Raw genomic sequence first — 42,661 nt, 5'->3', positions numbered from 1 at the left:
TACCCGAGGCCTGGGCGACAAGGCCTACTCCAGCCGGGCGATCCGGCGCCTCCTGCGGCGCCGAGGCATCGCCGTCACGATCCCCGAGCGCCGCGTGAAGCAGATACGCACCCAGCGGCCGAACCTGGCCGTCCTCCCCATGGAGGCCTCGCCGGCATCCTGGCAGGCATCGTGGGCCCCGTGTCCGCGGACTCCAGCGGCTCCCCAGCGCGTGCTCTCAGCGGTCCTCCACGATGAAGCACGCCCGTTCGTAGAGTTCGTCGAATGTGATGACTTCGACGTCCTGAATGGACCGCCTGTACTGCTCGAAGGAGGTGATCTTCTCCGGGTTCGCCGCACCACGGTCGGTAAACTCGCTGAGGGTTCCGATCACCAGCACCTGCCGGGGGCGGGCGGTGGAGATTTCAATGTCGGTCGGGGCACCGTCGTCCTGGTAGAGCCTGTGCAGTTGTCCGGTGACCAGTCGTAGGGCCTTGTGGGCAGTTTTCTGCACCTGCGCCACGGCGCCAACGACCTCCTTAGAGACCTGGTAGACGTCCGGAGGCCGGTACGGCGCACTGGCCAACAAGGGGGTCATGTGGGTCTTGATCTCGCAGAGCAGCAGGCTACTGATGAAGCCCTTGGACCGCATGACGGCGTCACTACGCTTTCCCGCCCCGGTGAAAATGTTGGCGCCAGTCGTGATGCGCTCCAGTTTGCCGTCGTCGAGGGGTTCGCAGGCGACGAGGTTGAGGCCGTACCCGAAGATCCACGGGTTCTCCTCAAAGAAGCTCTGCCAGACCGCCTCCGGCCCTGCCACCTGGCCGCGCTGCTGCTCGAAGAACTCGTGACCATCCAGCAGATTCTTGAACCGCTGGAGTTGCGACTTGCGGTTGCTGATTCGCCGAATGTCCTTATCGGTGAGGGTGCCACCGATGGCGGTCCTGACGGCTTCGAGGAGGGTCCTGCGGTCCTGATCAGCGAGTAGGCGGGCCAACTCGGCCTCGTCGCCGACTGCCAGCCGTCGTCTGCCTCCTGGGATGTTCTCCAACCCAACACAGTTCTGGACGAAACAGATGACCTTCCAAAAGTTCTCGTGGACATCACTGGTGTCTACGAGCGCCTTGACGATCTGAGTGGTCTCGGTACCGGGTATAACCTCCATGACCGCTGCCCTCGCAGCCTTGGCCTTGTCCTTCTTCCACAGTTTGACCCTGGGCGAGAGGACACCGTCCTTGTTGATGAGGGTGACGTTGCAGAGTGTTGCCACCAGCGGCCGGTCGTCTAGGAGGAAGTCAGTGACCATCCGCCCCGTGTGGGTGTCGTAGAAGTAGGAGAATCCATCGCCTCGGACTTCAAGGTCGGTGAAGTCCCGGCATGTGACATCGAATTCTGTCGACGGGAAGCTGATGCGGAAGCCACGAACGACCGGGGGATTGGGCTGGGCCATCCGGCTCCTCCAGTCCTGCGGGATGGGCGGGAGCGGCACTAGACCACCCTCGACCACGAGGGACTGAACGTCTTCGCGCTGGAGGCGCGTGAGCACGGCTTGCAGCCGCTGCCAGATCGCGTCAGTGACCGGTTTGGCGAACGCGGGCAGAAGCACGGAATCCACTGTGAGAACAGCTTCGTACGTATCGGCCGTCCAACCATCACCAGGCATAGGGTGGTAGAAGCCGCCGTCACGGCGCAGCGTCAGGACTGCTGGGCGGAGCAAGTCTCGGGCAGCTTCCTCTCCGTCACGGTCGAGGAGGCTGTACGTCTGCCCGAGAACGAGGTCGAGTTTGCTGGTGTCGTCGTCATCAAGGGGAAGCGAGACCAGCGGTCCGGTGGCTTGTGTGGGGACCGGCCTGTAAACCGGCCGGCCCGACAGGAACTCGAAGGCTCGGAGGGTCCAGCCGTCGGGTCCAAGCAGGTGGTTCAGCCTGTCAGCACGTTGGGACGAGTGGTCGACGTCGGGCTGTGCTTCTGGGTGGACGAGCCGTGCCAGGAAGGCGAGAAGCACCTCGTCTGGACCATCCAGGAGTTGGAAACGCGGATCTTCGAAGATCCAGTCGTCGAGCCAGTCCAACGGATTGTTGACTCGGTGCTGGAGGATGTCGTCACGCGCAGTCGTGAACCTGGAGTCTGTCGACGCCAAGTTATCCAAGTCGTACAGGCTCTCCAGGAAGTCGATCTCGTCGAGCCGTCCCCACCAGGGGCCGCCTTCGCCTCGCAGATAGTCAAAGATGCCGCGTCGCGTCACCGGGGTGATCCTCGGCGTACTCCGCGGCGCAGGGGAAGGTTCGGACTGAGTCATGCACCCAGGATGGACGTTCTTCGGTCCACCACGGGGGCTGTTGGAGACTCTTGAACCTCATGATTTCAATGGGTGCCGGCGTTATGCAGAGCTCCCGTCTCTCTTCTCCTCTCCCCCGTACCCCAGGCGCATGACGAAGTCCCGAATGACGACGGGTGCAGGCGCCCGTTCGGATAGGACTTCGAGCAGATCGGGGCGAATCACGACGGCACAGCCGGTCGTCCGTGGCCAGGCCAGGTGGTAAGAACTCCTTTCATACTCGGTGCGCCAGCAGATGAGCCGGAGAGCCGGTCCGCCGTCGTCCTCGAGGGTCAGGGGAACCCCGGGCCGCAGGCTCAGCGCGGCACGGAGCCACCCGCCAGGTGTCAGCGTGAGGTCGGGCAGTCCCAGACCGTGAGCAGCATCCCCCGCCGCGAGCATGTCGCGGTCCACGCCAAGCAGCGGAAGGCCGCCTTGTGGAAATCCCGGAAGAGGCTGTCCCGGCCCCTCGGCCCATTCCTCAAGGTCACCGTCCGAGAGCGGAGGAACGCCCAGGTGCCCCTGGCTCCCGCGACCCAATACCTCCGGGCCCGAGAACCTCAGGCTGACCAAGCCAATCGTCTGACTGTGTGGCGACAGGAACCTACGCCTCTCCACGGAACCGAGGATGTACCAGCCGGTCAGCGGCTGGCCGCTCAGGACCTCCGCTTCCGCCAAAGGCCGTACGGAGACGGTCTCCGCACATGCTTCGGCCGCCGAGCCGACCGGATCGTCCGGGCCGGGCGGTATCCGAAGGCTGGGGCGTGGCCAGCGCGCTGCCTCAAAGGTCAGGGAGACAGACGGACTGTCCGTTAGCGCGGTGGCCAGTCGGTCCTCCCAAGCACGCGGGTCGGACACTCCCAGTCCGGCTGAGAGCCGGTGAGCGCGGCTGCCTGCCGCCGTCCTCTGGACCGCCTCTTCGACTGCCTCCTCGGTGGCCAGGTAGGCGTCTGGCAGCAGTTGTTCGTCGGCGCCGCGGTAGGCACGGAGCTGGGCCGTGCACCTGCCCTTCGTGCGCTCGCTTCCAAGCCTGCGGCGGGCGTCGGCCAGGACCGCCCGGGCCAGCCCCGGCTGCAACTGCTCGGCTTCGTACAGCCGCGCGCCGGCCAGTTCTCCTACGAGCCCTTCCAGGGTCTGATCGTCCCCGCCGTCTTCCACTCCGGAGGATGTCCACAGGCTGCTCGGATACTTCAACGAATCCGGATTCGAAGGCCCAATGGGGATGTCCCCCGCGTCAATGAGCAGTCGTCGCGCAAGAGCCCTGACGGTGAGCAGAGGTCCTCGGGCCAGCGCTTCGAGTGCTTCCTGGCAGTGCTCCACGACGGGTCGGCTGGCCGCCCCCTGCTCCTCGAGCAGGCACAGCAGCCAGGTCAGGGTCGCCGAATCGGACGCATGCTCCAGCACTAGGGCGACAGCGGGTGCCGCTGTCTGCGGACGCAGAGAGACAAGGGCCCGCGCGGCGATCAGCGACCTCCGCTTCGCCTCGCGTCCCGCATGGGCCAGCCCCGCCAGCGCTGCGGTCGCGAAGGCGCAATCCAAATTCCCGCGTACAGCTGCGCCAGTGTCCCGGCTAGCAGCGTGGTAAAGGTGATCAGGATCGTCGCTGTCGTGGACCCGGGGTGCCCTGCCCTCGATCACCGCCGCCGCTTCGTCCCACAGCGCGAACCCCAGATCAAGGGAGCTGTGCTCGGGCAAGCTGACGGCTTGGCGGATGAATGCGAGGATCAGCGCCTGCGTGACACCGTGGGTACCGTACCGTCCGGTGCCCACGATGGCTTCCGCCTCTTCTGCGACGATGCGGAAGGTGAGGGCCGGATCGATCTGCGCGGCTCTGCTCAGGGCGTCGAGGGACGTCTCCCCTCCGAAGTTCAGCCACCCGCCCTGCCCGCGTGTCCGCACCCAGGTCAGTGCGTATGCTTCGGCGGCCAAGCCGTCCTGGCCGTGCCGTTCGAGTCCCTCCGCGATCTGGCGTAGGAGAAGAGGGCCGTCGCGGAAGTCGAACGGCCCAGCGATGGCCCGCAGGACTTGTGCGGCCTCATCGGCACGCCCTTCGCTGGCGAGGCCGAGCAGCCGATAACCGACGAGGTTCGTCATGCAGTCGAGGTCCTGCTGTGGTGTACCGGCGCCGTAAGGCCGCAGACGCCATTCCCTCAGTGCCCGGATCAGAGCGACAGGACCACTGGGTACGGGTGAAACGACCAAACCGGCCAGCAAGTCTCTGGCCCTGGGTGGCCGCGTTGGCCTCGGCGGACCGCTCCGGCGCCCGGAGTCCCTTGCGACCGGCAGGTCGGGAAGGGACTCGATGCTCGGGGCACCGGCAGATTCGGCCACGTTGTTCAGCGCCGCGACCCGTCGCTCGTCCAACGCCTTCATCTCGTCACCGTTGGAGGAGTCGTAGCGCACCTGTCGCTCGTCCGCCCGGCTCAGTGCAGAGCGGAGCAGCTCAGACACCCCATCAGGTATCGAAGGGCCGGCCGTCCGCACGAGCCGCTCCAGCACCCCCGCGTCCCCTTCCAGGAGCGGGCTGTCCAGCGTGAGGCGAAGCGCCGTTGCAACAACCGGATCGGCATCGTCCCTCCATCTGTGCCAGAGGTCCTCGCGCGCGCCGTGGAGGAGGTCGTTCGGGCCGTTACAGTCGCTGAGGAGCCCGATGGCGGCGAGCTTGGCGAGAGCCCCAGGATCTGCCCCGGCCAGTACACTCCACCACCGCGGCCGCGCAGCGCGGGTCTCCTTCCCGTCAGTGTGGAGGACAAGGCGTTCACACAACGACTGCAACTGCGCCACCCGTGCCCTGCCACGGGCCGGGTCGGCGGCGACCAGAGCGGGCAGGGGGTCCAGGACCTCGTAGATGGTGATGTCCTTGTGCCAGCCGTAGGCCGCTAGGAAGCGGCAGGCCTCCAGCCAGCGTGCCTCCGCCCCTGCGGGATCGCCTGCGGCAAGGGCGAGGCGCGCGTGGATGAGGAGGTACCCGGCCAGGTCGCTGTAGTAGCGTCCGCCGGCCTGGTACTCGAACTCGCTCCGGATGGCCTCGTCCACACTCGCCCTCCGTGCGGGCGTCGCGTGCTCGACGGCGATCGAGAGGAGGGCGTCGGTGGGCAGCGGACCGCCGAGTTCACCGCGCAGGGTGGTGCTGGTTCCCCGGCTAACGTCGGTGAGCGTGTCCCATGCCTGCGACCAGTCCTCGTCGGACACGAGCATGACTGCCCGGCGTACAGTCCCCTCGACAAGCGGGTGGATCGCGTAAAGGTCACAAGCACGCGGATTGCCTGCGAACGGCCGGAGATCTCCAGTCAGGAGCCTCAAGGCTTCCACCGCCAGACCCGACCGAAGGCCTTCCGCCGCGGATTCGGCGCGTACTAGGGCGATCGCGAACCGCAGCCAGCAGGGGTACCAGCCGGGCCCTTGGACGAGCGCCTCCGCTGCGCCCAGCACCACGGGATCGGCCCCCGCCCCAACCGCCAGCGCATCGAGCCACTGGGCAACTGTTTCAGGACTCCACCGGACGCGCTCCTGCTGTACGTCGCGGGTAAGGGAGAGCAGCACATCGCGCCGGGCTGGGGACCCGGCTCCCGCCGAGTCTCTGGCAAGGTCGTCCGCAGAGGCCCCCAGCGCCAACAGCCGGTGCGCCGTTCCGGGCAGATACCCCAGGCTGGCGGCCTTCCGGGCCCACTGTGCTGCGCTGTCCGGCTGTCCGGGGACCGCACCGGTAGCGATCTGCTCGGCGAATGCGAGACACATCGCGCCCCCCGCTGCTAGTCGCGGTACCAGGCCGGTGACAGCATCGGCTCCCTCGGTGTCGAGCAGCACCTTCATGACGACATCGGCCGCTGCCTGGTCACCGTGCTCATCGAGCCACTGGGCAACCGCGTCCGGCGACACTGGTCCGCCGAGTCCGTCCTGCCCCGACCCCTCCTCTGTTTCCCGGCACGCCGCGGACAGGCGCAGTCGGCCGCGCAGCCAGGCCAGACTGACGGCCCGGTCGGAGTCTTCGCCGTATGAGGTGTTGTCGGAATCCTCCTCGTGCTCGAGTGCCGTCATGTACGCGCGCCAGGGTGCTACAGCACCCGCCGCATCGAGAGCCGCGCACATCTGCATGCCCGCCCGGGCAGGCATGACCGTCCGGCCATCGTGGAGGAGCCGGTCCGCCATGGTCTGGGCCCCGATCAGGGCAATCGGTACGTCGACGAAGTCCACCAACACTGAGTCGTAGCGCTCGCCCTCGTATGTATCCGCTGCCCGGGCGAGCTCGACGCAACGCACCACGAGCGGCCAGTCGCTCGATCTGGCGGCGCAGCGCAACCCCGTGGCCAGGTTGTCCCTGATCGCCGAGGCTGGGAACGCGGCCGAGACGGCACGGGCAACGAAGTCCCGGCCAATGTGGCCGAGCACCTCTGTGTCTCGCCCAGCCTCGGCGAGGATGCGCAGGAGTCGGCGGAAGGCTCTCGGGTCCTCGAACAGTCCCTTCCCGGACAGCCATGTGGCGATCAGGTTCAGCGTTGAATCCAGGGCGCCGTGATGGCCCTCGTACCCCAGGCGCAGGTAGCGGGCAAACGACTCGTGGTAAACCCGGACTTCGCCGTGCCCGGTCCGCTCAGAGAGCACCGGAGCCAGGACCTTCAGCGCGCCGTCGATCCGGTGGCCCCGGTCCGGAATGATCTGCCCGAGCTCGTCTCGGGTGACCGGCATGCCGAGAAGGGCGATGATGTCCGCGACGACATCCGCTTCGGCGCCGAGGGTCTCGTAGAGGTGTGCGTAGTAGTCCTCTAGTGAATCGCGGTACGGAGGGAGTGCCCGGATGGTCGCCGCGGCGTTCGTGACAACCTCAGGGCGGAGAGCGACCTCACGACAGAGGTACGTCGTGTACAGGGCGTTCCCGTAGCGCGTGAAGGAAATCCGTGACGTCCCGGGCATCGGTCAGGAGTGCCTCGGTGCTGCTTCCCGCCCTCGGGATGAGCCCAAGCCGCTCGGCCATGCTGCAGAATTCTTCCGGCGCGAGCGGCGGTACGGCTAGGGTGGCCGCCCCTGCCTGCCTGAAGGGGGCGAGATGGGTCCCAGGCTGGCTGAGGACGATAAGCACGCTGCCAGTCGGAAGCGGCAGCGAGCTGAGTACCTCGGCGAGCGCCAGGGATGGGTCCGCTCTTCTGGTCCTCCCGCCGCGTACACGGGTGACGTGGTCCAGCCCGTCCACGATGAGGGCCACCCTCCGGGCGGGATCCTTGCGTAGGGCGGCCGTCACCGCGTTGGTCAGCGCCTCTTCGTCAGCGGCGAACCGCGGGCGCTGTTCGTGGACAAGTCTCGGATCCGCCTCGGCCAGCCGGCCGAGCAGGCTACCGAAAACCGCTTCGGTCATCACCCGGGTCAGCTGGTCACCGTCGGCGTCGCCCAGGTAGCAGTAGTGTTCGGCGACCAACCATCCGTCACAGGTGAGCTGTTCAACCAGTTGCTGGCATGCCCAGGACTTTCCCTGCCCCGGCGGGCCGGTCACCAACAGAACGCCCCCATCGGCTGCGGCGGTACCGGAAGCCTCCACCAAGGCACCCACCGCATCGGGCCGCGCTACTTCCAAGGTCCGGTCGACGGGATGCGCACGACGGACTGCGCCAAAGTCCTGACGCAGCTGAGCCCGGCGTAGTAGCTCCTGCGACGTGACTTCGATGCCTCGCTGACGAGCTGCCCGTACCGTGCGGATCAGCGCCTCCGCTACGTCGACGGCCGAGCGCCCCTCGTTGGGGTGGATCCCCGCGCCGAGTTCGCGGCGCACCCGTTGGAGAAGGAGCTGCTCGGCCGCCCCCGGCCGCTGGAGGTCCATCGTCATGGGCGGCGCGGCAAGCTCCACCACCAGGTGCTCGCAGAGCCACTCCAGGTCCTCCCTGGACACGGCCGTGTCACCTTCAGTCAGAAACCCGAATACGTTTCCGGCCTTGCGCTTGCCCTTTGCCGGCAGCTCGACCCCCTTCCAGAGGGCCGCGGCGTCGAACCGCATGAGCGTCGTGTTCATTCCCGCCAGGAACGGCGCGTCGGACGCGCGTGCGGGCACCATAACCTTGCGCAGTACGGCATCGTCCGGTGGTGCGTCTCGCATCACGATGCGCAGCCGGACCGTACGCGCGGAGGCCCCCGGCCCGTCACGATCGGCGACGGCTGCCGCCACGAGGCGATCCAGCTGCAGTCCACGGCTGTCTGACGTGAACGTGCTGTAAGCGAGGGGGTGATCGTCGTTGTCCGAGTGCTTGAACTGGGTTCGCTCACGGCATCCGTCCACTCCGATGACTGTGAGGTCGTCGAAGCGGTCGTCCGGCACCAGCTTCTCGTCGACGTGCACGGCGACGATGCCGCCCAGTGGCAGATCCACCAGGCGACAGGCCTCTAGCAGATCCTGGTACTCGTACCCGCGATGCGCAGCAGTCAGGTCACCCATGTCGTGAGCATTATCTCCGGCCGGACCCTACCGGAGGGAGAAGTTCCGAAAGTTACGAGGCGACCTCTGCAGTCGGGGCAGGAAGTCAGGAGTCCAGCGAAGCCTGTGCATGCTCTGCCCCAAGGAACCACTGCCGCCACCGCTGGTCGACACCAAGGCCGAAAGGCACCCCGTCATGAAGGGCCGCCACACCCAACCTCATGCACCGCCAAGCGGCCGCCCCGCTCCTGCCTCGCAATTACTACGCCGCGTAGCCTGCCTTGACGCGAATCACGGGGTCCCGACAAGCGGCACTGACCCTTCGAGGACCACCTCCGCTGGGGAGAATCTGGGGAGAATAGAGCCACGTTGGGGAGCGGCTGGGGAGGATCGGCCGCATCAATGAGCAGCATCGCGAAAGGGCCAGAAAGAGGGATCGCCGCAGGTCAGAGCACCTCTCCAGTCGATTTCTGCAGGTCAGCGACCCGAGGGTGACGACTTCAAGAAGATCTCCTCCTGGGCCGCCATCCTCTTCGCCCCCACCCTGGTCGGCACCATCTACGGCATGAACTTCGAGACCATGCCGGAACTCCACTGGGCGGGCGGCTACCCCTTCGCGATCCTGCTGATGGCGGTGGTCTGCGTCAGCCTCTACGTCATCTTCAAGAAGCGCGACTGGCTGTAGGCCAGGGCCCACCACGCCGACCGGATTTCCGATTGCCGACGCATTCGAGAGGCCGCTCCAGCCCCGCGGGTGGCGCTTCCACGCCGGTCGCGTGTCCAGGCGGACGCGATCCTGGCCGCCGCGAGGCCGGTGTCCGGCCTGGTCTGGCCGGCGGCGCCCCCGCCGCCAGAATCGCTGCCGCCTACCCGCTCAGCGCCAGGTCTGGTACGGGCTCTTCTGGCTGTGGGTCCCGCACGGGAAGGTACGGAGGTGGTGGGCCGGGCTGTCGTCCAGGCACAGGCCGGTCTGCTGGTTCTTCAACTCGACTGCCCCGTCGGGGTAGCGGTGCACGATCCAGCTCTGGTCCTTGGCCTTGTCGCACGGATACGGCGTGACCTTGCCCCCGGGGCTGTCGGTCAGGCACCTGCCCGTCTTGATGTTCCGCAGTTCACGGGTGCCGTCGGCCCACCGGTGGACGTTCCACTTCTGGTGGTCGTTGCCCAGGCAGGTGTACGTACGGATCCCGTGCTCGCTGTCGTCCAGACAGGCCGACGTCGCATCGTTGCGGAAGCTCTGGACGCTGTCGAGCGCGCTCGTCGGTGCCGCGTCGGCCTCGTGCGTGGCGGTGGCCGTAGCCAGGCCCGCGGCGAGCAGCACGCACGCGACAGTTGCCCGGAGCCTCTTCGTGGTCGTCGGAACGGTGTTCATGACTCTCTCCTCGGTCGATGGGGAGGGGGTTCTGCGGATGGCTGCGCGGGGCGGGGCACCACCCCGCCCCGCGCGGACGGACGGACGGACGGATGGACGGATCAGCCCACGATGTTGACGGGCCGGTAGGCGTGGTAGCCGTCGCGGCCGTTCACCCCGTAGGAGTGCTGCTTCCAGCGGGTACCGACCCCGCCCGCCTGCTCGTAGGACTTGTAGGCGGTGTGGGCGTTGTTGGCCCAGCCGTCGAAGATGACCACGTGGCGGTTGTTGGGGTTGTTGCTGTTGGCCTTGATGACCAGGTCGCCGGGGGCCAGGTTCTTCATTGCGATCCGGCGCGTGAACCCGTCGTTCTTCAGCGAGACGGTGTTGGGGCCGGGCTTCGACAGTCCCAGCGCCATGGAGACGTAACCGGAGCAGTCCTGCCGGTATCCGTCCTTCCACCGCTTGTTCTGGCTGTAGGGGACGGGGCGGCCGTTGTTCGCGGTCAGCCAGGTCTTCGCCCGTGCCAGCACCTGGGCGCGGGTGATACGGGGAGCCGCCTGGACTGCGGGGGCCGATTCGGCCTGCTCGGCCCAGGGCGCGAGGGCACCGCCCACCTCGGCGGTCGCCCACGCCGCGGACGCAGCGGATACGGAAGGAGCCGCAGGCGCGGACGGCGCCGTCAGGACGACGGACCCGGCGCACAGGACCGCTGTCAACGCCGCCATACCCCAACGGCGGGTGGTCTTCTTGGACATGTGGATTCTCCTGTTTCTGTGTTCTCGCTTGTGGCTGATGGAGGCGCCGGTCCACGCGGCCGGGCAAGGGCGTCAGGACTCCATGCCGATACGGGCCGGTTCAGGCCGTGGCGGTGAAGGCTGCGAAGCCCTGGAGACTGGGGAGGGAGGGATGGTTCGGTCACCCTCGGTGACACCCGCGCCGGAGATGCGGGGCCGCGATGCGGCGCCTGCAAGGGCTGCGGGGCCGGACGAGAAGGAGTCTGCGGGCGGCGATGCGGCCAGGGCAAGGCTGTCCCGTTTGCTTCACCGATGTCGGGATCCCTAAGGTTCTGACCTGCTGGGACATGACCATCCCGGGACATGAAGCGGCCTGCGGAGCATCAGTGTGCGGCCGTCGGAAGGGGGCGAACGTGGCAGGCCTCGACGGACCGCACGGCAGTGCGGCGCAGCAGCTGGGGAGTGCGCTGAAGGCTTTGCAGCGGCGATCCGGTCGCACGCTGCGGTCACTGGAATCCGAGGTGATGATCAGTGATTCGTCACTCTCGCGCTACTTGCGGGGCAGCACGGTCCCGCCGTGGTCGACCGTCCGCGACCTGTGCCGGGCCTTGGGCGCGGACCCCTCTGAGTACCGCGCCCTGTGGGAGGCGGCGGACCGGTGCCAGCCGAAACCGCCCTCGGACGCGGGGCCGTCCGCCGGTACGGAGGACCGGTGGCGCCGTTGGCGGCGTACGGCCGGTCTCTGGGTATCGCACCGCTGGGTGTGGGCCGCGGGCGGTGCGTGCGTCGGCATGTTGTGCGGCGGCGCTCTGGCGTTGTTCGGTCCGTGGCCGGCGGGTTCCGCACCCGGGCAAGGCGCACCGGGTCGGCAGGCGACGTCCCCCAAGGCGGTCGGAAAGGCCGGACCGCGGCTCGACGACTACAGCCGGATCTTCGTCAACCGGGTCACGGGCAACTGTCTGGACCACAGCCTCGACAAGGGCCTGCGTTCCTTCGAGCCCAACGGACTGAGCTACCAGAGGTGGACGGTCCACCCGTATCCCGACGGCACCAGCGAACTGCGCAACCACGCCACCGGCGCCTGCCTGGACAGCGGCGACTCCGCGCTGCAGGGCGCGTCCTGCAGCAAGGCCGCCACACAGAAGTGGGTGGTCACACCCCTGACTGACGCATCGGTAGAGATCAAGAGCCAGACCGCCGGAGCCTGTCTGGACGACAGCGACCAGGGGCTGCGAGCCGTGCCCTGCGACGGCTCGAATCACCAGAAGTGGGGCTGACGCTGTGGAGGGTCCGCCGCGGACCCTCCACCCGCATCAGCTGAGGCAGCATCAAGCCACTTCGACGGAGTCGAGTTCCGCGTAGTAATCGCCCTTGGTCAGGCGTACGGTGTTCCAGCCCCGGCGCAAGGAGACAGGCACGCTCGCCTGCTGCCAGTTGTCCCATCCGGTGTACGGATAGTCCACCCGCCCGTCGGCCGGGGCCTGCCCGTTGACGGTGAGGCTGTGGGAGGCCGGTACTGGCCTGTCGGCGCCGTCCCGGGAACCGTTGCCGTAACGGACCGTCAGCGTGTGCGGTCCCGCCGAGGCGGCGAAGACGGAGAACTCGACGAAGCTGTCGGGGTGGTCGATCCCGCCGACCGCCCGACCGTCGAGGGCCTCTGCCGCATCACGGACGACCGCCCGGTGCACCCGTGCGCTCTCCGCCTGATGGAGTACCTTGCTGCCGCGGACGACCGGACGGCCGTCCGCGAAGCCGAGGTCGGCCGCGTACAGGAAGCGTCGCTCGGGGCCGTCATGACTCCAGCCGTGGAAGAGGATCCGGTCCTGCCCGTCCGGACCGGTCACGACATCCTGCCCTCCGGGGCCGCGGACCGCGCCGCCGAAAGACTCGGTGGACATCAGCGGCGCCGTCGCCTTGACGTAGGGGCCGGTCAGCCGAGTGGCCACCGCGTAGCTCGTCTTGTAGTGGTGGTCGCCGTAGAAGTCGGCCGAGTAGAACAGCACGTAGCGGCCGTCGCGGCGCACGAGGGTCGGGGCCTCGACCAGTTTCCCCTCCCACTCGCGGTCCTGCCCGATCAAAGCGACGGGCTCTCCCGTCGTACGGGTGCCGTCCCAGGAGACGGGCTGCAGGTAGATCCGGGTGGCCAGCTCGCAGCAATTCCCGTCGTTCTTCCAGAGCAGGTACCGCCGGCCGTCCTCCGTGTGGCTCGCGGCGTCGATGGCGCCCCCCTGCTCGGCCGGGCAGACCAGCGGTCCCTCGCCGGTGGGCAGGAACGGGCCGTCGGGTGAGGACGAGAGGGCGACACCGATGCACTGCTTGCCGCTTGCCCGGTCGCGAGCGGTGTAATGCATGGTGAATCCACGCCCGTTGGCGAATACCTCCGGCGCCCACACGAGCGAACGCGTCGGCTCCGCCCAGTTCCCGAGGCGGGGCAGGGGGTCCGTCTCGGCCGGGGACCAGTGGACCAGGTCCGTGGACGTGGCGTGCTGGATGTTCGCCGTCTCACCGTTGGTCGCGTAGGCGTGGTAGGTACGGCCCACCTTCACGACATCCGGATCGGGGAAGTTCCGGCCCAACACCGGCCCCGCCGTGTCGGCTCCGGCGGGCGGCGCAGCGAGGAGGCATGCGGCGAGCAATCCGGTGGCCGTGACGGCGACCGACCTCCAGAACCGGGGTACGACTGTGGGGAACACCTGTCTTCTCCTTGAGCCCGAGGAGTTGCATGCGAGGAGGCTGCGCCGTCCGTTTCGATGGACTAACGCCCTGAACAGCGACCGGTTGCGGAAGCCGGGGAGTTGGCCGCTCTGACGATTTCGGATGCGCAAGCGAAGCCCTCGCCGACGAGCGTGTCCCGCGACCGCCGGCACACTGCCGGCCGACGGCAATCCGTCTTCAGAGGCCGCTTCGGCTGGGGAGGATCTGGAGAGAACGCGGGCCTGCTGGGGAGCGCCCGGGGAGAATCGACCACACAAACGGGCAGCACTGCGAAAGGGCCGGAAAGGCGGATCGTTGCAGGTCGGACAGCCCGTGCAGGCAATGTCCGCAGGTCAGCGGTGTGAGGGTGACGACTTCAAGAAGATCTCCTCGTGGGCCGCCATCCTCTTCGCCCCCACCCTGGTCGGCACCATCTACGGCATGAACTTCGAGGTGATGCCGGAACTCCATTGGGCGGGCGGGTATCCCTTCGCCATCCTCCTGATGGCGGTGGTCTGCACGAGCCTGTACGTGATCTTCAAGAAGCGCGACTGGCTGTAGAGCACACCTCGACACCCTTGACCGACAGCTCCCCGCCACGCCGGCCACTGCGTCGGCCGTTCGATTCGCGTGGCGGTTGACGTCGCACTCTGTCTTGAGCTCGACCGGTTTCCCTTCGCCATGGTGGCGACCCCGGAAGACTCCCTCATGGTCCTCCGTCCGTGCGCCGTGCCTTCGCCGGCCGACGGAGTGAGGGGCCAGGCTCACGCGATCCTGGCCGAGTACCGGGATCAGTACGGCATCCAGGGGCGGCGGGCGAGGCGGGTCCGTGTGTCACTTGGTCCAGATGTCCAGCAGGCGGTTCGCCACGCGGAGGCTGTCGGGGGGTTCGGTGTTGCACGTGACGGCGACCGCGGTGGTGCGGTCCGGACTCACCTTGAAGGCGCTGTGGAAGCCCTCCCAGTCGCCCCGGTGCACCAGGCTCCGGTCGGGCAGGAGGAGGATGCCGGCCCCGTACCGGCCCTCCTCGCCGCCGCGCGCACGCAGGACGTCGCCCACGTTCACCGCTCCCTGCGTGACCCCGTCTCCGTACTGCGTCCAGGGGGAGGACCGGGGGGGGTGAAGGAGCCGTCCTTCTCCTCGTACGACCTCGCCTTGCCGGGAACGTCCGCCGCCGGGGCCAAGGCCATGCGCCGACGCAGCGGGTCGAAGAACTCCTGCTGGACGAACGTGGCGAACGGCTTGCCGCTGACCCTTTCGACGGCATGGGCCCGCAGGACGTAGTTCGAGTGGGAGTAGGAGAAGCGCCGGCCGGACGGGTCCGCGGGCCGCGTGGCGAGGATGGCCTTGACGGCGTCCTGCTGGCCGGCCGGGTCCGTCAGCTCGACGCCCTTGGCGTGCAGCAGCTCTTCGTAGTCGGGGATGCCGCTGGTGTGGTGCATCAGGTCGGCCGGCGTGACATTCCGGGTCCAGGCGGGCGGCCGGTCGAGGTGGGCGGACAGGGGGTCGTCGAGTGCGAGCCGGTGCCGGCCGGCCAGCAGGAGGATGGCGTCGGCCGTGAACTGTCTGGAGTTGGACGCGATGTCGAAGACCGTCGCCGGCGTGATGGCCCGCCCGGCCGCCAGGTCGGCCTTCCCCGCCCCGCCTCCCACACGACGTCCCCGCGCCTGCCGACCGCGGCCGAACAGCCCGGGCCGTCGGCGGAGGGCACCAGTTCCCGGAGCATCTGCGTGCTGCGCCGCTCGCGGTCGTCGCCGGCCGCGTGGGCCGGCGGGTTGACGACACCGCTCAGTACGGCCACCACCACGGCGCCCGCGGCGGCACGCGACGAAACCGTCCGTTCCGTCTGCGTCGCCTCTCCTTCGTTTCGCCTGGGCCAGTCTCGAAGGCCGGGGGCTCGATGTCCTTGAGGCAGTCGGTGTCCGGGGCCGTGGGGATGTCGCTGCGGGTGACGTCCCGGACCGACCGCGGGACCGCGGGGATGTTCCGGACGCCGCAGTCCGGCCGGACGAAGGTGAGCTGGGGGGCCTGGGCCAGTACGGAGCGGGGGAACGCGGGGAACGCCTCCCGGCCGCTGCGCACGATGTCCGCCCCGGTCTCGTACGGCACCCACTCGCCGCAGAAGACGCCGTACTCGAGGCCGTGGGAGATGTGGCCGAAGGTCTGCGGGTCGGGCTTGGCGCCCGCCCCCTGCTCGGCGATCCGCTGCGGTCTGCCGTGGGCCAGTTCGTCGAGGGAGCGGGGGACGCCGGGGGCGACGTGGGTGGCGGTGGTCATCCCGTTCACGAGGGCTCCGCCGTCCAGGACGGCCTCGACCGGGTGCGGGCTGCCGGAGGGCGTGACGGTGGTGGTGACCGGCTCTGCGTCGAGCCGGCGCACCAGTGTGTCGAAGGTGGCGGGCAGGTTCGGGTAGCGGCGGTTGCATGCCGGCTGCTCCGCGCAGGCCTGGAACAGGCTGTTGATGCCCTGCCGGGCGCTGCTCCAGGTCAGCGCCAGTCCCGCCCTGGACGGTGGCAGGATGCCGTCGAGGCCGACCGAGCGGATCCCTTCGGGATGGTCGCGCATGGAGACGAGCGCCAGGTGGGTGCCGTAGGAGATGCCGAACACGTTCCATGGCGGGATGCCCAGGGTGCGGCGCAGGCCGGCGAGGTCGGCCGCGCTCTCGATGTCGTTGTACGCGGCGAGGTCGGTGCCGCGGCCGGCCAGTTGGTCGCGGCAGCTCCGGGTCGCTTCGACGTGCGCGCGCTCGGTGGACGGCGCGTAGGAGACGAGGCCGACGGCGCGCGCTTCGAACTCGTCGATGGTGCGGCAGGTGAGCGCCGGGTCGGCCGAGTAGGTGCCGCGCTGGGACATGAGGATCACGTCCCGGTCGCGGTTCAGGCCGCCGTCGACGGCCCTCGTCGCCGCCCAGACGGCATTGTCGCCGGGGCCGCCCGCGAGCCGCACGATCGGGTCGGGCTTCGGCGTGCTCGCGGCGGCCGGGACGATCACGACGCCGAGCCTGATCGTTCGGCCGCCCGAGCCGCCCGGCCCCGCGCGGTTCTCGGGCACGGTCAGCGTGCCGCAGCGGGCGTCCTTCAGCGCGGCGATCGGCTCCGGGGTCTTCGGGCAGGGGCCCGGCTCGTAGCGGGCGTCGCCCACGGTGCGGGCGACCGTACCGGTCGCCGCCCCCGGTGTCTCCCTCCCGCGCGCTCGCGGGTGCCGCGAGCAGGCCGGTGACGAGGATCGCGGTCGCCGCCGCGGCCGGTCCAGCGCGCAGTCTTCATATGCGGGGACGTGCGCGACGTGCCATCTGTTCTCCCGGTCACTTCGGGGTGATCGTGAACGGTTTCCAGTCGAGGTGCGTCACGCACGCCGTGTCGGGGGTGGTCGGGCGGGTGAGGAAGGACGCGAGCACCTTCTGGGCGCAGGGCGACTGCGGGACCACCCAGTGCCCGATGCCGGGAACCTGGACGGTGGTCGAGTCGGGCAGTGTGCGGGCCGTCCTGCGCGCCCAGCTCGCGCCGGTCTTCATGTCGCCCGTCCCGTTGATGAAGAGCGTCGGCACCGTGCTGACGGGGGCCACCCGCTGCGTGGCGGTGCGGTCCGGGACGTCCCACACGCGGCACACCTGTTCCTGGAAGGCCAGTTGGGGTGCCTGGGCCAGGACCTCCTCCGGCCAGTCGGGGAACGCCTTGCGGCCCGCCTCCAGCACGTCGGACGCCGTGTGGTCCGGCACCCATTCGGCGCACACCACCGAGTGCGTCAGACCATGGGCGGTCTGGCCGAGGACCTGCGCGGAACCGGCGGCGCGGGCCCGGGCGAAGCGTTCCGGGCGGCCACGCCCGAGTTCGTCGATCGCCGCCGGGACGTCGGCGAACGGAATCGCCTTGGCGACCAGCAGGTTCACCAGCGCGCCGCCGTCGAGGACGACCTTCACCGGGGCTCCGCCCTGTGGCGGCCTGGCGTTCAGGGTCAGCGGCCGGGCCTCCAGCTCGCGCACCTGCTCGTTCAGGGTGCGCTCCAGGTCCGGGTAGCGGCTCTTGCAGCGGGGCTCCGCCGCGCAGGCCGCGTAGAGGTTCTCGAGGCCCTCCCGGGCGCCGGACCAGGCGAAGGGCAGGGAGACGTACTGCCCGGGGGCGATGGAGTCGAGCGCCACCGCGCGGATCCCCCGGGGGTGCAGGCGCAGGTAGGTCATGGCCAGGTTGCTGCCGTACGAGTGCCCGTAGACGTTCCACTGCGCGATGCCCAGCGCCGTGCGCAGGTCGGCGAAGTCGGCGGCGTTCTCAGTGCTGTTGTAGGCACCGAGGTCGGTTCCGCCGGCCGTCAGGCGGTCCCGGCACCGCTGCACCGCGTCGAGCATGAGCCGCTGCGTGTGCGGTGCGTAGGAGGGGAGCCCCACGGACGTGGCGGAGAAGCGGTCCAGCTCCGGGCAGGCGAGGTCGGGCGTGTCGTAGCGGTTGCCGCGCTGGGCCATGACGATGAGATCGCGGTCCCGGTTCAGGCCGGAGGAGACCAGGAACGGGATGTCGTCGAAGACCTCGCCACCGGGGCCGCCCGCCATGAACACCACGGGGTCCTGGGCGGGCTTCGCCGAGGTGGCCGGGATGACCGCCACGGCCAGCCGGATGGTCCGGCCGCCGGGACGGGCGCGGTTCTCGGGGACTTCCAGGACTCCGCACCGGGCGGTGGCCAGCGCTTCGATCGGCTCGGGCGCCGTCCTGGGGCAGGGGCCCGGCACGAAGCGTGATCCGGCTGCCGCGCCGGTGAGGGAGACGGGTGCGGTAGCGGTCGGGGGCGCGGGTGCGGGATTTCGCGGTACGGCGTCCGGCGCCATCGGCAGGAGTGCCAGCAGGGCCCCGGCGGCTGCCCAGCCGTTGCGGAAGCGGTGCTCTGCCATACGATCCGTTCCTCTGCCGAAGGGCGGCCGACCCGCCGGGCGACGCCGCGGCGGTATGGGCGGAACGTGCGTATTCGACCTTACCGACCGGCCCGGGTGCGCGCACACGGTCCGGCGCGGCCGCCGTCACCCATGGCCGCCGGGCAGGGGCATCAGGCGGTAGAAGACCGTGGCCACCAGGTCGCGGGCGTACCGGGCGTCCAGGAGGCCGGGGCGGAAGAGGACGCGGTACATCATCGGGGCCACGACGTGGTCCATCACGATGTCGGTTCCGGGCGCGTGCTCGCCACGCCGCGCGGCGCGTTCGAGGATGGTGTCCACCTGCTCGACGGCGTACGCGGAGCACCGGCCGGCGCCGTCGCCGTCCGGGTCGCCGGCGAGGGCGTCGCGGAGGTACGACCGGCCCGCCGGCGAGGACATCTCCTCGAGGAAGGCGACGGCCCAGTGCTCCAGGTCCTCGCGCAGGCCGCCGAAGTCGGCCGGGGGCGTCTCGGGCCGCAGCCGCTCGACGGCGACGTCCGCGAGGAGCTCCTGGAGGCCTCCCCAGCGCCGGTAGATCGTCGACGGGGTCACACCGGCCCGCCCCGCCACGAGGGGGATGGTGAGGGCCGCGCGGCCCCGTTCCGCCTGGAGCTCGCGGACGGCCGCGTGCACCGACTGCTGGACCCGGGCGCTGCGGCCTCCGGGTCGCACGGCTGGCTGGGGACTCATGGATCCAGCTTAAAGCTCATTCGTTGCGGGGCGAGTCAGGTCATGCGACGGGGCCTCCCCGGGATGGGACGGCGGACTGCTTGATCACGCGGGGGAGCGGCAGCGGACATCGTCCACAAAAACAAAGAATGCGCGTTAGCGGCTCGGGGTATCTCGTGGACCGTTCCCCGTCCCCCACTTCCCGCCGCCGACGGCGGGCCGGATCGTCACCCGAAATGACCCGACACGGCCCGGCGGGAGTTTCGGTTCACCGGTTCCGGCACGAATGTGCGACGTCGTATCGAGCGGAACAGAAATGCGGCAAATTATCCTGGCATTCCCAGCCGTCACATGACGGAAATCGCGAACCGTACGTGGACACCCGGAACTTCAGACCGTGAACCGTACGGCTTCCAGCCACAGGTTGTCGTCGAGCGTGCCGCCGAAGATGTAGTTGCCGGGTGCCTGGCCCCGCGGTTCGTCGCACGCCAGGCCGCCCCATCCGTGGCCGCGGACGGCGGCGTTCTGGCAGACTGCGCCGTCACCGACATTGATGACGAATCCCAGCATGTACGGATAGTCCTTCGCGGTGCCGCCGATGTAGTTGTCGATGCCGTCGGCCACACCGTTCCACGGGGTCTTCCAGTGCTCCTTGTATACGAAGGCGTTGGCGGCCGTGCCCTTCGTGCCCGACACCGCGATGTTGAGGGCCTTGATCCTTCTGCTCTGGCCCTCCGTGCCGGCCGTGGCGCCGTCGCACACCGCCTTCTGCCAGCCGATCCCCTCGACGTAGGCCCGGTAGCAGATGTGCCGCCCGGGTTCCCGCGCGGCGAGCCGGGACACGGCGACCGCGGCCGTGTCCGGCGCGAGTGCCGGCGGCGCCGGCGCGACGGGCGCGGCCTTGGGTGCCGCGCCGTTCGCGGCCGGGGGCTGCTGCTGCGGCGCGGGCGCGGCCTGTGGCGCAGCGGCGGGCGGCTGGGTCTTCACCTCCGCCTCCGGAGTGGCCGAAGGCGTCGGCGTGGCGCTCGGCGCGGGCCGCTCGGCGGGGGCGGCGGACGGCGCGGGCGCGCGGAACGCCTCGGGAGTCGGGGACTGCGTGGCCATCGGCGGGATGTCGCGCACGGCGGCCGCCTCGCTGCTTTTCCCGAACTCCAGGCCGCCGCTGCCGGCCAGGGACGCGGTCAGGGTGAGCGGGACCGTCACCGCGGCCGTCCAGCCCAGCGTGGCCCAGACCCGGCGTCCGGGGGTCATACCGCGGGGGGCGCGGACCGGGCGGCGGCGGAACGCTTCCGCGAAGGAAGGGGAGGAGGGGGAGGAAGGGGAAGGGGAGGAAAGGGAGGAGGAAGGGGGGGTCGGTGAGGGGGACGAGGGCGGTTTCGGGGTGCCGGGCTGCGGGGTCATGGTCCTGTGGCTCCAGTCGGGTGGTCGCGGAGCGGGGCGTGGGCGGGGCGGGAGGTTCGCGGGGCCGCCGGCAGCTGGGGCGCGGGCGGCCCGTGCCGCCAGATTAACCACTCACGATACGGGCCGGTTTCTTGATCTCGCGAGAATCTGAGCTTTCCCTGAGCATCAACCCGCTTTCCCTGTTCTATCTTGACTGCGTGTCGCCGAGAACTGACTCTGCGGGAGCGGGAATTCTTCATCAATCCGGTTTGCCGCATCCAGGGCGTTGGGGAGCAAAGATGATTGATGCTCATGGCACGTCCGATTCCGCCCCTCACATCCCTTCGGCCGAGCGCCACAGGGCGCTGCTGATGAGGTTCGCGAGCCGGTTGACCGACGGGGACCGGTACCGGGCGGAGGACATCGTCCAGGAGACCCTCCTGCGCGCCTGGAAGCGGCCGCCGGCCGCCGTCCCGGCCGGTGACGACGAGCGACTGCTCGCCTGGCTGTACACGGTGGCCCGCAACCTGGCGGTCGACATGCACCGACGGGACCGCGCCGTGCCGGTGGGCACCCTGCCGCCACAGCTGCTGAACCGCCCGGCGGACGGCGACATCGCCGACCGCGTGGTGGACCGGCAGGTGGTCCGCAGGGCGCTGGCCCGGCTGTCGGACGAGCACCGGGAGGTGGTCGTACGCGTCCACCTGTGCGATCGCCCCGGGCACGAGACCGCGCGGGAGATCGGGGTCTCGCCGGGGACCGTCAAGTCCCGTACCCACTACGCCCTGCGGGCCCTGCGGCGGGAGCTGGCGGCGTGACCACCTTCGACCCGGTCCGGTGGCTCGTCGACCACCGTGACGGGGTCATCCGGTGGACGGTCATCGTGTGCGTGGCCCTCCTGCTGTTCCTGCTGGTCCGGCACTTCGCCATGAAGCTGGGCGGCTGGCGGGCGGCATGGCGGCGCCTGACGAGGGAACTGGCCCTCACCGCGGCCGCGTTCGCCTCGCCGGTGCGGGCGTGGCTGCGCTACCGCCGGGTGCTGCGGATCCTGGTCCGGCGGCTCGGCGACCCGGAGAGCTGGCGTGACGCCGAACGGGCCCTGGCCGCCGCCCGGTTGGCGGCCGCGCCCGCCCGTCCGTACGCCGTCCTGGTCGACGACGGTGAGGTCACCGTTCTGCTGGCCGGACGAACGGTGCCGTCGCCCGTGGAACCCTGGGAGGCCGACGAGGACCTCCCCGACCAGTGGACGGCCCGCCGGGCGGACCTCCCGGCGGTCGTCCCGGCGGTCGGCGGCCCGGCGGTCGGCGGCCCGGCGGTCGGCGGCCCGGCATCCGGCCCGGCGAACCTCCGGGCGGACGTCCAGGCGGCCGTCTCCGCGCTCGCCCCGGAGGCGGGCCTGAGCCGGCCGGTCGTCGTGGCGATCGGCGCGGAGGACGGGTCCGCCGGACGCTGCGCCTTCCTGGACCTGATGTCGGGGCCGCCGACCCTGGCGCTGGACGGCGACCGGCGGGCCCGCGCGGCGCTGCTGCCGGCCCTGGGCGCGCAGTTGGGCGTACGGCTGCCGCCGGGACTGGTGATCGTGGCGGACGGGGTGCTCCGCGACTTCGCGGGCGAGCCGGTGCGCGAGGCGTACCGGAGGGCGAAGGACACCCCGACGCGGCTGGGCACGCCGCCGTTCCTGGTGGCGCCGGAGCTGCCGGACCCGCTGCCGCCGGAGCTGGCGGGGCCGCCGGAGGCGGTCCCGGCGACGCGGATCCTCGTTCTGGGGTCCGGACGCGGGTACGTACGCCGCCTGTACTCCGACGGGCACGGCCAACTTGCGCTGCAGGGGACGCCGTTGCTGCTGATGGCGCACGCGCTGCCGCAGGCGGTGGCCCGCACGCTGAAGCGGATCCCGCCGGTGCACCCGCCCGCGCCGACGACCGACGGGGTACGGGGCCTGTTCGAGGAGGACGACGTCCCGCTCGGCGGGCTCGCCGCGGAACAGGACCCGGACGAGGGCATCCCGACGACGGCCCCGGCCCGCACGGCCGAGACGTCCGCCGTGGCCACGGCCACGTCCACCGAGGGGGTGGTGGCCTCGGCGGCCACCCCGCTCCCGTCGCCGGCTCCGTCGCCGCGCCCCGTGCACCCTGCGCCGGGCGACGTCCCGGCCCCCGGAACCGGGCAGGCCCCGGCCGCGCCCGACGCGTCCGCCACCCCGGACCCCGACGCCGGCCCCCTGCCAGGCCCGACCCCCGAGCCGGCCTCGGACGGGCAGGAGGAGCCGGAGGGACCTGAGGAGCCGAGGGAGCCGAGGGAGCCGAAGGAACCATTCGAGCCGGACGGACCGGACGGGCCGGACCAGCCGGACGGGGCACGGCATCCCCGTGCTGCCGGACCCGACGGCGGAGACCCCAGCGCCGACGCCGGGGACCCTCGCGCCGACGGCGACGTGCCCGTGATCTGGGCCGGCTCCGACTCCGACCCGGGTCGCTGGACCGGTCTGGCCGGCCCCGGGCAGGACGCCCGGGCCGTCGCCGAGCGGCACGGTGAGGGACCCCACGGCGCCGCACCGGCCACCGACCCCTCCGACGCCCCCGCCCCCGCCCCCACCCCTGATCCCGACCCCGACAACGACCCCGGCCCCGAGCCCACCCCCACCGCCGACCCGGACACCGACCCGGACACCGACCCGGACGACGACCCCGATGCCGGGGTGCCCGCCGGGCCGGCCGGGGTGTCACCGCGTCGCTGACGTCACCGCAAGGAGTTCCGTGAGACTCACCCTCTCCACCGTCGACGTCCGCGGTCACCACGCGGATCACATGCTGGACCTCCCCGAGGGCGCCAACGTCGCCGCCCTCGGGGAGGCCCTGGGCGCCACCGAGCTCTACCTCGACGGCCGTCCGCTCAGCCCCGACCTCCCCGTTCGGGCCAGCGGACTGCGCGAGGGGTCGGTGGTCGGCCTCGGAGCCCCGGTACCGCCCCCGGCCGCGGGCTCCGAGGCCTGGCGGCCGCCCGCTTCCGACCCGGTCCTGGTCGAGGTCCGCCATGTCGGCGGGCCCGGCGCGGGCCGGGTCTGGCGGCTCGGCCCGGGCGCCCACGAGGCCGGCACCGACCGCGGCTGCGTGCTGCGCCTCGACGGCGGCGGGGCGCCCGCCCTCGGCACGTGGATCACCGTGGGCACCGACGGCCGGGTACGGATCCTGCTCCCCACCACCGACGACGACGCGGACGAGACCTGCGGTCTGCGCAGCCTCACCCCGCCGCCGCCCGTCGACCCCACCACCGGCACCCCGCTCACCGCCGAGGACCCCGCCGGACCCGAGGACGGCGGACCGGGCGGCCACACCCCCGAACCCGCCCCGCCCGGCCCCGACGGCAAACCCGAGGAACCGCCGCTCCCGCCGGCCGGCCGGCTCCCGGAGCTCGACGACGGATCGGTCGAGTGGCCGCCGTACGCCGACCTGTCCCTCGGTGACCATCTGCTGCGCCTGTGCCCGCCGTTCGAGGCCGACGCCGCCGTGAACACGGCCGCCGACGGCATCGGCGTCGAGTTCAACCGCCCGCCGCGCATCGCCCCGCACCTCGACGCCGAGTCCATGGCCATGCAGGGCCCGCCCGAGGACAACAGCAAGCGGCCCTTCCCGTTCCTCATGATGATCTCGCCGCTGATCATGGGCCTCGTCATGGTCTTCATGTTCCGCAGCCTCTACTTCCTGGTCTTCATCGTCCTGACGCCCCTGATGGGCCTCGGCAACTGGGTGACCTCCCGCCGGACCGGCCGCCAGCAGTACGAGGAGAACCTCCGGGTCTACCTCGTCCGCCGCGCCTGGCTGGAGCTGGAGATCCGGCAGGCCGCGCTGGAGGAACGGGAGCTGCGCGCCGAGTCCTTCCCCGACCCGGCGTCCCTGCGGCTGACCGCGACCGGCCCGGGCAAGGGCCTGTGGCAGCGCCGCCGCCGCGACCCCGATCACCTCACCCTGCGCCTGGGCACGCTCACCCGGGCCTCCCTCAAGCGCATCGACGACAGCGCCCGCGAGTCCAACCGCCGCAGGGTTCACTGGCGGCTCGCCGACGTCCCCTTCGGGGTGGAGCTCGCCCTGCACGGCGTGGTCGGTATCAGCGGTTCCGGAACCGCGCCGCGCCGCCTCGCCTGTTGGGCCGTCGCCCAGGCCGCCGTCCTGCACAGCCCGCGCGACCTGCGGATCGTCGTCCTCACCGACGACCAGCGCGCCGACGCCTGGAGCTGGGTGCGCTGGCTGCCGCACCTGCGGGGCGGCCGCCCCGGCGGCGCCGTCGTGAGCCTGGGCAACGACCCGGAGACCACCGCCCACCGGGTCAACGAGCTGATGGGCGAGATCCAGGCCCGCTCCGACGGCGACGCCTCCCCGATGCGCCACTTCCTCCAGCGGGAGCCGGACATCATGGTCGTCCTCGACGGGGCCCGCCGCCTGCGCGACGTCCCCGGCGTGGTCCACCTGCTGACCGCGGGCCCCGAGGTACGGGTGTTCAGCGTCTGCGTCGACGAGCGCGAACGGCTGCTCCCCGAGGAGTGCACCGTCGTCGTCACCACCCACGGCAACCGGCTCTCCGTCCGCGCCTCGGGCGTGCCCGAAGTGACCGACGTACGGGCCGACCTGGTCGAGAGGCGCTGGTGCGAGGAGGTGGCCCGGGCCCTGGCCCCGATCCGCGACGTCACCGTCGACGGCGACTCCGGGCTCCCCGACGACGTCCGGCTGCTGCCGATGATCGGCCACGAGCCCCCGGACCCGGCCGCGATCGTCAAGGCCTGGTCCCGCCGCCCGGCCTCGGCCGGCTTCGTCATCGGCTCCGGGTACGAGGGCCCGCTCACCCTGGACCTGGTCCGCGACGGCCCGCACGGGCTGATCGGCGGCACCACCGGCTCCGGAAAGTCGGAGCTGCTCCAGACGATGATCGCCTCGCTGGCCGCCGCCAACCGGCCGGACGAACTCGCCTTCGTCCTGGTCGACTACAAGGGCGGCAGCGCCTTCCGCGAATGCGACCGGCTGCCCCACACCCTCGGCATGATCACCGACCTCGACGGGCACCTGGTGCGCCGGGCCCTGGCCTCCCTCGACGCCGAACTGCGGCGCCGCGAGATCCTGCTGAACGAGGTCGAGGCCAAGGACCACCCGGAGTACCGGGCCAAGCGGGCCCGCAACCCGCAGCTGCCCGCCCTGCCCCGGCTCCTCATCATCATCGACGAGTTCGCGACCGTGGTCCGTGAACTGCCCGAGTTCGTCCCCGGGCTGATCAGCCTCGCCCAGCGCGGCCGTTCGCTCGGCCTGCACCTGTTCCTCGCCACCCAGCGGCCCGGCGGCGTCGTCAGCACCGAGATCCGCGCCAACACCAACCTGCGGATCGCGCTGCGCGTCATCGACCGGTCCGAGAGCCAGGACATCATCAACGCCCCCGAAGCGGCAGGGATTTCACCGAGCAACCCCGGGCGCGCCCTGGTCCGCCTCGGCTCGGCCGCGCCGATGCCGTTCCAGACCGCGTTCGTCGGTGCCGAGCGCGGTGGTGCGGGGGCCGGGGAGGCGGACGCCGGCGACCGGTTCGTCCGGCCGGTGCGCACCTCCGAGGTGACCTGGCAACGCCTGGGCCGGACGCCCGTGTTCACCGAATTCGCGGACGAGGACGGCGAATCCGCCGGCCTGCCCTCCCCCGAGGAGCTCCCGACCGACCTGCGGGCGCTCGTCGACGCCCTCATCGAGGCGACCGAGCGGCTCGACGACTACACCCCGCAGCCGAGCCCCTGGCTGCCCCCGATGGACGACCGGATCGCGCTGGACGAGCTGCCGCCCGTACCGGATCCCGAGGAGGGCGCCCTCCCGCTCGTGCCGTACGCCCTGTTCGACCTGCCCGAGCTCCAGGAGCGGCGGCTCGGCGCGATCGACTGGTCCGTCTTCGGGCACCTCTACGTCATCGGCGCCCCGCGCTCGGGCCGTACGCAGGTGCTGCGCACCATCGCCGGCGCCACCGCCATGGCCATCGGCAGCGACGACGTCCACCTGTACGGGATCGACGCGGCCGGCAGCGGACTGGCGGCGATGGAGGCCCTCCCGCACTGCGGGGCCGTGGTCTCCCGGCATGACACCGAGCGGCTGGAACGCCTGGTCACCCGCTTGATCAGCGAACTGACCATACGCCAGCGGCTGTTGTCCCAGTACGACTGCGCCGGCATCACCGAACTGCGCGCCAAGGTGTCGGCCGCCCGCCGCCCCGCGCACATCGTCCTGTTCATCGACGGCTGGGACGCGCTGAGCCAGCTCATCGACGACTACGACGGCGGCCGCGTCTACGCCGAGGTGGTGAGGCTGCTCCGCGAGGGCGTCGCGGCCGGCGTCCACGTCATCGCCACCTCCGAACGCGTCCTGCTCGGCGGCCGGGTCGCCCAGCACAACGACAAGCGGCTGCTGCTGCGGCAGGCCGACCCCAGCGACTACCACCTGGTCGGCATGGCGCGGGACAAGATCCCCGCCCATGTCCCGCCCGGCCGCGGCTGGCACGCGCCCGGCGGGATCGAGACCCAGATCGGGCTGCTGCCGACGGTCTCGGAGGACCGCCCGGACCAGGGTGACGCCCTGCGGGCGATCGGCAGGCGGACCACGGCACGGGACAGCGCGGTCGCACCCGCGCGCAGGCCCTTCCGGATCCGCGAGATGCCCGGCCTGATCGGCTTCCAGGAGGCCGTCGACCAGGTACCGAAGCAGCAACTGCGGCCGCTGTGGGCGCTGCTGGGCGTCGGCGGGGACGAAGTGGCGCCGATCGGGTACGACTTCCGCGACGGCGGCGGTTCGTTCATCGTGGCCGGCCCGCCGCGCACCGGCCGCAGCACCGCGCTCGCCGCGATGTCGGTGTCCCTGCTGCTGGGCGGCACCCAGCTGATCGTGATCACGCCGCGCGAGTCGCAGCTGCGGCGGCTGGCCGCCCATGACCTCGCGCACGTCTTCCGGGAGCCCGACCCGTCGCCGGAGGCGCTCACCGAGGCACTGGAGTCCTTCCGGGGCAAGCCGGTGGTCGTCGTCGTGGACGACGCGGACCTGCTGCTCGCCGCCGACGCCGACTCCGTGCTGCGCCAGGTGGCCGCGGCGGGCCGGGACCACATGCAGGGACTGCTGCTGTCCGGGCTGCCGGAGTCCATGCACTCCATGGGCTGGGTGGGCGTGGCCCGGCGGGCCCGGCGGGGGCTGCTGCTCGGCCCGAAGAGCGTCGGCGAGGGCGACATCATCGGCGCCCGGCTCTCCGGTGAGCAGATCCGCATGTCGCCGGGCCAGGGCCGGGGCTGGACGGCCGGAGAGAGCGGCGGCGCGGTCGCCGTACAGGTCCCGCTGACGGTCCTGGAGGGCTGACCCGCCGGGGGCCCGGTGGGGCCGGTCCGGGGCCGGGCCCACCGGACCCGGCCGGGGACCCGCAAGCCCGGCCGTGCCGCCGCGGCCCCTCACCGCACCGCGGTGAGGGGCTTCGGGCTGCCGCCTACTTCCTCGCCCCGCCCGCCGCCATCTCGGCCTGGGCCTTCCTGATCGCGATGGCGAGCTCGCTGTCGGACTGCGCCATCCCGTCGGCGATCTTCTTGAACGTTTCCGCGAACGTCTTGATGTTCGCCGCCGAGTCCTTCATCTGACGGCTGAACTCGCCGTAGGCGTCCCGCATCGCCGGGCTGGCCTTCTCGAAGACCAGGCCGTTCTGGAGGAGCCCGCTGACGTAGCCCTCCAGGTTGGCCAGCTCCTTCGCGATGTCGGACAGCTTGGTGGCCATGTTGGCGCAGCCCTTTTGGATCTGGTCGAAGTCGAATACGACGTCGTCGGTACCGACCGGCATGGTGATGCCCCTCTCCGCTGCCGTCTCCGATCAGCCGTTGCTGTTGACCTGGCTCGCCATTTCGCCGTCCATCTTCTGGACGGACTCCTTGATCGCCTGGAACTGCTTGGCGAAGCCCTTGATGGCCTCCGTCGCCTGGATCAGCCCGGTGTTGAACTTCTCGTACTGCTGCGTGAGCGCGGGGCTGGTCTTCTCCAGGACCAGGGCGTTCTTCAGGAGGGCGTCCACCTCCTTCTTGGCCTCGGTCATGCGGGGTACGAGCGTGACGTCGACGCTCGTGTTCAGCAGGCCTGCCACCCTGTCGATCTCGGAGTAGGACAGGCGGATGTTGGCAACCATGCGGGGTGTTCCTTCCGGTCGTTCGCGGTGTTCGGGCGGTACGTGCGGGTCAGGAGCCGATGGTGGGCCCGCTGCTGCCCTCGTCCTCGTCCTTCGGCACCGTCACCCACGGGGCGGTCGCCCCGGCACGCGTGTACTCCGTGACCTTGTCGCCCTCGGTGACCTTCATCGTCCCCGAGCCGTCGGTGTTGATCACGACCGACGAGACGCTGGTCGTGCCGTCCGCCCCCTTGGTGGTGATCGTGTAGTCGCGCGCGTCGAACGGCTTCCCGCCGCCCGGCGGCGTGACCATCTCCGGCGCCCCCTTGTACTCCGTCGTCGAGGTGTACGTCTGGCCGTGCGCCGTGACGGTCGAGGTCTCCTTGATGATGTTGTTGTCCTTGTCGACTTCGAGCTTGACGTCGATCGAGCCCGACGAGGTCTCCTGGCGGTAGTGCAGAGGCGGGGTGTCCGAGGGCTTGGGCGGCTGCGGGCCGGGGGGCCGGGGCGGATCCTTGTCGTCCCGCCACGCCTTGCACCAGCCGGGCGCGCCGTCGGCGCTGCACACCGTGTGGATGTTGGCGTCGGGGTGGTCCCGGAAGTACTCGGAGGCGCCGATCTTCTTCAGATAGGCCTCCCATGTGGCCCGGTCCGAGAGCCACTTGTCGTAGTTCTTCTTCCTGTCCTTCCATTCCTCCAGGCCCAGCGACCTGGTCATCAGGCCCGCGCCCGCCGCGAGTTGGGAATCCGCCTCGAACCACGCGTTGGACACGCCCTTGAAGAGGTCGGCGAGCTTGTTGAGCCCGTCCTTGGCCTGCCCCTGGCGGTTCTTGGAGGTGGTGTAGAAGTAGTTGAACTCGGCGGACATGTCGTACGTCCCGAGGACCCTGCGGCGCTCACTGGCCAGGGCCTCGCCCATGTCGCGGTACGAACCGCTGCCGCTTCCCGAGTCGGCCTGGTTGGCCATGTCCCGGAGCTTTGACTGGACCTTGTTCAGCAACCCGTAGTCGATGGCGAAGTCCGGGGTCTTCTCCTCCACGTTCCGCCTCCTTCCCTGGTGGTCCTTCAATTCGTCTACGCTCCGCGGCACCTTCCGGTTCAACCGGACGTCGAGAAAGATGAGTTCGCCGGTGAACCGGTGGAGGGGCCGGTGCGTAGAGGAGGTAGGGGCAGGCGCCGTACGACGAAGGGGGTGGCCGTACATGGCCCGACCCACCGACTGGTCCGCCCTCGGCATGACCGAGGACCCGACCCCGGGCGACCCGGACGAGATCGACCGGATCATCGCTTCCCAGTTGGCGCTGATCGAGCTGGCGAAGACCATCGAGGGCGGGCTCGACGAGGTGCTGAACACCTCCTCCAACGCCTTCAAGGGCAAGACCGCGGACGCCATACGAGGGAAGATCAACACCCGGATCCGCGGCTTCGTCACCACCTACAAGAAGGCCCACGAAACCTTCCGCACCACCATGCAGACCTACGCCGGCGTCATGCGCGAGCAGCAGCGCAAGACGGAGGAGGCCCTGACCGCGGCGAAGGCGCTGAAGGAGGACGACAAGGACGGGCGGGAGACCCACAGGAAGGCGGCCCAGGCGGCCCAGGCGACCTTCGAGGCCGCCGCCGCCACCGCCGCCACCGCGCTCTCCGAAGCCGCGAGCTCGATCTCCTCGCCCGTGGACGACTGCGCGGAGGTCTGGAAGGTCCTCACCTACATCGCGATCATCCTGATCATCCCGGCCATCTTCACGGGCGGCACCCTGGCCCTGGTCGCCTTCGCCCTCAACATGAGCCTCATGATCAAGACGGCGATCGACTTCCACAACGGCGACGCGTCCGTCACCGATCTGGTCCTCTCCATCGTCGGAGTCATCGCCCCCACCACCAAGGGCCTGAACATCACCGCGGCCTGGGGCGCGCTGAAGGGCTTCAGCACCAAGGCGTTCACGGGCTTCAAGAACCTGGTGCTCGGCGGCCCCAACTCCTTCGGCCTGTTCATCCGCAACGGTCTGCACATCGGCGACGTCATGAGCGGGACGTTCACCTGGGTGCGGGCCGGTGTGTTCACCGGGCTGAAGTTCGACGCCCGGGGGCTCCAGGCCGGCCACTTCATGGGCGGCAGCGGGCGGGCGTGGGGGTTCATCCCGGTCGCCACCGACCTCGCGGTGATCAACATCGCCGGTGCCGGGACCTTCTTCGGGGTCCGCAGCTTCATCGTCGGGCTGAACGGCATCAAGGCCGGCATCACCACCGTCGCCGGCGGGCTCAGCGGCTGGAAGGGCCTGCGCCTGATCCTGCCGGTGGCCGCCGACGAGATGGGCCAGGGCATCGGCCTCGCCATCAAGATCGGCTTCTACGAACGCGGCATCCTCGGCAAGTACATCCACGGCGCCTTCATCAACGGCAAGTTCATCGGCGACCTCGGCAAGATCTCGGGCGCCGCGGGGGCCGGTTCCCACTTCTTCGGGGAGGGCGGCGCCGTCGGCGGCTCCGGACTGATCCGCACCGACGGCTTCACGTTCTCGCCCACCGGCAATCCCTTCGGCGCCGGGGGCCCCGGTATGGGCGACTGGCACGGTTTCAGCCCGTCCGGGCTCTTCTCCGGTCCGCCGCCCGGCCTCTCCGTGATCACCCCGCAGGGCCTGGACGTCCAGCTCGGGGCGGCGGGCGGGCTCGGCTCCATCGGCCGCCTGGACCTGCCGTCGATCGACGCCCGGCTCGTCGACCTGGCGTCGCTGGGCACCGGCGGCACCGGCGGCACCTTCCAGCTGCCCACGCTGGGGCCGGTGACCCCGCTCGGCGTCAATGGCGGCGCCGCGAACCTGCCCGCGCTCGGGGGTGTGACCTCGATCGGTGTCAACGGCACCACGGTCCAGCTTCCCGGCCTCGGCTCGATCCCCCCGTCGATGCCGGTGCACACCCAGATCGACATGCCGCAGCTCGGCAGCTCCGTGGGGGCGCTCCCGGCGACCACCGTCACCGCACCGGAGCTGAACAGCATCACCGGGGCGCTCGTGCCGGTGAACGTGTCCACGCCGTCGCTGCCCTCCCTCGGCCACGTCAGCGTGCCCTCCCTGGGCACGGTGGGCGGGGGCGGGATCGGGCAGATCTCCACCCCGCTCCCGGGCGTCGACGCCCAGCTCGTGGACCTGCCCGCGGTGGGCGGCCTCGGACAGGTCGGCGAGGTCCAGCTGGGCCAGGTGAACCTGCCCTCGCTGAGCGTCGCCACACCCCAGCTCGGGGTCACGCCGGGCGGCCTGGGCGCCGGCGAGATCTCCGCACCGCAGGTCGGCGCGCACCTCGGCGAGGTCTCCGTGCCCGGGGCGAACGCGCACCTCGGCGGCGCCTCCGTACCGGGCGCACAGCCGGGCGAGGTCTCCGTGCCCGGGGCGAACGCGCACCTCGGCGGCGCCTCCGTACCGGGCGCACAGGCGGGCCAGATCTCCGTACCCGGGGCGAACACGAACCTCGGGGATGCCTCCGTACCGGGCGCACAGCCGGGCCAGGTCTCCGTGTCCGGCGTGAACGCGAACCTCGGCGACCTGTCCCTGCCCCAGGGCGGGCTCGGGGAGCTCGGCGCGCCTCGGACGGGCGCGCTGGGGATCGGCCAGGTGGACCTGCCGGCCGCCCACACGGGCACGGTCAACCTGGCCGCGCTGGGCGGCGCCGCCTTCGCCCCGCGGGCCGGCAGCCACCTCGCGGACGTGATCGCCTCGGTCCACGCCGCGGCGTTCAGCAACCCCCGGGTGTTCGTCAACCACACCGAGGTCCTCGACTTCCAGCACACCTTCACCCACCTGCCCGACCTGCCCGGGGTGGAGGTCCGGGTGGCGCCCGGCATCCAGAGCGGCAACCAGGTCGACATCGAGGTGGACACCCCGCAGGGCCCCGCCGGAACGCTCGACACCCGGCACGTCCAGATCGGCGGCCAGGACGTGCTGCGGGTCGAGCACATCCGCCCCGACGGCAGCGTGCGCCGCCTCGACTACGCGCTCAGCTCGGGGGCCGGGCACGCCCTGATCGACGACCAGGTCATCGACCCGCACATCACCGGGGGCGGCCCGGCCGGCAGCGCCGTCGAGCTGCAGCCGCTCCCGCAGCCCGGAACCGGTGCCGGTGCCGGTGCCGGTGCCGGGACAGGTGGCGGCCTGCCGGGCGCGGCCGCGAACCCGAGCCTCGCCCACCTCCTGGGGCTGGCCGGTCTCGACCACATGCCGCCGGCCCCGGGTGCCGCGGGTGCGGCGGGTGCCGCGGGCGGCGGCGGCCCGGTCCCGGCGGCCGCGCCTCCGGTCCTGCACGTGGTGACCCTGCCGGGCCTGAACAACACCTTCGCCCACGTCCGGACCGACGCGGCCGGTGTCATCACGGACGTACGGGGCATGCCCGGCGGCCACCCGGTCGACGTCCAGCACGTGCGCGGCGCGGGCCCCGCGGGCGCGGACATCGTCCGCGTCGAGCACACCGCCGTCCCCGGTGTCGAAGTGCTCCGCTGGGATTTCACCGCCGACCAGGCCGGCACCACGCTCGTCGGCAGCGAGCGGCGCTTCCAGCTCCACGGCGGGGCGCTGGACGGTACGACCGTCAGCCTCCACCTGGACCCCGACCGTTCCGTCGGCAGCATCCGGCACCTCGGAGCCGGTGACGCCGTCCTGCCCACCGGCGGACGTCCCGTCCTGATGAACGGCGCCGGCCTGAACATCCCGGCCGCGAACGGCTCCGGCTTCCACCTGTACCACCCCGCCACCGGCCTCCCGACGCACACCGGCATCGCGCTCACGGGCGCCGACGGGCTGCCGAACGGTCTGCACGTGCTCGTCCCGGCGGGCACCCCGGCCGGCGCAGGCGCGGCCGGCGCAGGCGCGGCCGGCGCAGGCGCGGCCGGCGCAGGCGCGGCCGGTGCCGGTCCGCTGCCCGCGCCGCGGCTCACCGGCGCCGACGGCATGACCGGCCTGGGCACGGTCACGCCCCACGGCGACGTGTTCCACGTGAACCCCACCCCGGCCCCCGGCGCCGTCGCCGCCCCGCAGATCGGCGTGTACGGGGCCGACGGCACCTTCTCGCACCACGCCCTGCCGGTGCCCGCCGTCACCCTGCCGGGCGGCGCCGGAGCCGCCTTCGTACGGATCCCGGACGCGCCCGGCGGCGCCCCCCGGCTCGTCCACGCCGACGGCGGCGCGATCGACGGCGCCGGCGTCCACGCCCAGGCGGGCGGCGGCTTCCGGATCGACCACCGGGGCCGGCACATCGCCGTCGACGCGGCCGGCGTCCGTACCCACGACGTCACCACCCTGCACGGCCCGCACGTCCCGGCCGACGGGCACTTCGTCTTCACCCCGGCCGGCACCCCGAACACGCCCGCCCCGCAGCTGCGCACCGCGGACGGCGCCGTCGACCCCGCGGCGGGGCAGGTCATCCGGGTGGACGGCACCCTCCACGTGGACCTCGGGCGGCACCGGTTCTCCGTGCACACCCTCGACGGCGCCTTCTCACACGAGGGCGTCGCCATCCGGGGCCTGGCCCACGTGCCCCCCGGCGGCGCCTTCGTACGGGACACCCCCGCCAGCGGCGCCGCCCCCCAGCTGGTGCGCGGGAACGGCACCGCGATCGACGGAGCCACCGTCACCGCGCAGGGCCCGGACGGCTTCCGCATCCAGCACCGGGGCCAGCACATTGCGGTCGACCCGGCGGGTGTCGCCACCCACAACGTGGTCACCCTGCACGGGGTGGGCGTCCCGGGCACCGGGCAGTACGTCTTCACCCCGGTCGGCACCCCGGACACGCCCGCCCCTCACCCGCGCGACATGGGCGGCGGCGTCGACAACGGCATCGCGGTCCAGCGGGCCGGCGACGAGTTCCTGCTCACCGACGCCCACGGCACCATCCAGGCTTTCGACACCGGCGGCGGCGTCCTCCTGCGCACCGACGTGCCGGTCACCGGCGGCTCCGCCCTCGACGGCCATGTCATCCGGACCGACGCGGACGGCACCATCAGCCTCCTGCGGCCCGACCTCGAACCACTGCGCGGAGGTGGCCAGGTCCTCGCGCAGACCGGCCTGCCGGGCGGCGGCTTCCGCGTCGTACACGGCGACGGCCAGCTCGTGTTCGACGCCCGCGGCGCCCACACCCACAATGCCGTCGAACTCCGGGGCATCACGGACGACGGCATGGGACAGTACGTCTTCCAGCCGGTCGGAGGGGCCGGCGCGGCGCCGAACCCCCACCTCAAGGACGCGGCCGGCGCCGACCTCCCCGACACCGTCACCGTCCGCCCCGACGGCACCCTCCGGGTCACGAGCCCCGGCACGATCCGCGTCCACGGAGCAGCGGACGGCCACTTCCGGTTCCACGCCTTCCCGCTCACCACCATGGGCGGAGCGCAACTGCCGGAGCACATCGGGGTGTACCCGGGGGGCGCCCTGCGCAGCCTCGACCAGAACCTCGACCCGATCGACGGCGCCGCCGTCACCCCGCGCCCCGGCCACGGCTTCCACGTCACGGGCGGGAACGGCGAGTTCCGGATGTTCGACGGGGGCGGCCGGCTCGACGTGCACGTCACCGCGGCACCGGGCGGCGGCAACGTCTTCACGGTCACCTCGGCGTACGGCAACCCGTTCCAGGTGGTCCCGCTCGGCGACGCCAAGGGGCTCGCCAACCCGTCGATGGCGCGTTTCGTCGACACCACTCCGGGCGGGATCCGCCTTCTCGACGGCCACTTGGGCACGGTCCACGGCGCCACGGTCACGCCTCAGCTGGGCGGCGGCTTCCGCATCGACGGCTTCGGGGGCCTCAGGCAGGGCGAGTTCAAGGTGTACGCCGCCGACGGCACGCTGGAGATCCAGCGGATCAACGTCGTCTACGAGGGGCAGATCAAGCCCAATCAGCACCTTGAACTGCACCACGTCGCGCAGCTGGGTGCGCCCGGCGCACCCGCGAACACCTGGGAGCTGGTCCGCACCGGCGACGCCGCCCCGCCCAGCGGCCGGCGCATCGCCAAGTGGTTCGAGGGCGGCGTGATCAACTCCAAGGGCCTGACGCAGGGACGGGTCCACCTGACCACCCACTCCGGCATCACCGTCTTCGAGTCGCGGCCGCTGCCGAACGGCAACACCCTCGGCTCCTTCCAGTCCAGTGCCAGCGCCTCCATCTCCGGGTTCTCCCTGACCAACCAGCGTGGTGTGTGGAACGAGATGGACGCCGCGGGCACCCTCGTCCGGCACGGCACCCGGCACTGGGGCGAGAGCTTCCGCTCCTGGTTCGACTCGACCGGCACCAGCGGTGTCGCCCGGGTCACGCACTTCCAGCAGCTCCCGGACGGCGGCCACGTCATCGGCAGCACCGACCGCGGCGCCGTCACCCAGAGTCTGGGCAAGGGCACCTGGTTCCGCTACGACGCCGATTTCAAGCTGATCGCCCAGGGCGACCGCCAGTGGGGACAGGTGCGCGGCTTCACCGACACGATGAAGCACCCCCTCACCGGCGAGACCGTCGTCATGCACGAGAAGTTCGGCCGCTTCCAGCCCAACACCCACGACGTACGCAGGCTCTTCCAGCAGGAGATCGGCGCCGACGGGATCCCCAAGACGACCTCGGTGTCGCTGTCCGCGCCCGGCAAGGAAATCGACAGCATCAAGGTGCTGGAGAACGGTGATGTCCTGGCGGTCAAGCGGATGGCGGAGCAGCGCCCGCCGATCTGGTACCGCTACTTCCTCAGCGGCGAGATGTGGAAGACCGATTTCAACAACGTGCCCTGGTTCAAGAACGACAGCCTGACCCAGTTCAGCGAGTGGAGCATCACGTCGGGGGCCGGAGCCGACCTGGGAAACCTCTCCCACGGCATCCGCCTGCTCACCCAGAACGGCGCCCTGACGGACATCGCGAGCAACGGCCACATCGTCCGCGAGACCCGGAAGCTGATCAACGGCAACGACCTGACCGTCGGCAACGTCAAGGTGCCCGACGGCCCCGACGGCAACCCGGTGCACATCCCGCCGGGCTATCTGCCCTTCTCCGAGGGTGTGGGCAAGCTCCAGGGCCACCGCTCGTTCAACCGGGCCGACTTCGACGCCCCGACCGGCATCGACGTGGGCCGGATCACGTGGCAGGACCGGTACACCACCGATCTCGGCGACGGCGACTGGTTCACCCCGAACGCCGGGAAGCACTGGGAGGTCGCCCGCACCGGACTGAACGACGGCAGCGTCGTCGAGTGGCGGCCGCAACCGGCCCTGCGGCCCGACGGCGGAGCGGGCAACGGCGACCTCGCCTTCCGCCGGCAGTTCCACATGTACAACGGCGACTGGACCAGGTACGACCACCACGGCTACGTGGTGGCCCGCTCCGACACCTGGCCCGCCGTCGGCGGCGCCGAAGGCAACGTCATCATCGAAGGGCGCGGTCCGAGCACGGGCCGCATGAGCTGGTCCGACGCGGCCGACCCCGCCGGCACCATTGGAGGCCCCCGGCTCACCGCTCACGGCCGCGACATCAACCCCTACGGCTGGGACCGCGAGTCCTACCAGGACTTCACCCCGGACCTGCGGCTCATCCGGGACCACCAGCTGCTCGCCGACGGCACCACCGTCGACGCCTGGCGGGTCAGCCGGGCCGACGACGGCACCGAGGTCTGGAACTGGCGCAAGGTCGACGTGCACGGCAACATCAAGGAGTTCGGCAACGGACCGGGCGACCAGGTCAGGCGGTGGATCGACGCCAACGGCAACGTCCTGTCCGGCTGGAGGAAGGACGCCCGCTGGTCCGACCACGTCGTCAGCCTCGGCAACATCAAGATCCAGGAGATCCCGGCCAAGCCCGACGCCGGAGTGATCCAGAACCTGCTCGGCGACAAGCCGTTCCGCATCCGCGAGTTCGTGGCGGAGCCGGGCGGGACGTTCAACCAGCACGTCTGGAAGGAGTTCGACACCGGCGCCGTCGTCCGCGAGAAGAAGATGCTCCCCAACGGCACCTACCTGGAGAGCGAGACCTGGCAGCAGCACTGGCGGCAGTACGGCCCTTCCGGCCTGGACGTCACCGCCGAACGGGCTCCTTCCGGCTTCGTCTACGAGACCGATGCCTTCGGCAAGCTCACGCTGGTCGGCCGCGAGACCGACTACGTCGACTGGGCCAACCAGTACCGCGGCTACTACCGCATGCTCACGGACCCCAACCGCTGGGAGTTCGGCTCCGCCGTGGGCGGCGAGTCCACCTACCGGCCGTTCCTCATCAAGGCGGGACAGCAGCTCGGCGTGGAGATGAGCCACGAGTTCGCCGTCGACTTCTTCGTGAACCTCCTCCTCTTGCTGGTCGGCGCGGCGACCGGCGGCGCCAAGATCACCGCCGCGGAGTTCGGCAAGATCTTCTACGGCTCCGTGCTCAGCGCTGCTATGAAGGGCGCGGTCACCGCCGCGCACCAGGCCTATGGCCGCGGCACCCCGTGGAAGAACGGCCTCAGCCACATCGACTACGGCTTCCCCTACCAGCGCCACCCCACGGACGACAACTGGCGTGGCGAGTGGGCGGGCCACGAGAAGGTCGCCCGCTGGCGCGGCACGACCTACACCATCGTCGTCGGCACCCTGGCCGGCACCGTGGGCGGACTCGTCTCCGGTGCCTCCACGGCCGCGGTCTTCGGCGTCAAGAACGCGGCGGGCGAGCTCATCAAGCTGCGCGCCTCCGATGCCGTGATCAGCGGCCTGATGGGTTCGCTCGGCGGTTTCATCGGCGCCGGGACCCTCGGCGCGGCCCGTTCGGTCGTCCACCTGAACATCGCCGGGCGCTGGTACCACCGCGCGGGCGTGATCGACATCTTCCTCGTCCCGACCCTCGGAAAGATCATGGACAAGTACGTCGCCGCCTCCGTCACGGGCCCCCTGGTCCGCGACCTGATCAAGCCCAGCTGGTACCTGCTCCCGAGCAGCGCGGGCGGATCCGGCTCCCCCGTCCTCCTGATCGACCCCGACTTCTTGCCGCAGGGAGCCGTCACCCCATGACGACCAGCGCCAGCGCGCACAGCGCGGCCCCCGCCGCCCCGCCCCTGCGCGTCGCCGCCAAGGGCTGGGGCGGCCACCGCACCATCGCCTCCGCCCTCGCCGCGGCCCCGCCCGGCGCCGTGATCACCATCGCGCCCGGCGTCTACACCGAGTCCCTGCGCCTGGAGCGCCGGGTGCTGCTGGAGCCGGAGTTCGGATCCGGAACCGTGCACCTGCGCTCCCCCGGCGGTCCGCTGCTCACCGTCACCGCCCCCGGCTGCGAGCTGTACGGGCTGGACCTGCGCGGCTGCGACCCCGCCGAGGCCGCCGTACGGGTCGCCGACGCGGCCGGGCTGACCCTGACCGAGTGCGATCTCGGCGTCGGCCGGATCGACGTACTCGGCTCCCGTCAGGAGGCCGCGGCGGCCGACAATGCGGCACTCACCTTCGCCGACACCCTTGCCGGAGCCCTGCGCGACCCGGTCGGCGGCGGCGTCCTGCTGGTCCGCCGCAGCCGGCTGCACGACGCCCGGCACGCCGCCGTACACCTGGAGGGCGATGCCCGCGCCCGCCTGGAGGACACCGTCGTGGACACCGTCGACGGGCTCGGGGTGGCGCTGGGCGGCAGCGCGGTCCTGCTGGGCGAGCGCCTGCGCGTCACCGGCACGGCCGGCTCGTGCCTGCGCGCCCGCGGCTCCTCCCGGGTGCTGCTGCGCGACGCCCGCCTGGCCGGCCCCGGCCGTCACGGGCTGCTCATCGAGGACGAGGCCGAGGCGCTGCTGGAGGAGTGCCGGATCAGCGATCCGGCCCGGGGCGGCGTCCGCGCCGACGGCTCGGCGAGCGTCGGCCTGGCCGACTGCCGGATCACGGGGGCCGGGACCGACGCGCTGGCGGGGTACGGCTCCGCCCGGCTCACGGTGCACGGCTGCTGGATCCTCGGCCCGGCCGGCCACGGCCTGGCCGTGGCGGGCGAGGCCACCGCCCTGGCCGGCGACACGCTGATCGCCCGTACGGGGGCCGCGGCCGTACGGGTCGGCGACGGGGCGGGCGCCGCGCTGACCGGCTGCCGGATCGGGGTCAGCGGGGAGCACGCGCTGACGGTGACCGGCACCGCCCACGCCGACGTCACCGACACCACGTTCGCCGACGCCGCCGTATGCGGCGTGCACACCGACGGCCGGGCCCGGCTGGACCTCACCGGCGGCCGGATCGAGCGCGGCGAGACCGGGCTGCGGCTGCGCTCCACGGCTGCCGCCGCCGTACGGGGCACCACGGTGACCGGCCCGCGCAAGGCGGGCGTCGAGATCGGCCCCAAGGCCCGCACCACCTTGGCGGGCGTCCGGATCGGGGCCACCGGCAGCGCGGGCGTGGTGCTGGACAGCGGGGCCCTGCTCACCATGGAGGGCTGCGCGATCGAGGCGGCCGGCGGCAGCGGCATGGTCGTGGCGGGCGCCGCCGAGCCCAGCGTACGGGGCCTGCGGATCGACGGGGCGGCCAAGAACGGCATCCTGTTCGCGCCGGGCGCGGGCGGCACGTTCGACCACTGCGACCTCACCGGCGGGAACTTCCCCGCCCTGCACATCGGCAGGGCGGCCACGCCCCGTTTCACCGGCTGCCGGGTGCTGGACTGCTCCCAGGACGTCGCGCTGGCCGAGGACGCGGCGCCGGTCTTCGAGGACTGCGTCTCGGTCCGGGTCAAGAACCCGGCCCTGCCCCCGGTCACCGCCGCCGGTCCCGCGCCGGGTGCCGGCCCGGCCCCGTCCGCCGGCCGCCCCGGCCCCGCCCCCGACTCCGCCCGGCCGGGCGGCTTCTCCGCGCTGTCCGCCGGCTCCGACCCCGGCGAACTCGCCGACCTGGGCGAGCCCGAGCCCGCACCCGAGACGCTGGAGGAACTGCTCGCCGAACTGGACGAGCTGGTCGGTCTCGACGGGGTCAAGCGGGACGTCGGCGGCATGGTCAAGCTGATGCAGACGGTGCGGCTGCGCCAGCAGGCGGGCCTGCCCGCGCCACCGCTGAGCCGGCACCTGGTCTTCGCGGGGAACCCGGGCACCGGCAAGACGACGGTGGCCCGCCTCTACGGCAGGCTGCTCAAGGCGCTGGGCCTGCTGGAGCGCGGCCATCTGGTGGAGGTCGACCGCAGCGCCCTGGTCGGCGAGTACGTGGGCCACACCGGCCCGAAGACCACCGAGTCCTTCAACCGGGCCCGCGGCGGCGTGCTGTTCATCGACGAGGCGTACGCGCTGGTGCCGGCCGGGGTGTCCAACGACTTCGGCCTGGAGGCGGTGGCGACCCTGGTCAAGCTCATGGAGGACCACCGTGACGAGGTGGTCGTCATCGCCGCCGGGTATCCCGGGGACATGGAGCGGTTCGTCTCCTCCAACCCCGGTCTGGCCTCCCGGTTCACCCGGAGCCTGGTCTTCGCCGACTACAGCTCGGCGGAGCTGGTCCGCATCGTGGAGCACCACGCGCAGCGGCACCGCTACGAACTGAGCGAAGGGGCCCGCGCGCGGCTCGGCGAGCACTTCGACGCGGTCCCCCGCGACGCCCGGTTCGGCAACGGCCGTACCGCCCGCCAGGTCTTCCAGGCCATGACGGAACGTCAGGCCCTGCGCATCACGGAACTGACCGACCCGGTGGAGGCGCAGCTCGTGGTCCTCGACGAGGAGGACATGCCCCTCGCGCTGCCGCCGGTCTGATGCCGCGGGCGGGGGCCGGTGGGCCACCTGACGATCCGTCTTCTCCGTAGCCGGAAGCGGCCGCGGCGCCCGGCGCGCCGCGGCCGCTTCCGTTTTCGCGCACCACCCTAGCCGTCACCTGTGACATGTGAAATATTACCTGCGCTTCGACCGCACGCCCGAACCCTCCCGGGGCATTCCCCGAACTCATGGAAAGGTCCGTCACGTTGCGCAGACTCGCAGCGGTGGGAGCGGCGATATCCCTCGCCCTCCTGGCCGCCCCCGCCCTCGCCGCCACCGCCCCGCCCCCGCCCGCCGCCGGGCAGCGGGCCCCCGAACTCGCCGCCGCCCCTCCGCCCGCCCCGCTCGAACTCCAGCGCCAGAGCCTGCGCCGCCAGGCCCTCGAAGGCGTCGCCGCCGGCAGCACCCGCGCCGAGGCGGACGGCACCCTCCCCCGCGCGGCCAAGGTCGGCAAGCGGTACGTCGAACTCGCCCAGGAACGCAAGGACAAGGTCTTCGTGATCCTCGCCGAGTTCGGCGACCAGGTGGACACGACCACCGAGTTCGAGGGCAAGCCGCGCTTCGGCGGCACGCCCGGGCCCCGCCACAACACCATCGCCAGGCCGGCGAAGAGCGACAACCACACCCTGTGGCGCAAGGACTTCAGCCAGGCCTACTACCAGCAGCAGTTCTTCGGCACCGGCCCCGGCGCCGTCACCCTGCGCAACTACTACCGGCTCCAGTCCTCCGGCCGCTACGACATGGACGGTCACGTCAGCGACTGGGTGCGGCTGCCGTGGAACGAGGCCCGCTACGGGACGGACAACTGCTCCGAGCCCGGCCAGTGCCGCACCAACTGGGACATGGTGCGCGACGCCACCAACGCCTGGTACCACACCGAGCGCGCCCGGGGCCGCACCCCCGAGCAGATCAAGGCCCAGCTCGCCGAGTACGACGTGTGGGACCGCTACGACGCCGACCACGACGGCAACTTCGACGAACCGGACGGCTACCTCGACCACCTCGTCGTCGTGCACGCCGGCAAGGACCAGACCTGGGGCGGCGGCGACCAGGGCAAGGACGCCGTGTGGGCGCACCGCTGGTTCGCGTACTGGAACCAGGCCGGCAGCGCGGGTCCCGAGGGCAACAAGGCGGGCGGCACGCCCGTCGGGGACTCCGGCATCTGGGCCGGCGACTACCTCACCGGCGGCGAGAACAGCGGAGTCGGCCTGTTCGCCCACGAGTTCGGGCACGACCTCGGGCTGCCGGACCTCTACAGCTCCGACGGCGACAACAGCGTCAACTTCTGGTCGCTGATGTCCTCGGCCTCCTACCTCGGCAAGGGCCCGAACACCACCGGCGACTACCCCGGCGACCTCGACCCGTGGAGCAAGCTGCAACTGGGCTGGCTGGAGTACACCGAGGCCGACGCGGGCCGCAGGACGCGCGCCGTGC

The 42,661-nt window shown here is 71.4% G+C and carries 22 protein-coding genes and 3 pseudogenes (1 of these 25 cut by a window edge); 10 read left to right on the top strand and 15 right to left on the bottom strand.

What is annotated here, in order from left to right; translation table 11 throughout:
* Positions 1-217 precede the first annotated feature (217 nt).
* The 3 genes from ACIPXB_RS31230 to ACIPXB_RS31220 all read right to left on the bottom strand — a co-directional run bounded on the left by ACIPXB_RS31230 (position 218) and on the right by ACIPXB_RS31220 (position 8,714).
* Positions 218-2,224: a Shedu anti-phage system protein SduA domain-containing protein gene (locus ACIPXB_RS31230; protein ID WP_401455286.1), complete on the bottom strand. Its 2,007-nt coding sequence runs from the start codon at positions 2,222-2,224 to the stop codon at positions 218-220.
* Between the two features lie 135 nt (positions 2,225-2,359).
* Entirely contained in the window at positions 2,360-7,207 is a 4,848-nt protein-coding gene (locus ACIPXB_RS31225) for a hypothetical protein (RefSeq protein ID WP_401455285.1), read from the bottom strand.
* Positions 7,137-8,714, bottom strand: coding sequence for an AAA family ATPase (locus ACIPXB_RS31220; RefSeq protein WP_401455282.1), 1,578 nt, complete (start codon positions 8,712-8,714; stop codon positions 7,137-7,139). The genes ACIPXB_RS31225 and ACIPXB_RS31220 overlap by 71 nt, the downstream gene beginning before the upstream one ends.
* 478 nt (positions 8,715-9,192) lie before the next feature.
* Between ACIPXB_RS31220 and ACIPXB_RS31215 the strand changes: the two are divergent.
* Positions 9,193-9,378 (top strand): annotated as a pseudogene (locus ACIPXB_RS31215) (CorA family divalent cation transporter); the annotation flags it as partial.
* Positions 9,379-9,567: 189 nt separating this feature from the next.
* Here ACIPXB_RS31215 and ACIPXB_RS31210 read toward each other — a convergent pair.
* A complete protein-coding gene (locus ACIPXB_RS31210; RefSeq protein WP_401455280.1) occupies positions 9,568-10,065 on the bottom strand; it encodes an RICIN domain-containing protein in 498 nt (165 codons plus the stop codon).
* A gap of 101 nt (positions 10,066-10,166) precedes the next feature.
* Positions 10,167-10,802 carry a hypothetical protein gene (locus ACIPXB_RS31205; protein ID WP_401455278.1) on the bottom strand — a complete coding sequence of 212 codons (636 nt, stop codon included), beginning with the start codon at positions 10,800-10,802 and terminating at the stop codon, positions 10,167-10,169.
* 392 nt (positions 10,803-11,194) lie between these two features.
* Here ACIPXB_RS31205 and ACIPXB_RS31200 point away from each other — a divergent pair, with 392 nt between their 5' ends.
* Positions 11,195-12,058 carry an RICIN domain-containing protein gene (locus tag ACIPXB_RS31200; protein WP_401455277.1) on the top strand — a complete coding sequence of 288 codons (864 nt, stop codon included), beginning with the start codon at positions 11,195-11,197 and terminating at the stop codon, positions 12,056-12,058.
* A gap of 51 nt (positions 12,059-12,109) precedes the next feature.
* Here the strand turns inward: ACIPXB_RS31200 and ACIPXB_RS31195 are convergent, their stop codons facing one another.
* Positions 12,110-13,474: a family 43 glycosylhydrolase gene (locus tag ACIPXB_RS31195; protein WP_401455276.1), complete on the bottom strand. Its 1,365-nt coding sequence runs from the start codon at positions 13,472-13,474 to the stop codon at positions 12,110-12,112.
* Between the two features lie 376 nt (positions 13,475-13,850).
* Here ACIPXB_RS31195 and ACIPXB_RS31190 point away from each other — a divergent pair.
* Positions 13,851-14,036: pseudogene (locus ACIPXB_RS31190) on the top strand (CorA family divalent cation transporter); the annotation flags it as partial.
* 78 nt (positions 14,037-14,114) lie between these two features.
* A pseudogene (locus tag ACIPXB_RS31185) lies at positions 14,115-14,222 on the top strand (2-phosphosulfolactate phosphatase); the annotation flags it as partial.
* 87 nt (positions 14,223-14,309) lie between these two features.
* Here the strand turns inward: ACIPXB_RS31185 and ACIPXB_RS31180 are convergent.
* From ACIPXB_RS31180 to ACIPXB_RS31155, 6 genes are all read right to left on the bottom strand, one after another.
* The gene (locus ACIPXB_RS31180) at positions 14,310-14,534 is read right to left on the bottom strand and encodes a hypothetical protein (protein WP_401455294.1); all 225 of its coding nucleotides are present in this window, start codon (positions 14,532-14,534) and stop codon (positions 14,310-14,312) included.
* A gap of 2 nt (positions 14,535-14,536) precedes the next feature.
* Positions 14,537-15,127 carry a serine hydrolase domain-containing protein gene (locus tag ACIPXB_RS31175; RefSeq protein WP_401455274.1) on the bottom strand — a complete coding sequence of 197 codons (591 nt, stop codon included), beginning with the start codon at positions 15,125-15,127 and terminating at the stop codon, positions 14,537-14,539.
* A gap of 136 nt (positions 15,128-15,263) precedes the next feature.
* Positions 15,264-16,616 (bottom strand): alpha/beta fold hydrolase, encoded by a 1,353-nt coding sequence (locus ACIPXB_RS31170; protein WP_401455272.1) that lies wholly within the window; start codon positions 16,614-16,616, stop codon positions 15,264-15,266.
* A 163-nt stretch (positions 16,617-16,779) separates the two neighbouring features.
* Entirely contained in the window at positions 16,780-18,354 is a 1,575-nt protein-coding gene (locus tag ACIPXB_RS31165; protein ID WP_401455270.1) for an alpha/beta fold hydrolase, read from the bottom strand.
* A 126-nt stretch (positions 18,355-18,480) separates the two neighbouring features.
* Positions 18,481-19,065: a TetR/AcrR family transcriptional regulator gene (locus tag ACIPXB_RS31160; protein WP_401455268.1), complete on the bottom strand. Its 585-nt coding sequence runs from the start codon at positions 19,063-19,065 to the stop codon at positions 18,481-18,483.
* Between the two features lie 369 nt (positions 19,066-19,434).
* Positions 19,435-20,295, bottom strand: coding sequence for a hypothetical protein (locus ACIPXB_RS31155; RefSeq protein ID WP_401455266.1), 861 nt, complete (start codon positions 20,293-20,295; stop codon positions 19,435-19,437).
* Between the two features lie 428 nt (positions 20,296-20,723).
* Between ACIPXB_RS31155 and ACIPXB_RS31150 the strand changes: the two genes are divergently transcribed.
* The 3 genes from ACIPXB_RS31150 to ACIPXB_RS31140 are packed head-to-tail and all read left to right on the top strand — an operon-like array spanning position 20,724 to position 27,782.
* Positions 20,724-21,242: a sigma-70 family RNA polymerase sigma factor gene (locus ACIPXB_RS31150; protein ID WP_401455264.1), complete on the top strand. Its 519-nt coding sequence runs from the start codon at positions 20,724-20,726 to the stop codon at positions 21,240-21,242.
* Positions 21,239-23,161, top strand: a complete 1,923-nt coding sequence (locus ACIPXB_RS31145; RefSeq protein WP_401455262.1) for a hypothetical protein — start codon at positions 21,239-21,241, stop codon at positions 23,159-23,161. Before ACIPXB_RS31150 ends, ACIPXB_RS31145 begins: the two co-directional genes overlap by 4 nt.
* 19 nt (positions 23,162-23,180) lie before the next feature.
* On the top strand, positions 23,181-27,782 hold the full coding sequence (locus ACIPXB_RS31140; RefSeq protein WP_401455261.1) for an FtsK/SpoIIIE domain-containing protein: 4,602 nt from the start codon (positions 23,181-23,183) through the stop codon (positions 27,780-27,782).
* Positions 27,783-27,906: 124 nt separating this feature from the next.
* Here ACIPXB_RS31140 and ACIPXB_RS31135 read toward each other — a convergent pair whose 3' ends face one another.
* The 3 genes from ACIPXB_RS31135 to ACIPXB_RS31125 are packed head-to-tail and all read right to left on the bottom strand — an operon-like array spanning position 27,907 to position 29,608.
* On the bottom strand, positions 27,907-28,251 hold the full coding sequence (locus ACIPXB_RS31135; RefSeq protein ID WP_401455259.1) for a hypothetical protein: 345 nt from the start codon (positions 28,249-28,251) through the stop codon (positions 27,907-27,909).
* A gap of 30 nt (positions 28,252-28,281) precedes the next feature.
* Positions 28,282-28,590: a hypothetical protein gene (locus tag ACIPXB_RS31130; protein ID WP_401455258.1), complete on the bottom strand. Its 309-nt coding sequence runs from the start codon at positions 28,588-28,590 to the stop codon at positions 28,282-28,284.
* A 49-nt stretch (positions 28,591-28,639) separates the two neighbouring features.
* Positions 28,640-29,608 carry a serine/arginine repetitive matrix protein 2 gene (locus tag ACIPXB_RS31125; protein WP_401455257.1) on the bottom strand — a complete coding sequence of 323 codons (969 nt, stop codon included), beginning with the start codon at positions 29,606-29,608 and terminating at the stop codon, positions 28,640-28,642.
* 163 nt (positions 29,609-29,771) lie between these two features.
* Between ACIPXB_RS31125 and ACIPXB_RS31120 the strand changes: the two genes are divergently transcribed.
* From ACIPXB_RS31120 to ACIPXB_RS31110, 3 genes are all read left to right on the top strand, one after another.
* On the top strand, positions 29,772-38,552 hold the full coding sequence (locus tag ACIPXB_RS31120; protein ID WP_401455254.1) for a hypothetical protein: 8,781 nt from the start codon (positions 29,772-29,774) through the stop codon (positions 38,550-38,552).
* Positions 38,549-41,227 (top strand): right-handed parallel beta-helix repeat-containing protein, encoded by a 2,679-nt coding sequence (locus ACIPXB_RS31115; RefSeq protein WP_401455253.1) that lies wholly within the window; start codon positions 38,549-38,551, stop codon positions 41,225-41,227. Before ACIPXB_RS31120 ends, ACIPXB_RS31115 begins: the two co-directional genes overlap by 4 nt.
* 206 nt (positions 41,228-41,433) lie before the next feature.
* A protein-coding gene (locus tag ACIPXB_RS31110; protein ID WP_401455252.1) for an immune inhibitor A domain-containing protein crosses the window boundary here: on the top strand, positions 41,434-42,661 show its 5' portion. The gene runs 1,082 nt beyond the window's last position; 1,228 of the gene's 2,310 nt are visible here — the first part of the coding sequence; the start codon lies at positions 41,434-41,436; its stop codon lies off the right edge, out of view.

It is taken from the genome of Streptomyces sp. NPDC090022 (assembly GCF_044748145.1).
GTDB lineage: Bacteria > Actinomycetota > Actinomycetes > Streptomycetales > Streptomycetaceae > Streptomyces.
This window is presented reverse-complemented; position numbering and strand designations above follow the sequence as displayed.

Bases quoted from the DNA above. Each gene is read 5' to 3' on its own strand.
- ACIPXB_RS31225 (WP_401455285.1), bottom strand. From the start codon at position 7,207: ATGCCCGGGACGTCACGGATTTCCTTCACGCGCTACGGGAACGCCCTG.
- ACIPXB_RS31220 (WP_401455282.1), bottom strand. From the start codon at position 8,714: ATGGGTGACCTGACTGCTGCGCATCGCGGGTACGAGTACCAGGATCTG.
- ACIPXB_RS31210 (WP_401455280.1), bottom strand. From the start codon at position 10,065: ATGAACACCGTTCCGACGACCACGAAGAGGCTCCGGGCAACTGTCGCG.
- ACIPXB_RS31205 (WP_401455278.1), bottom strand. From the start codon at position 10,802: ATGTCCAAGAAGACCACCCGCCGTTGGGGTATGGCGGCGTTGACAGCG.
- ACIPXB_RS31165 (WP_401455270.1), bottom strand. From the start codon at position 18,354: ATGGCAGAGCACCGCTTCCGCAACGGCTGGGCAGCCGCCGGGGCCCTG.
- ACIPXB_RS31160 (WP_401455268.1), bottom strand. From the start codon at position 19,065: ATGAGTCCCCAGCCAGCCGTGCGACCCGGAGGCCGCAGCGCCCGGGTC.
- ACIPXB_RS31155 (WP_401455266.1), bottom strand. From the start codon at position 20,295: ATGACCCCCGGACGCCGGGTCTGGGCCACGCTGGGCTGGACGGCCGCG.
- ACIPXB_RS31150 (WP_401455264.1), top strand. From the start codon at position 20,724: ATGATTGATGCTCATGGCACGTCCGATTCCGCCCCTCACATCCCTTCG.
- ACIPXB_RS31135 (WP_401455259.1), bottom strand. From the start codon at position 28,251: ATGCCGGTCGGTACCGACGACGTCGTATTCGACTTCGACCAGATCCAA.
- ACIPXB_RS31130 (WP_401455258.1), bottom strand. From the start codon at position 28,590: ATGGTTGCCAACATCCGCCTGTCCTACTCCGAGATCGACAGGGTGGCA.
- ACIPXB_RS31120 (WP_401455254.1), top strand. From the start codon at position 29,772: ATGGCCCGACCCACCGACTGGTCCGCCCTCGGCATGACCGAGGACCCG.
- ACIPXB_RS31115 (WP_401455253.1), top strand. From the start codon at position 38,549: ATGACGACCAGCGCCAGCGCGCACAGCGCGGCCCCCGCCGCCCCGCCC.